Origin of the sequence: Streptomyces sp. NPDC005774 (assembly GCF_042871645.1) — a bacterium.
GTDB classification, from domain to species: Bacteria; Actinomycetota; Actinomycetes; order Streptomycetales; family Streptomycetaceae; genus Streptomyces; species Streptomyces pratens.
The window spans coordinates 56,561-113,677 of the sequence record NZ_JBIAIV010000002.1; the positions used below are offsets into that span (position 1 = coordinate 56,561).

The window sequence follows — 57,117 nt, forward strand, 5'->3', positions numbered from 1 at the left end:
ATGCAAGTCATCTGGAAGCCCAACCGGCTCATCGTCGTCAAGCCGACCCCGTAAGGAGGACAGCGGCATGCCCGAACACAAGATGATCACCATCGACGGGATCCGCGTGCGGGCCGAGGACGCGGCCCGCTACCGCGCCCGCACGGCCCCGCCCGCGTGCGGGCAGGCGCCCCCGCTCACCCAGGCGCAGGCGGACCCGCGCACGCAGGGGAAGCAGGAGCAGGACGGGTTCGACCCGGCGGAACACACCGTCCTCCAGGTCATCGCCCACCTCGCCGAGACCGACGAGGACGAGACCGCCCGCGTGCTCGACATTGAGGCGCAGGGCGAGAAGCGCAAGAGCCTGCTCGAACGCCGCGAGGAGTTCATGCAGGAGGCCCGCACGCGGGCGGCGGGCGGCAGCGGTGGCGGGGCCTGAGCCGTACCTGGCCGACCCGGTGGACCTGGCCGCACTCCTGAAGAAACCGGCGACCGACGTGCAGCTGCTGGCTGCGCTGCGGGCCGCGTCTCGCCGGTTTCGCGGGCAGGTCCGCCATCCCGTCAGCCTGGTTACCGACGACACCGTGTTCCTGGACGGGACCGGCAAGGCGGTGCTGCATCTGCCGGCCGCTCCGGTCCGGCGGGTGACCGCCGTGGAGGTCGACGGCCAGGCCCTCGAGGGCGTGAAGGTACGGCGACAGGCCGGGCTGCTCCTGCACCCGGCCGGTTGCTGGCCGGAGTGGGCGGAGATCACCGTCACCTACGACCACGGCCTGGACCCGATCCCCGAGGACGTCGCCGAGGTGGTCGTCGACCAGGCCCGCGTCATCTACCGCACCGATCCGGCGATCCAGCAGATCACCACCGGCACCGAGTCCGTGTCCTTCGCGGCCACGGCGGCGGTCGGCATCACCGAGCAGTGGCGGGCCGCCGTCGAGGCGCACCGCCTCAACCGGGGAGACGACGCCTGATGGTGCTGGACAACCCGCTGCGCCGGCACACCATCACGGTCATCGACCGGGTCCTGACCGGCGAGGACGACCGCGGGCACGACGTCTACGAGGACCGCGAGCGGGAGGTGCCGGACTGCAACATGCAACCCGTCTCGAGCACCGAGCAGAACGACGGCCGCACGCAGGTCGTCACCCGCTGGCGGCTGGCCGGCCCGCCCGGCATGGTCCTGACTCCCACGTCCCGGGTGCGGTTCCGGGGGGTGCTGTACGAGGTCGACGGCGAGCCGGGTGAGCACGGCTCGTTCGGCGGGCTGCTGGACCACACCGAGGCGTTCCTGAAGGTGGTGAGCGGATGAGCGGCATCAGGTTCGAGTTCGACCAGTCGTGCCTGCCCGAGGTCATGCGGTCCCAGCAGGTGCGCGGCGCCCTGCGCGCGAAGGCAGACGAGATCCTGCCCCGGGCCAAGGCCCTCGCCCGGTCGGAGGTCGGCGAGGAGTTCGCCGACTCGATCACCGTGTCGGAGGAGATCCGGCCGCGCGGCCGGCCGACCGCGAAGGTGATCGCCGACCGGGAGGACGCGAGCGATCACGAATACGGGTCCTCGAACACCGACCGTCGCCGCGTCCTCGGGCGGGCGGCCCGCACCGGGGAGGGCTGATGTGGCCGGACATGGAGCTGGCCGTCCTGAAGGGGGTACGTCCGCGACTGGCCGGGGTCCGCGTCACGGACGAGGTCCCGGCCAAGGTCGAAACTCTGCTGCCGGTCGTCGTGGTCCGCATCGCGGGCGGCGCGGACGACCACATCTCCGACACCGTCACGGTCGACACCGAAGCCTTCGGCGCTGACCGCGCCAGCATGTGGCAGCTCGCCGAGCGCACCCGCGCGGCTGTGCACGCGCTGGCGGCCACCATGGCGGGCGGTGTCGTCATCGACAGCGTCGACACCGAGACCCGGCCCGTCGAAGTCCCCTACGGCAACCCGGCGGTCCGCCGGGCGGTCGCCACCTACACGCTCACGACCCGCGCCAGGACCGACGCCTGACGCACAGCAACCATCCCCGCCCCCGCACGTGCGCGGGGGCATCGTCATGGAAGGGGGCCGCGATGCCGGCCGCTGACTTCGAAGCCATCTCGGATCTGCGCCAGTCGCGGATCCGTAAGGCACTCACCTACCAAATCTGGGCTGCCGATATGACGGCAGATCCGGTCTCGGAACCGTTCGACGAAGCGGGTGTGTTCCAGGCTCTGCCCGCCGGCTACTTGTCCACCGGGTACACCAGCACCGACGGCGTCACCTTCTCCGGTGACCTGTCCACCTCCGACGTCGAGTCTGGGCAGTCCGCCAGTCCGACACGTTCTGACGTGGAGACCGACACGCAGACCGCGCAGTGGGTGCCGCAGGAGACCAACGCCGCGGCGGTGGCCCTGTACGAGAACCTGCCGCTGTCCGGCGCCGAGGCACTGCCCGACCTCGGCACGGCGACCTGGACGTGGTCGCGGCCGAGGACACCGCCCACCCGGTACAGGCGGCTGCTGTTCGTAGCCCGCGACCTCAATAAAACCACCGGCAAACCGATCTACATCGTCCGGCACTTTCCGAGCGCGCTGCGCACGGGACGTGAGGACGAGCAGTGGACGCGCACGGGGGAAATTTCTCGTGGCGTGACCTACCAGGCGTACATCGACGACATCGCTGGCACGGACTCCATCACGTGGATCGACGGCCCCGGATGGCGCGACTTCGCAGAGGAGCCCGAGACGCCGTGACGTCTCCCCGCAAACCGGCGCAGCGGCGGCGGACCACTGGGGTGAGCCCCGCCGCCGCTGCGTCTCCACCCGCTCACCCCAAGGCCCCCCAGAAGCGAGACGAGAAGACCATGAGCAAGCCCAACAAGAAGCGCTACCGCCTGTCCGAAGTGAAGCAGCAGTTCACCGAGGCGGTCGGCGGCGACCAGGTCGAGTTCGAGACCGACACCGACGACGTCCTGACCTTCCCCCACCCCCTGTTCACCGACGATGAGTGGGACAAGAAGGTCGACGCCGCCGAGAACGCCCACGCCAAGGCACTCGCGATCCTCGGTGAGGAGCAGTACGAGAAGTACCGGGCCGCCGGCCACGCCGACAGTGAGATCGGGCTGCTGATGCTCGCCGTGCAGCAGGACATGCAGGGGCAGATCAAGAAGCGCCCTACACGGTCCTAGACGTCCTCGGGCGCCACCCCGAGGCCGTCGAGGCTGACCTGCTGCACCACTACGCGCCGCGCGATCCCATCGCCGAGTTCTGGCGTGGGGACATCACCCTGCGCCAGCTGCGCGTGATGGTGGAAGGTCTGCCGCCGAACGGTGCCCTGGCCCGGAAGCTGGCGGGCCACCACTGGCAGCACAGCGACTTCATGCTGGCGGGCCTGGTCGACGGGATCGCGCAGCTGTCGACCGACTTCCGCAACGCCAACCGGGCGGAGAACAAGCCTCCGCAGCCGTACCCGGATCCGGTGTGGCGGCCAGAGAAGCCAGGTGCGGCGGAGAAGCGGAAGAAGAAGGAGCGCAAAGAGCGCACTCGTCTTCTGGCTGAGCACGCACAGATTGCAGCGCAGCTTGCGCCTAAGACCGCAGAGAAGGGGTGAGGTCATGCCCCGCGCTGGTGCTGTGTGGGTCGACGTCCTGCCGAACATGAGCGGCTTCGGCCGGTCCCTCAACCAGCAGATCGGGGAGCCTGTCGCGCAGGCCTCCCAGTCTGCTGGCGAGGCCGGCGGCGAGTCGATGATGAGCGGGATGAAGGCGGCGGTGGCGGCCGGGGCCATCGCGGTGGGCGCGGCGGCCGGGGCGTTGGTCGTCAAGGGGCTGGAGACGTCCCTGGCCAAGGGCAAGGCGGCCGCCACCATCAAGGGCCAGCTGGACATCTCCGCCCAGGACGCCAAGAAGGCCGGCGAGGTCGCGGGCAAGCTCTGGTCGTCCTCGGTCACGGAGACCATCGAAGAGGGCGCCGAGGCCGTCAAACTTGTTCTCGGCTCCGGCCTGGTCGACTCCTCCGCGTCGACCAAGGAGATCGGCAAGATCTCCACTGCGGTCTCCGACCTGGCGACGCTCTTCGACCAGGACGTCACCATGGCCACCAAGGCCGCCGCCTCCATGGTGAAATCCGGCTTCGCCAAGGACGGCACCGAGGCCGTCGACGCGATGACCTACGGCTTCCAGAACCTGGGCGTCAAGGCCGAGGACCTGGCCGAGACGTTCAACGAGTACAGCCCGTTCATGAAGAACTTCGGCCTGGACGCGAAGGACGCGCTCGGGCTGATGTCGCAGGGCCTGGACGCGGGCGCCTGGGACACCGACAAGATCGGCGACTCCTTCAAGGAGCTGTACCTACGTATCACCGGCGGCGACCAGGCGGTGAAGGACGCACTATCGTCCATCGGCCTGGGTGGCAGCGGCGTGATGAAGGCGATCGCCGACGGCGGGCCCGGCGCCCGCAAGGCGCTCGACCAGATCCTCGACGGGCTGCGCAAGGTCCCGGACGAGACGACCAAGGCGCAGGCCGTACAGGACCTGTTCGGCGGGCCGGGCGAGGACCTCGGGGCGTCGATCTTCTCCCTGAATGTCGACACGGCGTCCAAGAAGATCGGCAACTTCTCGGGGGCGACGAAGAAGGCCGGCGACAGTCTGCGCAGCGACGTCGGCACCCAGTTCGAGACGTTCAAGCGCAAGTCCCTCATGGCGATCGGGGACGCCCTGAGCACGCATGTCCTGCCAAAGCTGATGGACTTCGGCCGCTTCCTGCACTCCGACGTCCTGCCGAAGGTGAAGGACTTCGCCGGATTCGTCGACACCTACGTCGTGCCCGTGGTCAAGACGCTCGGCGAGATTGTGGGCGGCACGATCCGCTGGTTCAAGGACTGGGGTATCTGGCTGACCCCGCTCGCCGTTCTGATCGGCGGTGTCACCCTGGCGCTGAACGCGCAGGCCATCGCCACCGGCTTCGTGACCGCCGTGTTCTCCGTCTACCGGGCCGCGATCCTTGTGGGCACCGCGGTCACCTCCGGGTTCGCCGCAGCCCAGGCCGTCCTGAACGCCGTCATGGCACTGAACCCCTTCACGCTGATCGCCATCGCACTGGTCGCCCTGGGCGTCGCCCTGGTCGTCGCGTGGAAGAAGTCCGAGACGTTCCGCAACATCGTGCTGGGCGCCTGGGAGGCCATCAAGACCGGCGCGATGTGGCTGTGGACCAACGGCATCAAGCCCCTGGTCGACGGGTTCATGGCCGGCATGCGCACGCTGGGACAGTGGGTGTCCTGGCTGTGGGGCGTCCTGTCGCCGGTCTTCTCGGCAATCGCCACGGGCGCGAAACTCCTGGCCACGATCCTGATCACGATCGTGTTCACCCCGGTCTACCTGTACGTCAAGGTGATGGGCGCCATCTTCAAGTGGCTGTGGTCGGCCGCGATCAAGCCGGTGTTCGGGTGGATCGTCGCCGGGGCCAAGCTGTGGTGGTCCGGAGTGAAGCTGTACTTCAGCGCCCTGATGACTGGCGTGCGCGCCATCGGGTCGGTCTTCAAGTGGCTCTGGACCAACGGGGTCAAGCCGGTCTTTGGGTGGATCGTCGCCGGAGCGAAGCTCTGGTGGTCCGGGGTCAAGCTCTACTTCGGCTACCTGTCGACCGGCGTGCGCGCGGTCGGAGCGGTCTTCAAGTGGCTCTACAACAGCGGCGTGAAACCGGCGTTCAACTCCATCAAGTCGGTGATCTCGACCGTCTACAACTCGGGCATCCGGCCGGTGTTCGACCGGCTGAAGTCTGCGACCAAGTCCGTGGCCGGCGCCTTCGACGTCGCCCGCGGCGGCATCAAAGCGGCCTGGGACAAGGTCAAGGGCATCGCCAAGACCCCGGTGAAGTTCATCATCGACACCGTCTACAACGGCGGAATCGTCAAGGTGTGGAACGCCGTGGCGGGCAAGTTCGGCGCCCCCAAGCTGGACGCCATCAAGGGCTTCGCCCGGGGTGGTGTGCTGCCCGGGATGTCCTCGTACCGCGACGGTGACGACCAGCTGGTGCCGATGCGGCGCGGCGAGGGTGTGGCCGTGTCCGAGGCAATGCGCGACCCGTATGAGCGGCGACGCCTGCTCGCGGTGAACGCGGCCGCGATGCGCGGTCAGTCGCTGCGCCCGTTCCAGGGCGAGGGCTTCGCCAAGGGCGGCATCTTCGGCTGGGTGAAGAACGCCGCGTCCAAGGGCGTCGACCTGGCCAAGTCCGGGGTCGGCTGGCTGAAGGACGGCATCAAGAACTCCGCCGTGGCCGGTCTGAACGCCGTGGTGAAGCCCCTGATCAACAAGATCAGCGGGTCCGCTTCGGTGTACCGGGACATGGTGACCGGGATCCCGCAGCGGATGATCAAGACGATCGTCGGCTACTCGGGCGACGCCGACAAGGAGATGGAAAAGGCCGGCATCGGCGGGAAGGGCTTCAAGTCGGCGCTGGCCTGGGCGCGCACGCAGGCGGGCAAGGCCTACCAGTGGGGCGGCAACGGCAACCCCAGCTGGGACTGCTCCGGGTTCGTGTCCGCGATCGAGTCCGTCATCCGGGGCCAGTCCCCGCACCGCAGGTGGGCCACGGGCGCGTTCTCCGGGGCGACCGCTCCGGGCGGCTGGGTGCTCAACAAGCGCTCCCCGTACCAGATCGGCATCACCAACGCCGGTGTCGGGCACACCGCCGGCACCATCAACGGCGTCAACGTGGAATCCCGCGGCGGCGACGGCGTGGTGGTCGGCTCCCGGGCCCGCTCGTACCGCGACTCGATGTTCACGCACCGGTACGGCTTCGCGGCCAAGGGCTACGCCGACGGCGGCAAGCCCCGCGCCGGCGAGGTCGCCTGGGTCGGCGAGCAGGGCCCCGAACTGGTCCGCTTCAAGGGCGGCGAGGAGGTCTACAACCACGCCGAATCGCTGCGGATGTGGGAGGGCATCGGTGCCCGCGGCTTCGCCAAGGGCACCGCGTCCTCGAGGGCCAAGGCCCGCAAGGACATCCCCGGCGACCTGACCAACTTCACCAAGAGCCTGACCGGGTCCGCGGCCGCCATCGCCAAGGCGTCCAAGGAACTGACGAAGGACCTCAAGGCGGCCGGTATCGGCAGCAAGGGCTTCATCGCCTCGGTGAACAGCGCGTCCAAGCGGCTCCAGACCATGGCGACGCTGCGCGACGGCCTGGGCAAGCGGATCGCCGCCGCCCGGCAGGCCGCCGACGACCAGCGCAAGTCGGCCACCGACTACCTGGGCATGTCGCAGGTGGGCGAGATCACCGACTTCAACGGCCTGCTCAGTTCCATGAAGACCCGGCAGGCGGACCTGAAAACCTTCCAGGCCCAGATCGCCGGGCTGGCCAAGAAGGGGCTGAGCCAGAACCTGATCGGCCAGCTGGTGGAGCAGGGCCCCGGTGGCCCCCTGATCGACATGCTCAGCAGGGCCAGCAAGGCGCAGATCAAGCAGCTCGACACGGTGTACGTGTCCGGCAGCAGGCTCGCCACGTCCTACGGGCGCAGCATCGCGGACTCCCTGCACGACGCCGGGAAGGACGCCGCCAAGGGCTTCCTGGCCGGTCTCATCGCGCAGGAGAAGGAAGTCAAGGCGGCCATGGCCAAGCTCGGTGCGAGCGCGGTCAAGGCGATCCGCTCGAAGAAGGGCATCGACGCCCGCAGTCCCTCCCGTAAGGGTGCGGAGGCCGGCAAGGACCTGGGGGCCGGACTGGTCGCCGGAATGGTCGCCGCCGGGCCGTCCATCGAGTCGGCCGCCGCACGCCTGGGCGCATCGGCGGTGCCCGCCGGGGTCGTCCCGGTCACCTCCGGGGCGTCCTCCGGTGGTGCGTCCGGTGGCCTGCCGTCAGGGCCGCTGTACCTGGTGGTGGAGGACGGCACCGTCCTGCGGGCCTACGTGTCCGACCGGGTCGACGCCGGCCTGGAAGATGTCCGCCGCGCCAAGCGGTCCGGATCGAAGAGGTAGGAGGCAGCCATGCCGATGATCGTGGACCCGTCGGCGCCGCAGATCAGCTTGCCCACCACGGTCACCAGTCCGGACGGCTGGCTGACTGCGGTCGTGGACGATCAGTGGGCGGGCGTCTACCTGGGCGTCGACTACCCGGGCGGGGCGGTGCCGTTGCCGGGGGCCGGCCAGGTGGTGAGGACCCTCATCACCCGGCAGGACCCCGGCGGCGGTGTGCCGGTCCCGGTCCGTTCGGCGGATCTGGCGTGGGCGCTGGACGGCGTCGGGCAGGGCTACGACCATGAGGCGCCGCTGGGGGTGGCCGTCGCCTACACCGCCCGCCCGCAGTACGCGGACGGCAGCTGGGGGCCGTCGTCGTCGCTCGGGCTGGTGGTGCCCGCCCCTGCGCCGGCGCAGACGAAGGACTTGTGGCTGAAGTCCCTGGAGGAGCCCGGCCTGTCGATGCGGGTGATGTACGGGCCGGCGCAGGGCACCAGTAGCGCGGCCCGGCAGGAGGTCGCGGACCGCACCGGCAGTCCGTACACGGCGGTCGCCTACGACACGGCCGCGGCGCCGTCCGAGGCGGTACAGGTCGACGTCCTCAGCCAGGACATCGAGCGGTTCCGGGAGCTGATCCGCTCCGGGGTGCTGCTGGCGCAGGTGCGGCCCGGCTACCGCATCCTGGACCGGTTCTTCGTGCCCGGGGAGGTGGGGGAGAAGCCCACCGGCAAGCTCGGGGCGACGGGCGGCTACACGGTCACCTTCACCATCGAGCCCATCGAGCGGCCCGCGACGGCCGGGCAGCCGATGCGGGCCCCGGGCTGGTCGTATGACGCCATGGCCGCCCAGTTCGCCAGCTACGACGCCGTGACGGCGTCGTACTCCAGCTATGTGGCGCTGGCGACGAACGGCGTGGTGACCTGACGTGCTGCCCATCTCTGGGGCCGCGCTGGGCGCGCTCGGGCAGGCCACCGCCCGCCCGGTGCTGGCGGAGTGGTCCAACGACGGCGGGCAGACGTGGCAGCCGGTCGCCTTCGGGGCCGGGCAGATCACCCCGGACCGCACCGCCGAGGTCCGCTACGCGGCATCCGTGGAGCTGCTGGACGCCCCGCGCGGACGGCACGGCATCAACTCGGTGACCACCGAGATCCGGCTGTTCCAGGGCATCCGGGTGCCCCGCCGCGATGTGGAGTGGATCCCCGCCGGCCGGTACACCGTCGACCGGCTGAAGCGGACCCGCCTCGGGGTCAGCCTCGATCTGCTGGGCCGGGAGGACATCGTGCGCGGGGCGAGCCTGCCCATCGCGCGCACCATCGGCCCGGACACCGCCCAGGCGTGCGCCGAACAGCTGCTCGGTGAGGCCCTGCCCGGCTCCCCGATCGCCTGGCACGACGGGGTGAAGACCGCAACGGTCATGCCCGCGTTCGTCGTGGACGAGGACCGGTGGGCGGCCGTCTCCGGCGGCACCGACACCTCCGGCACATCCACCGGCATCGCCGCCTCGCTCGGTGCCGAGGCGTACTGCGACGCCCGCGGCATCCCCACAGTCGCCCCGGTGCCCACCCTGGCCGACCCGGTGGTGTGGGAGATCCCCCGGAACCTGGTCACCGCCGAACCCTCCGAAGAGGAGACGGCTGAAGGGGTGCGGAATTTGTGGGCCGTCACCGGCGACGCCGGCAGCGGGGACCAGGCGGTCGGCCCGGTGTTCCGGTGGGACGACGACCCCGAATCGATCACCTACGCCGGACCGGACCCGGTGGAGGATCCGCTGGCGCCGCAGCGGCTCGGACTGCCCGGCGTGCGGGTGCGCACCGGCCGCTACACCTCACCCCTGATCACCGGCCTGGACCAGGCGCGCGACGTGGCGGCCGCGCAACTCGCCGACTCCCTGGGCGTGCAGGCCTCCCTGTCCTTCACCGCGGTGTGCAATCCGGCGCTCGAGCCGGGTGACGTCGTCCTGGTCGAAGTCGCCGACGGGGTGTGGGAGCGGCACCTGATCGACTCCAACCCCTACACGCTGGGCGGCGTGTCGATGGCCTGCCAGACCCGCACCAGTACGAGGAGGGTGTGACGTGAGCATCCGCGACCAGCTGGGCAAGGACCTCGACGCGCTGGGCACTGCCACCGGCGGCCTGCAGACCGTCAGTGCGGAGGTCCTCGACGTCACCGAGGACGGCCGGGTCAACCTGCTCATGCAGGGCGCCGAACTGTACGGGGTCGCCTGCACGGACGCCTACCGCAACCGCAAGGCCGGAGACATCGTGGCCGTGCGCCGCGGCGCCGTCCCCGTCGTCCTGTGGCGGCTGGGGGACGACCCGGCAGAGACGGAGCAGGCCGACGTGGAGCGGCTCGCCGTCCAGGCCGCCCGCGACGTGCAGGTGGTACGGGCGGCGACCTACGGCACCGGCGCCCCCGCAGGCTCGGGCTGGCAGGCCGCCTCCGCAGTCCACGTCCGTAAGGTCGACGGCCGCCTGGAGGTCTACTTCCAGGTCGGGTCCGTCGCCGACCCGTCACCGCCGGCACCGGCCGTTCCGTCACCGAGGCCGGTCACCATCTCTCCCACCAGCTCGGGCACGTGGCGCGGCGGCCGCCCGGACGACTACGCCTCCGCACCGACACAGGGCGACTGGACCGGCCGCGGCAACCGTCGCGGCGGATGGTTCTACGGCACGTCGATCCAGGCAGCATGCGCGGGCAAGACCGTGGCGTCCATGAAGGTCGCCTTCACCCGCAAGACGGGCTCGGGCGTCAACGCCAAGCGCCCCGTCCGCCTATACCTGCACGGCCACGCCTCGCCGCCCTCCGGTCAGCTCAACCTCGGGGACGGGCCCGAGGCGCTGTTGCGCCTGTCCGTGGGCGCGAAGGGCACCGCGACCCTGCCGCGGTCCTGGGCGGCCGCGCTGGCCTCCGGGGCCGCGCGGGGCCTGGCCATCTACGCGACCGGCAGCACCGACTACATGTCCGTGACCGGCGGCAAGATCACTATCACCTTCTCGTAGGAGCACCTGTGGCGACCATCGGATACGCCGGCCTGCCCGTCCCGGGCGGCGGCGACAGCCCCACCACGCCCGGACACCTCGCCGACCTCGCCGCCGCGATCGACCCGCGGCTGTGGCAGCACGTCACCAACGAGGCCGACCGCAACACCCGGCTGGCGGGCGCCCCGGCGCGGACCGTCGCGGTGACCCCGAACGGCACCACCTGGATCAAGACCAGCAACACGACGAACACGTGGATCACGCTCTGGGAGCCGCTGCCCGCCTGGCAGCCCGTCACCCTCGCCTCCGGCTACGTCGCCGGGGAAACCACCCCCCAGCTCCGCATCTGGCAGGGCCGGGTGTGGACCCGGGGCCGCATCGCCCGCGCCGACGGGACCCTGCTGCCCGTTGCCGGTGGCCGGCTCGGCAGCGTGCCCACCGCAGCGATCCCCAAGCAGCTCGCCATGTGGGCGGGCGGCGGCAGCCTCACCGGCGACCCGATGACCGGCGTCGGCAGGGTCGAAGTGTTCTCCCCCGACCAGGACGGCAACATCAACGGCAACCGCGGCTCCCTGGTTTGGCACAGCCAGGACGGCATGCAGGACGGCGGCACCGCGGGCGTGTTCTGGGCCGACATCTCCGGCTTCTACTGGCTCGACTGAAAAGGCGGATCATGCCTCTGTACACCTTCGGCGGCAACCCGTCCGCCGTACTCACCACCATCACCGGCGACGTCGTCCCCGACTACCCCGTACAGGTGCGGGAGGCCGCCAGCGGCGCCCTGGTCACCCAGCTGTACGAGGCGGACGGCAGCACCCCGATCGGCCAGCTGCGCAGCAACAGCGCCGGGTCCGAGGCGCCGGGCGCCATCCGCACGTTCATGTGCGAGTGGCCGCAGATCCGCTACGAGTACCTCGCCACTGGCGGACGCACCGTGTCCTGGTACGAGTCCGGGCGGGAGGTCGCCACCGAGGCCCTGCAAGCGGCGACCGGCGCCGCAGTCGCCGCCGCCGACGCAGCGGAGCAGGCCGGGACGGCGCTGACCGCGTCGTCCAACGCGCAGGCGTCCGCGGCCTCCGCCACCACCGCGGCGGAGGCCGCGCTCGAGCAGGCCGGGCAGGCTCGGGTCGACGCCAGCGACGCCATCGCCGCCGTCACCTCCCGGCTGCCGGCCGTCGCCACCATCGACACTCTCCCGCCGGTCGTCTACGACGCGCACCGCGGCGGCGCCGGCGAAGGCGTCGAGAACACCCTCGCCGCGCTGCGCGGGTCGATGCCGTGGGCCGACGTCCTCGACATCGACTCGCAGGTGATAGGCGACGGCACGCCCGTGCTGATGCACGACGCCACCGTGGACCGCACCACCAAGGCCGCCGGGAACGTCAGCCTGTTCAACGCGGCGCAATGGTCGCTCCTCCGCTCGGACCCGTCGGCGTGGTTCGCAGCACAGGCACCCGATCTGCCGCTGCACACCGTGGAGCAGGTCCTGGACGAACTCGGCGGCCGCCGGGTGATGACCGTGGAGGCGAAGAACGCGGCCGGGGTGGCGACGATCGCCGCGATGATCCGCGCCCGCCGCCTGGAACGGTCGGTGCTGATCAACACGAACAACACGGCGATCGTCTCGACGATCAAGAGCGCGGGGTGTCTGGCGCACCTGTGGCGGTCGACAGCGCAGATGGCCACCGACAATGCGGCCACCATCAAGGCGACCGGCGCCGATCTGCTGGACATCGACATCGCGGGCACCGACGCGCAGATCACCGCCGCGGTCGCGCAGGACTACCCGCTCGGGGTGTGGGCGCACACCCTCGTGCGCCGCACGGAACGGGAACGGGCGCTCGCACTGGGCTGCCGCGGCATCATCACCGACTACCCCGGATACGTGTCCGGCCGCATCCCACGCCGCACCACCAGCTCGTTCTCCAGCGGGCAGTGGGGTTACGGGTATGTGCCCTCAGCTGCGGCCCGCCCGGTACTGGACGCGTCCGGGCGAATCCCGCTGCCGCCGCCCGCCTCCAACACCGCCCCCGACGCCGTGGTACTGCTCGCCGGCGAAGTGTCCCCGGCCCCGGCGACGACGACGATCGACGTCAAGTTCAGCTTTCCGACCGCGGGCAGCACCGGCTGGTCGCTGTTCTCCGTGCACATCGGCGCGGACGACGCGCCGACTGTGCTGTCCGGCTCGGCGATCCTGCACGACGGCTACACGTTCCAGATCAGCAACGACCGCAGCCTGCGCATCTGGCGGGACAACAAGACCGGCGGCACCTCGACACAGCTCGCGAACACGACCGCCGGGACGGCGCTCACCGCGAACACGGTCTACACGCTGCGGATCGTCCTCACGGCGACGCAGATCACCCTGTCCGTGCCGGAGATCGCCGGGCTGACGACGACCGTCACCGACTCCACCCACCGGGTGCCCTGGTACATCTACGTCGGCCGCAACTACGCCGCATCGGCGACCGGACTGATCTGGATCAACTCGATCAGCACCACCTGACCCACTCCCGCCCACACGCCCCGCGCCCCGGCCGGGGCGTTTCTCATGCCCTGGAGGCCTGATGGCACCACCCATGTCCGCAGACGCATTCATCAAGGCGCTGAAGGCCGAAGGGCTCACGGTCGTCGAGGTCGGCGACTGGCGCGACCACAACCGCAACTCGAAGGGCCCGTGGGGGCCGGTGCACGGGGTGATGATCCACCACACCGTCACACAGGGCAGCGCCCGCACCGTCGACATATGCCGCCACGGATACTCCACCCTGCCCGGCCCGCTCTGCCACGGCGTCATCACCAAGGACGGCCGCGTCCACCTCGTCGGCTACGGCCGCACCAACCACGCCGGCCTCGGCGACGACGACGTCCTCCGCGCGGTCATCGCAGAGAAGGGGCTGCCCGCCGACAACGAGCAGAACACCGACGGCAACCGGCACTTCTACGGCTTCGAGTGCGAGAACCTCGGCGACAACAAGGACCCCTGGCCGGCCGCCCAAGTCGACGCGATCGTCCGCGCCTCCGCCGCGGTGCTCCGGGAACACGGCTGGAACAAGGACGGCAAGGGCACCATCTCCGTCATCGCTCACGAGGAGTGGCAGCCCGGCAAGGTCGACCCGCGCGGCCCGGGCTACCCCGGGCACAGCACCATCCGCACTCGCGTCGCCGAGCGCCTCAAGCACCCCGCCAGCTGGTCGCCGGGCACGGCCAAGCCGCCTGCCCCGGCCCCGAAGCCGCCCACCACCGAGGAGCGGCTCACCGCTCTGGAGAAGCGCGTCACCGCGCTCGAGAAGAAGTGAGGGCACCCATGTCCGAACAGTCCCTCCCGCCGATCCTGCGGTACTTCGAGTTCACTCACCTCCCGCCCCACCTTCAGGCGGTCTCGATGCCGTTCTCCGAGCTGGCCCACCGGCTGAACACGATGCTGCCGCCCGGGCCCGAGCTATCCGTTGCGCTCCGCAAGTTGCTGGAGTCCAAGGACGCTGCCGTCCGCGCCGCCCTCGACCTCCCGAAGGAGTCCTGACCCATGTCCGAGATCAGCCTTCCCAGCACCGAGACCGTCGTGAAGACCGCCGCCTCCTACGGCCGCGACCTTCTCGAGCGCGTCCTCGCCACCGGCCTGCAGGCGTTCATCGGCGGCATCGTCGTCACCCAGCCCCTCGACGGCAGCATGTGGCATGCCGCCGCAGCGGGAGGAGTCGGCGCCGGCCTCGCCCTCGTCAAGGGTCTCGTCGCCCGCTGGCGCGACGTCACCAACAGCGCATCCCTCGCCAAGGGCGTCTGATGCGCACGGCGGCCCGGCGGCTCAGCACCCGGCTGGGCCGCCGCGGTGCGCTCCTCACTCTCAAGGGCATCATGGCCGCGGGCTACGGCTCCGGGCAGATCGTCCAGCCGACCGGCGACCAAGACGGCCTGGCGCTGCTCCTGAAGATGAGACCGCTCGACTTCTGGGGGTGGGTCTGGATCACCGCAGGCGTCATCGCGCTCGCCTGCGCCTGGCTCCCCCCGCGCCGGGACTGGCCCGGCTTCCTCGGGATCTGGCTGATCGCCACCCCGTGGGCCATGGCGTACCTGCTGTCCTGGTGGCCGCTCGGCGCGAGCCCCAGAGGGTGGGTCGTCGCAATGATCTTCGGCGCGTTCGGGGCGGTGTGCTTGGTCGCCATCGGCTGGGACGAGCCACCCCCGGCACGATCGGAGCCACCCCGTGAGACCTGAGATGCTGACCGCGCTCAGCGCCCTCGCCGTCGCCCTCGTCACCGCGGCCGGTGGGGCGGTGACGGCCATCATCGGCCGCCGCCAGCCCCGCCGCCCGCGCGGCGCCGAGCGACGCGACGACTTCACCGCGGTCACCGACCGGCTGGGCCAGCACATCGAGCGCCTGGAACGAGAGGCTGAGCAGGACCGGCAGCAGGCCGACCAGGACCGCGAGCGCATCACTGCCCAGGACGTCACCATCCGGTACATGGCCGGCTGGCTGCGCACGATGGTGTCCTTCGCCCGCCAGTCCCGGCTGGAGCCCCCGCCGCCGCCCCAGCCGATACCTAACGAAGCCCGGCCCTACCTCCACGACGTGGGACTGTGAGCCCCGGACCGGCCCCGGCGTAGGAGGCCGGCCCGGGACGACTCGCCCCCATCCCGCATGCCCCCGCCCTTCCCCGTCATGGGGGAGGGCGGGGGCACTTCGTCATGTCTGGGGCGGGGAGTCGGCGACGAAGCTTCCGAGGCCGCGCACCGTGTACAGGGTGCCCTCGTCACGGAGCCGGGCAAGAACCTTTTGCGCAGTGTCGACCGCGACCCCGTACTCGGCGACGAGCTGCTGCACGGAGGGCACGCGGGTCCGGGGCGGGTACGTGCCGTCCGCGATCCGCGCACGGATCACGTCGGCGATCTGCTCCCACCGGGGTCGGTCAGCCTCCCACTCGATCATGCGTGCACCGTAGGCACGGGCATGGTGGGGCCGCGATCGGTAGTAAAGGGCCAGATACGAGGGTGTACTACCCAGCACTAGGAGTATCGTCCCGGGCATACGAAGCCCCCGCGCCGTGCAACCGGCCGGGGGCGTGGACGACGCTACGAGGGGCATCGCCATGGACGAGAGTACGCAATCCGCCACCCCACGGACAGACTCCAGCGCCTTACCCATGCTGCCGCTGCCGCAGGTCATCGGCCTGGACGACGCGGAGCGACGCGGAGCCGCCTGCGTGTGGTGCAAGACGCTGCTCACCGCCGAGACGGCACGCGACCTCGGCGAGCGCATGACGTCGGGAGGCCGCATCTGGCCCCGCGGCTGCACCCCGTGCGTCTGCACGGAGGCGCGCCGTATTTTTCTCCTGCACGCACGCCACTGCCAGAGCTGCATCCGCAACAAGGCCCGCTGCCCGGACCGGCGCGCGCTGCGCGACCTGGCCCTCGAGGACCGACGGGAGAGCAGGCCGTGACCGGGCGACAGATCGCGATGGACGGCCCCATGCATCTGGGCCTGCCGCTCACCGACCCCGACCCCGTGCCCGGCTGCAAGACGTGCCAGCATCTGGCCGGCCAGCGTGACGCCGCCAAGAAGGCGGGCGACCCCCCGCGCGTCTCCGACTGCAATGTGTGGATACGCCGGCACCCGAGCCACGAGCACAAGATCCCCCGCTGGTAGCCCACTAACCCCCGCTCCCGGCACGTAGCCCGCCGGCCGTGCCGAGAGCGGGACCGAGCGGCCCGCCCCGACGTCCCCCGTCGCGGGGCGGGCCGCTCACCCAAGCCCCTGCCCTGCCTCCTCCAGAGGCAGGGCAGGACGAGCGGGCCGCCCGACGGCGAGCAGTACAGGGCGGCCCGCTCACCCCACCAGCTCGGACAGTGGCACACCGATCGCACGAGCGATCCGCAGCAGCGTCCGCAGGGTCGGGTTCGCCCGCCCGGCCTCGATGTCCTGGTAGTGCGCGCGGTTCATCGGCACCGCCAGGAACACCCGCTCCTGGGTGAGGCCCTGGTGCTCGCGGACCTCACGGATGCGCCGGCCGATGCGGAGCATCTCGCGGTCGGTCTCGTCCTCGGGCTGATCTGCGGGCACCTGCCCACGCTGTGGCCGTGACGATCTTGTGTCAGCCTGGTGACAGCAGGCTATTTGTGATCTTGCTTGTGCTGAGATGCAGGAGCGGTCACGCAGACTGCCGAAGGCGTTGCGGCCACCCGGGAGGGTGCCCCAGGAGAGGACGCTGGACGCAGGGAAGGGCGGTCACCCCGTGAGGTGACCGCCCCTTCCTTTGCTGCGATTGATCTCGCCCCGCTCGCGCACGCTCACGCAATCGCCGACCTTTCGGGCCAGCAGCGGGCCAGCTAGCGATCATGACGGGGAGTCAAAACGGACAGGACCCCAGCTCGGTTACCGCGTGAGCTGGGGTCCAACCGGTGGGCCCTGTGGGACTCGAACCCACAACCAATGGATTAAAAGTCCACTGCTCTGCCAATTGAGCTAAGGGCCCCAGGCGATGTTGCCTCCACGAGCATAGCGGGACGTGGGCGCGTCGTTGATCGGGTATCGGTGCGACAGACCCGGACGTGTCCCCTCCACATGCGGCAGGGCCCGCACGACGGATGTCGTACGGGCCCTGTCACGTCAGTCCGGTGTGCCGGGATCAGTCGTTGCGCTTCCAGCGCGGCTTGTCCTCGCGGCGGCCGAAAGAGCCACCGCCGCGGTGCTCGTCACGACGGCCGTACGGGCGGTCGTGGGAGGCACCGGAGCGGAAGCCGGGGCGCTCGCCCTGGCGGTCGCGGTTGACCGGACGGTCGCTGCCACGGTGGCCGGCACGCTCACCGCGCTCACCGCGGTCGTCACGGCGGAAGCCGGGACGGTCACCCCGGTCGTCGCGACGGAAGCCGCCACGGTCACCACCGCGGTCACCGCGGTCGTCACGACGCTCGAACGGACGGCCGCCACGGTCACCACCGCGGTCACCCCGGTCGTCACGACGCTCGAACGGACGGCCACCACGGTCACCACCGCGGTCGTCACGACGCTCGAACGAACGGCCGCCACGGTCACCACCGCGGTCACCCCGGTCGTCACGACGCTCGAACGGACGGCCACCACGGTCACCACCGCGGTCACCCCGGTCGTCACGACGCTCGAACGAACGGCCGCCACGGTCACCACCGCGGTCACCCCGGTCGTCACGACGGAAGCCACCACGGTCACCACCACGGTCACGGTCGCGGTTGAAGCCGCCGCGGTCGTCACGACGCTCGAACGAACGGCCACCACGGTCACCACCGCGGTCACCCCGGTCGTCACGACGGAAGCCGTCGCGGCGGTCGGAGCGCTCGGTGTCGCGTGCGGTCTGCTGCTCCGGCAGCGAGACCTCGGCCTGGGCCGACACCTCGGTGGCCGCCTCGGCCACTGCCGCCTCCGGGTCCTCGCCCCGCTCGCGGGCGGCCCTGGCGACCAGCCGGTCCGCCTCTTCCCGCAGTTCGGAGGCCCGGCGCTGCGCCCGCTCCAGTTCCTTGGTGAGCTGAGCGGCCTCGCGCTCGGCCTGCTGGGCCGCCTTGCCCGCCGACTCGGCCTGGACCTCGGTCATCGACCGGGCGCCGGTGATCTCGGCGAGCTCCGGATCGAAGGCCGCGCCGCCCTGGATGATGTGACGCGTGGCGTCCACGCCCGCGTCCTCCATCAGCCGGAAGATCTGGCGCCGCTGGTGCGGCAGGGACAGCGACACGACGGTGCCGGTGCGGCCGGCCCGCGCCGTACGGCCGGCCCGGTGCAGGTAGTCCTTGTGGTCGCCGGCCGGGTCCACGTTCAGCACCAGGTCGATGCCGTCGACGTGGATACCGCGCGCGGCGACGTCCGTGGCGACCAGGACGTTGACGTAGCCGTCCTTGAAGTCGGCCAGCGTCCGCGTCCGCGCGCCCTGCGTCATGCCGCCGTGCAGCGCGTCGGCCTTGGCGCCCGCCTCGCGCAGCTGGTCGGCGATCCGGTCCGCGCCCAGCTGGGTACGGACGAAGATGATGGTGCGGCCCTTGCGGGAGGCGATGGCCGCGGTGACCGGTGCCTTGTCCTTCGGCTTCACGACCAGGATGTGGTGCGACATCGTCGTGACGGCGCCCTGGGCGGCGTCGACCTCGTGGTGGACCGGGTCCTTCAGGTACCGGTCGACGAGCGTCTTGATCTCGTTCTCCATGGTCGCGGAGAACAGCATCCGCTGACCGCCCGCCGGGATCTGGTCGAGCAGCTCGGTGACCTCGGGCAGGAAGCCCAGGTCCGACATCTGGTCGGCCTCGTCGAGGACGGCGATCTGCACGTTCTCCAGGGAGCACGCGCCGCGGTTGATGATGTCGCGCAGGCGGCCGGGGGTGGCGACCAGGACGTCGACACCGCGCTCGAGGGCGTAGATCTGGTTGCCCATGGAGGTACCGCCGCAGACGACCTTCATCTTCAGCCCGAGGACGTCCCCGTACGGCTGGAGCGCGTCGGCCACCTGCATGGCGAGCTCACGCGTCGGCGTCAGGATGAGGGCGCGCGGCTTGTGCTTCTCGGTCCGGCCGCCGGCCAGCGTGGTCAGCGTCGACAGACCGAAGGCGAGGGTCTTGCCGGAGCCGGTGCGGCCGCGGCCGAGGATGTCCTTGCCGTTCAGGGCGTCCGGGATGGTCGCCGCCTGGATCGGGAAGGGGCTGGTCACGCCGTTCTGCGTGAGCTTGCGCACGACGCCCTCGGGCAGGCCGAGGGAGGCGAAGGTGAGCTCGGGGGTGCTGTCCGCGCTGTCACCGTCGTCGGTGACGTCACCGTCGTCCGCGCTGTCGTCGGTGTCGGTGGCCACGTCGATGTCGGTGATGACGTCCGTGATGTCCGTGACGTCGGTGACGACGTCAGCGGTGACGACGTCAGCGGCGACGGCGGTGGTGATGGTGGTGGTGGTGGTGGTGTCGGCGTCCTCGGTGTTCTCGGGCACGACGACGTAATCAGTACTGGCGATGGGCATACGAATGCGAAACCTTCCGGAGTCTCTTCGGCACGCGCCCGTCAACTCCGTGATTCGCAATTCGCAATATGACCGCCTCGATGCGGTCCACCACGGTAAGGGGAGAGTACGCGCCACACGGCGCGCTCTGCAGTGGCGCCGGGCAAATAGGATCAAACGATCTGCCACCATACGCACCCTGTGCCCCCCAAAGCAAACCGGGAGCTCACAGCGGTGGGGCAGGGCATCGGAGCGGGTGCTCAGGCCGGCGCCCCCGCTTCCGGTGCGGGCTCCCGGTGCACCAGCTGGGTCTCCGGCGGCTCGTGCGCCGACGAGGACGGCTCCGCGGCCGTCGGCTCCGGCGGGACCGAGGGCTCCGGCGGCGCCTGGGTGGGCTCCGGATCCGCCGGCCGGGTGGGCTCCGGCGGTTCCGGCCGGCTGTCAGGGGTCGGCCCCGCCGGCTCACCCGGCCCGCCGTCGTCCGGCACCGGCCCGCTCACCCCCGGGGAGGGCGGCGCCTCGGCGGCGGACGCGGCTCCCGCCCCGCTCTTCTTCCGTTCACCCTGCTCGCCCTTCTTGCCGCCGCCCTCGCGGCGCTCGCTCCCGCCCTCGTCCGCCGCGGCACCATGACCGCCCTTGCCGTCCGGCACCGCGGGCCCCCCGTCGGGCGCCTCGCCGTCCGAACGGCTTACGGAATGCGACGGCTCGGCCTCGACCGGCCCCTCCCCACCGACGCTCATACAGCCGGCGGCAGCGGCGACGGCCAGGACGGTGGCGGCCAGGCGGACAGGTACGTACAAGGGGCGCACGAGGCCACCTCCGGTCGGAATACTGGGTCGGACTGCCCAACTCCCACCGCCCGCAGGAGGACACGCCGTCAGCGCACCGGTGACAAGCCGGTGACCTATCCGTAGCCGAGTGCGTGCAGTCGGGCGTCGTCGATCCCGAAGTGATGCGCGATCTCGTGCACCACCGTGATCTCCGCCTCGGCGACGATGTCCTCCCGGGATTCGCACATCCGCAGGGTCGGCCCCCGGTAGATGGTGATCCGGTCCGGCAGCACCCCCGCGTACCACTCGCCCCGCTCGGTCAGCGGAGTCCCCTCGTACAGCCCCAGCAGCTCGGGATCGTCCGCCGGCGGCTCGTCCTCGACGAACACCGCGACGTTGTCCATCAGCCGCGTCAGCTCCGGCGGGATCCGGTCGAGCGCCTCGGCGACCAGTTCCTCGAACTCCCCACGCGTCATCTCCAGCACAGGGCCATTGTCTGCCATGACCCATCCGTACGAGTCCCGCCGGGCACCCCGCATATCCGGCGCGTCGTATGGGCATACGGGATCAATGGCACGCGTCCCCTCCGCAGTCAGGAACCTCCCACACCGCCTCCGAAGGGTCCCGCGAGCCCTCACCCGCCGTCACCGCTCCCGCCGCCCCGCCGCCACGGCCGTCACCAGCACACTCACCGCCCGGCCGCCCCGACCCTGGAAGCGCGTCGTCGGACTCTTCGCCGTCGTCCTGCTGGGCGCCTGGCTCGGCCTGCTGATCGTGGGCAATGTGCGCGTCCCGGTCGGCCCCATGGACACGACCATGACCTTGCGCCCGTCCCTCACGGGCGGCACGAAGATCAACGTGTCCCCCCTGGGCGCCCTCGAACTCGACAGCCACCACGCCCCCGTCCGCCTCGACGTGAACGTCGACCAGCTGGACCCCGCCCGATCCCAGGCCCTCGTGGACCACCCCGAGCGCCTCTCCGGGCTCCAGGACGAAGTCACCCAGGACATCGCCCGCGGCACCGCCGACCTCGCCGTGCGCTCCGTCGTCGCCGTCGTCACCGGCGCCACCGCTCTCGGTCTCGCCGTCTACCGCCGTCCGCGCCGGGCCCTGGCCGCGGGCGGTCTCGCCCTCACCCTTCTGGCCGCGTCCGGCGGTACCGCGTACGCCACCTGGAACCCGGACTCCGTCCTCGAACCGAGGTTCTCCGGGCTGCTCTCCTCGGCGCCCTCCCTGGTCGGCAACGCCCGCAGCATCGTCACGGAGTTCGACGTCTACCAGAAGGAGCTGGCCCGCCTGGTCACCAACGTGACGAAGCTGTACGACGCCACCTCCACGCTCCCCGCCTACCAGCCCGACCCGTCCACCCTCCGGGTCCTGCACGTCTCCGACATCCATCTCAATCCCGCGAGCTGGGCGATCATCGCCTCGCTCGTCGAGCAGTACCGGGTGGACGTCATCGTCGACTCCGGAGACACCATGGACCACGGCACCGCCGCCGAGAACGGCTTCCTCGACCCCATCGAGGACCTCGGCGCCCCCTACGTCTGGGTCCGCGGCAACCACGACTCGCCCGTCACCCAGCGCTATCTCGAAGACCTCGAGAACGTCCACGTCCTGGACGACGGCCGGGCCAGAACCGTCGCGGGCCTGCGCTTCGCCGGCATCGGCGACCCTCAGTTCACCCCGGACCGCTCCACGAAACCCGGTGCCGAGCAGTCCCAGGAACTGGCGGGCGCCCGCCTGGCCTCCGCCCTGCGGGACCAGCGGGCCGCCGGCACCCCGGTCGACGTGGCCGTCGCCCATGAACCGGCGGCGGCCCGCGAGGTGGACGGCACGGTGCCCCTCGTCCTGGCCGGGCACGTCCACCGCCAGAAGACCGAGGTCATGAAGTACGGCACCCGGCTCCGCATCGAAGGCTCCACCGGCGGCAGCGGTCTGCGCGCGATCGAGGGCGAACACCCCGACCCGATCGAGACCTCGATCCTCTACTTCGACCGCGACACCCGCCGTCTCCAGGCCTGGGACTCGATCAGACTGGGCGGCCTGGGCCTGACCACGGCAGAGGTCAGCCGACACCTCCCGGAGGAGAACCAGCCGGGCGCGTCCCCGTCCGGCTCTCCCTCCGGTTCTCCCTCCGGTTCTCCGTCGGGGTCATCCACGGGATCGCCTGCCGGTTCCCCTTCCGGCTCCCCCTCCCCGCCGTCGTCCCCGCTGTTCTCCCGGCTCCCCTCTCCCACCCCCTCGGGACCCGCCCCGTAAACCGTTTTGGCGATCCCTCCCGGCATCACATATGCTTCGGACGTCCCCGACGCGCTGAGAAGCGCCCAGGCGGGCCGATAGCCCTCATCGTCTAGCGGCCTAGGACGCCGCCCTTTCAAGGCGGTAGCACGGGTTCGAATCCCGTTGGGGGCACGCACCACCCTGTGCGACACTGTCGTACGAAGCTTGGTCCTGTGGAGCAGTTTGGAGTGCTCGCCACCCTGTCAAGGTGGAGGCCGCGGGTTCAAATCCCGTCAGGACCGCTGAGGTTTCACGTGAAACCTCGTGGCTGGGTAGCTCAGTTGGTACGAGCGATCGCCTGAAAAGCGATAGGTCGCCGGTTCGACCCCGGCCCCAGCCACAACACACACCCCCTCCGGGTTCCGGAGGGGGTGTTCTCGTGCACTCACCGGTCCTGGCGGCTCGAAGTGCGGTGAGGGCCGGGCAGGCGGGCCAAAACCGTTCGCCACAGAATTCTCGAGAATGAGATCCTGGTTCCCGTATGTCCACGCACCCTGCCTCCGCCCCCTCCTCCGGCGCCCCTGCCTCCGGCACCCCTGCCTCCGGCACCCCTTCCTCCGGCGCCCCCTCCTTCGACGCCCCCTCCTCCGGCACCCCTTCCTCCAGCACCCCTTCCTTCGGCGCTCTCGCCTCTCGCCTGACCGAGCTCTCGTTGCGTGACACGCAGCGGCTCGGGCGCAGGCTCGAGGGCGCACGCAAGATCCGTAAGCCGGAGGCCAAGGCCACCGTGCTCGGCGAGATCGAGGCGGAGGCCGCCAAGGCCGAGGAGCGGATGGCCCGGCGGCGGGCACGGGTACCGGCGATCACGTATCCGGAGCAGTTGCCGGTCAGCCAGAAGAAGGACGCGATCGCCGAGGCCATCCGCGATCACCAGGTGGTGATCGTCGCGGGTGAGACGGGTTCCGGCAAGACCACGCAGATCCCGAAGATCTGCATGGAGCTGGGCCGGGGCGTCCGCGGAATGATCGGGCACACCCAGCCCCGCCGGATCGCCGCCCGCACGGTCGCGGAGCGGGTCGCGGAGGAGCTGGACACCCCCCTCGGGGAGGCCGTCGGCTGGAAGGTGCGGTTCACCGACCAGGTGAGTCCGGACGCCACCTTCGTGAAGCTGATGACCGACGGCATTCTGCTCGCCGAGATCCAGACGGACCGTGAGCTGCTCGCCTACGACACGATCATCATCGACGAGGCCCACGAGCGGTCGCTGAACATCGACTTCCTGCTGGGCTATCTCGCCCGGCTGCTGCCCAGGCGCCCGGACCTGAAGGTCGTCATCACCTCGGCGACCATCGACCCGGAGCGGTTCTCCCGGCACTTCGGCGACGCGCCGATCATCGAGGTCAGTGGTCGCACGTATCCCGTCGAGGTGCGGTACCGGCCGCTGCTCGAGGAGGACTCCGAGGACGCCGACCGCGATCAGATCACCGCGATCACGGACGCGGTCGATGAGCTGATGGCCGAGGGGCCCGGTGACATCCTGGTCTTCCTGTCCGGCGAGCGGGAGATCCGGGACACGGCGGACGCGCTGACGAAGAAGGCGTATCCCCGCGCCGGAGGTGCCGACTGGCACAGCACCGAGGTGCTGCCGCTCTACGCGCGGCTCTCGCACGCCGAGCAGCACCGTGTCTTCCAGCAGCACAGCGGCCGCAGGATCGTTCTGGCGACCAACGTCGCGGAGACGTCACTGACGGTGCCGGGCATCAAGTACGTCATCGACCCCGGGTTCGCGCGGATCTCCCGCTACAGCCACCGGACCAAGGTGCAGCGGCTGCCGATCGAGGCGGTGTCGCAGGCCAGCGCCAACCAGCGCAAGGGCCGCTGCGGGCGCACGTCGGACGGCATCTGCATCCGGCTGTACAGCGAGGACGACTTCGTCACCCGCCCTGAGTTCACGGACGCGGAGATCCTCCGTACCAACCTGGCGTCGGTCATCCTGCAGATGACGGCAGCGGGCCTCGGCGAGATCGAGAAGTTTCCCTTCATCGACCCGCCGGACCACCGGAACATCCGCGACGGCGTGCAGCTGCTCCAGGAGCTAAACGCCCTCGATCCGGCGCAGAAGGACCCCCGCAAGCGGCTGACGGAGACCGGGCGCAAGCTGGCCCAGTTGCCGGTCGACCCGCGGCTGGCGCGCATGGTGCTGGAGGCGGACCGCAACGGCTGTGTCCGCGAGGTCATGGTGATCGCGGCGGCGCTGTCCATCCAGGACCCGCGCGAGCGGCCGGCCGACAAGCAGACCCAGGCGGACCAGCAGCACGCCCGGTTCCGGGACGAGACCAGCGACTTCCTCGCCTACCTCAACCTGTGGCGCTACGTGCGGGAGCAGCAGAAGGAGCGCGGCTCGTCGTCCTTCCGGCGCATGTGCAAGCAGGAGTACCTGAACTTCCTGCGGATCCGTGAGTGGCAGGACATCTACACGCAGCTGCGCACGGTCGCCAAGCAGATGGGCATCCACCTCAACGAGGAGGACGCCCCCGGCGACCGCATCCACGTCTCCCTCCTCTCGGGCCTGCTCTCCCACATCGGGATGAAGGACGTGAAGGAGTCGAAGGACTCCGTTCAGGCCGGGCGCAAGGACGGGAACGGTCGCAAGGACGGCGGCGGGCGCGGCGAGTACGTGGGCGCCCGCAACGCCAAGTTCGCGATCTTCCCGGGTTCGGCGCTGTTCAAGAAGCAGCCGCGGTTCGTGATGTCGGCGGAGCTCGTCGAGACGTCCCGGCTGTGGGCGCGGGTCAACGCGAAGGTCGAGCCGGAGTGGGTCGAACCGCTCGCCGAGCACCTGCTGAAGCGCACGTACAGCGAGCCGCACTGGGAGAAGGACCAGGCCGCGGTGATGGCGTACGAGAAGGTCACGCTGTACGGCGTACCGATCGTCGCCCAGCGGAAGGTGAACTACGGCCGGATCGACGCCGAGGTGTCGCGTGAGCTGTTCATCCGCAACGCACTGGTCGAGGGCGACTGGCGCACGCACCACAAGTTCTTCGCGGACAACCGCAGGCTGCTCACCGAGGTCGAGGAGCTGGAGCACCGGGCGCGGCGGCGGAACATCCTGGTCGACGACGAGACCCTGTTCGACTTCTACGACCAGCGGGTGCCCGAACACGTCGTGTCGGGGGCGCACTTCGACTCGTGGTGGAAGCACAAACGGCACGAGCAGCCGGACCTCCTCGACTTCGAGCGCGAGATGCTCATCCGCGAGTCGGCCGAGGCCGTCACCAAGGCCGACTATCCGGACTCCTGGCGGCAGGGTGCCCTCACGTTCCGGGTGACGTACCAGTTCGAGCCGGGTGCGGACGCCGACGGGGTGACGGTCCATGTGCCGCTGCAGGTGCTGAACCAGGTCACGGACGAGAGCTTCGACTGGCAGATCCCGGGCCTGCGGGAGGAGGTCGTCACGGAGCTGATCCGTTCCCTCCCCAAGCCGATCCGCCGCAACTACGTGCCGGCGCCGAACTACGCGAAAACGTTCCTGGAGCGGGCGGTGCCTCTCCAGGAGCCGCTGACCACGACGATGGCCCGTGAGCTGAAGCGCATGGTCGGGGTGCCGTTCGACGCGGACGACTTCGACTGGTCCAAGGTCCCCGACCACTTGAAGATCACCTTCCGGATCGTCGACGAGCGGCGCCGGAAGATCGCCGAGGACAAGGACCTGGAGGCGCTCCGACTCCGGCTGAAGCCGAAGGCCCGCCAGGCTCTCTCCCAGGCGGCGGCCGCCACGGCCCAACGCGAGGGCGGCGAGTCGCTGGAGCGGACGGGTCTGACCGACTGGACCGTCGGCGCGCTGACCCGTGTCTTCGAGACGCGGCGGGCCGGTCAGCCGGTGAAGGCGTTCCCCGCGCTGGTCGACGACGGCGACACCGTCTCCGTACGCCTCTTCGATGCGGAGGCGGAGCAGCAGCCGGCGATGTGGAAGGGCACGCGTCGCCTGATCCTGCGCAATATCCCGGTGAACCCTGCGAAGTTCGCATCCGAGAAGTTGACGAACCCCCAGAAGCTCGCCCTGTCGGCGAATCCGCACGGTTCCATCCAGGCGCTGTTCGACGACTGCGCGATGGCGGCGGCGGACCGGCTGATCGCGGACTTCGGCGGGCCCGTGTGGGACGAGGAGTCGTACCGCAAGCTGTACGAGAAGGTGCGCGCCGAGATCGTCGACACGACCGTCCGCGCGGTGGGCCAGGTGCAGCAGGTACTGGCCGCCTGGCAGGCGTGCGAACGGCGTCTGAAGGACGTACGAAGCCCCGTGCTGCTGGCCAACCTCCAGGACGTACGCGGGCAGCTGGACGCCCTGGTGAAGCCGGGGTTCGTGACGGAGACGGGGCTGCGCCGGCTGCCGGACCTGATGCGGTACCTGGTGGCCGTGGACCGCCGCCTCCAGCAGATGCCGACGAACGTCCAGCGGGACACGGCCCGCATGGAGAAGGTCCACGAGATGCGGGACGAGTACGCCTGGCTGCTGGAACAGCTGCCCCAGGGACGGCCGGTGCCGCAGCAGGTGCTGGACATCCGCTGGATGATCGAGGAGCTCCGGGTCAGCTATTTCGCCCATGCGCTGGGCACCGCGTACCCGGTCTCGGACAAGCGGATCGTGAAGGCGATCGACGCCGCCGCTCCGTGACAGGTGCGCCACGCAGGGTGAGTTCGACCAGCGGGCCGCGGCTCCTGTACAGTCTCTTTTCGCAGCGCAAGGTAGCAATCGCACTGCGAAACCTGGTCCTGTGGAGCAGTTTGGAGTGCTCGCCACCCTGTCAAGGTGGAGGCCGCGGGTTCAAATCCCGTCAGGACCGCACAACCGAGTAGGGCCCCGTCACCGCGACGGGGCCCTTTCGCATCCCCCGCCCCAGGAGAGACCGGACCGCGCCCGCGGCGGCAGCCGCCACCGGACACAGCAGATCCCGTCAGGACCGCACGACCGAGTAGGGCTCCACCCTCGAGTGGGGCCCTACTGGCGTCCCCGGTCCCACCCCGCGCCCCTGTCGCCGGGAGGCCGCGCCTGCCCCCGCAATGGGACCCGTCTCATACGTCCCGCGCCTCCCCTCCCCGTACCCCCAGCCCTGCCCCACTGCCGACACCCGCCACTCAACGCCCCTCACCGGCCGACTGAGGGCCTTCAGGTGGCCCTGAGGGTTCGGGAGGCCCTCGCTCCGCTTCGCGCGCCTCTGCGGCCCCCTGGCGGAGGTCCGGACGGCTTGACGGGGCGGGATTCCCTGGGTACCTCAGAGAGCAGGGCCGCCCCCGGTGCGGCCACGGGAGGTGGCACATGCCGGCACCGGCCAGGCACGAGACACGGGCGTTGCTCCGCGCACACCTGTCGGCCGCCTCGTCGTTCGGGCATGCCACCCGGCACTGTCCGGTCTGCCACCGCCTGTTGCGGCTGGCCATGGACTCCGCGCCGCCCGCCACCACCGAGCGCGCCGAGCGGCCACCGCGCCTCGCCGACCCCTCACGGCCGGCCGAGTCCACGGAGCACCCTCCGGAGTGCGTCGAAGGCGAGGGCGCCCCCACCGCCTAGCCCGGTCGTCCCAACCTCCCAGCCTCCCACCCCCCGGGCCTCGCAACCGAGTTGCTCCTCATCGCACCCAACACCCGCCGCCCTAGCGCATATGCCGGTGGCCCAACAAGGCGACCGGGATGTGACGGGTGTCACCGTATGAGTTTCGGGAAGTCCGGCACTTACCCACCCCCTACAACAAGTCAATTTAATATGTGCAATTGCACTACCCTCAGAGGCCCGCACAAATCTCCGCACAGGCGACCTCACCGGCGACCTCACAGGCACCCCCCGAGGCCGGACGAGTCCGCCCACGGAACCCGCACAGGCCCGCCCACGGAACCCGCACAGGCCCCGTGGGCACCGCGCCGGCACACCACCAGGGGCGCACCGCACAAAAAAATCGCGCTGGACTCGGCGGAGTCCAGCGCGATCGACGACGCACCCGGTTCAACTGCCGGGAAAGCTCTGATCGGCTTGGGCGAGGGGCCTGTTGGGGCAGTCCCCACGTCGTGTGGAGCTAGGGGTCCGAACACCTCGGCGAGTTAGGGGACCAGCCGGTTTGTCCGGGTTATTTAGTTGTTCAGGCCTCGCTGCGCTGCTGCGGAATGCCCGCGAGCAGGGCGCGGACCTCAGCTTCGCGGTAACGGCGATGCCCGCCGAGCGTGCGGATCGACGTGAGCTTGCCGGCCTTCGCCCAACGCGTGACCGTCTTCGGGTCCACGCGGAACATGGTGGCGACCTCAGCCGGGGTCAGCAGCGGCTCGGCATCAGGGGTGCGAGCGGTCATGAGCGGCCTCCTCGGGAGAACCGAACCTTCTCGGTTCTTTCCTCTAAATTCTGCACCTTGACCCACGTTGCCCGAAATGGCGGACGCGAGTCGAGTCGGTTATAGGACGAACGGCTTGTCCTCGGCACTACAACTACACCATCCGTCCAGCCGCGTCGGCCAAACCGATGGAATTGCCCTCCCAGGTGTTCATCAGCCGCGGAAGCCGATGGACCATGCCATAGCGGACAGTCACGCGCTTGTGACGATCAGTCACAGGCGAGATCAGGAGGCACTGGACCCCCCAAAGCGTGCAATGCCGAGATTCCGCCCATAGTCGAGCACAGCAGGACGGAGGAGTCCTCCTCGGACTCCTTGTCCTATTTTGGCACGAGGGGGGGCAAGGGGCGCAAGGGCCGCGTACGTGCGGTCCGTCACCCTTGACCGGCTTGGGGCATACGCCCGGATAGGCTCGTACGTCCGATGTCCGGTCCAGGGTGACGAAACCTCAGGGCGACGACAAAACCCCAAGAAGGGCGTTTGGTCAAACGCCAGTTCGTTACCGCGGCCGGAACGGCCGACCGGGCCCTTCCCGAGCTCCACCGGAGCACCGGCCGGGTAGCGACCCTCCGTGGCCGGGCGTCAGTTGGCCGACCGCAGGTCCCGGACCGAGCGCCAGCGCTCCACCAGCCGCCCGTACGCCTCCCCCGCGGTCTCCCCGTCGCCGCGGCGCAGCGCCGCGATCCCTTCGGCCACGTCCGCCGCGGAGTGGTCGTCCTCCAGTGCGCCGGCCGGCAGGGCGTGCACCAGGCCGCCGTAATCCAGTTCGACCAGTGACCGTGGATGGAACTCCTCCAGCCAGCGCCCCACATCCACCAGGTCGTCGATCAGCGGCCCCCCGTCCATGGCGGTCCTCAGCGCCCGCAGCCCGCGTGCCACCCGACGGCGCGCCTCGACCATGGGAGTGCGGTACCGCAGGACGGGGGCCTCGCCGGTGGAACTCGCGGAACCGACGGGACCGGGGGCACCCCGGGAGCCCTCCTCGTACTCGCGTTCCTCGTCCGAGACCAGCACGAACCAGTTGATCGGCACCTGCCAGGTCGCGGTGCGGATCCACGGTCGGGCGTCGGGGTGAGCCGTCAGCCAGCGCTCGTAGTCCTCAACGGCCTGGCGCCGTACGAACGGGGGCAGGAGCGCGTCCAGGACCGGCAGGGGGAACTCCTCGGCGAGCTCCCCCAGGGCCTGCCAGCCGCGCAGCCGGGTGCGCCAGGGGCAGACGCAGACCACGCCGTCGATCTCCAGCACGAACGCGTCCTCGCTCTCCCGCGCCGGGACCGGGACCGGCGGCGTCGGCACGACGTCGGCCAGGGCCAGGCGGAGTTCGTCCTGGTAGGAGGGGAGGTCGGGGCGGCGGGCATAACGGGCCCAGTGACCGCGCTCCGGCTCGGAGAAGGCGGTCAGTGGTTCGTACACGCGCAGGTAGGCCGCGTAAGGGACGATCACCGAGGAGACCTTGGGCACGCCTGCTCCCTCCCCCGCGCACCGGCGCGAAAACCTGCGGGTCCGCCCACGGGCGCCCGGGCGGCGAACGGACGGCACGGACATACGGGCGATCCGGGCGAATCGTCGCACGGCGCTCCCACACGGAAAGCCGCGCGGGGGTGATCCTGGACACGTTGCCGCCCCCGTGGGCGGCAGGCTCTAACCTCGTGCTCACAGCCTCCGCCACCGCCCCCACAGCCACAAGCGCGGGGGAGTTTCGGGAACTGTGTCCACCCGCCGCTACTTACTCAGGAGTCACCACAGTGACCGACGTATCTGACGGCGTCCTGCACACCCTGTTCCGTTCGGAGCAGGGCGGTCACGAGCAAGTTGTGCTCTGCCAGGACCGTGCCAGTGGCCTCAAGGCCGTCATCGCCCTCCATTCCACCGCCCTGGGTCCCGCCCTCGGCGGCACGCGCTTCTACCCGTACGCGACCGAGGAGGAGGCCGTCGCCGACGCGCTGAACCTCGCGCGCGGAATGTCGTACAAGAACGCCATGGCCGGTCTCGACCACGGCGGCGGCAAGGCCGTGATCATCGGTGACCCCGCAACGGACAAGACCGAGGAGCTGCTGCTCGCCTACGGCCGGTTCGTCGCCTCGTTGGGCGGCCGGTACGTCACCGCCTGCGACGTCGGCACCTATGTCGCCGACATGGACGTCGTGGCCCGCGAGTGCCGCTGGACCACCGGCCGCTCCCCCGAGAACGGCGGCGCCGGCGACTCGTCCATCCTCACCGCGTTCGGCGTCTACCAGGGGATGCGGGCCTCGGCCCAGCACCTGTGGGGCGACCCTTCGCTGCGCGGCCGCAGGATCGGGGTGGCGGGCGTCGGCAAGGTCGGCCATCACCTGGTCGACCACCTGCGCAAGGAGGGCGCCGAGGTCGTGATCACCGACGTGCGCGAGGACGCCGTACGGCGGGTCCTGGACCGGCATCCGCAGGGTGTCACGGCCGTTGCCGACACCGAGGCGCTGATCCGCACCGAGGGCCTGGACGTGTACGCCCCGTGCGCACTGGGCGGTGCGCTGAACGACGACAGCGTGCCGGCCCTGACCGCCGCGGTGGTCTGCGGCGCCGCCAACAACCAGCTCGCCCACCCGGGTGTCGAGAAGGACCTCGCCGACCGCGGGATCCTCTACGCGCCCGACTACGTGGTGAACGCCGGCGGGGTCATCCAGGTCGCCGACGAGCTGCACGGCTTCGACTTCGACCGGTGCAGGGCGAAGGCGGCGAAGATCTTCGACACCACGCTCGCCATATTCGCACGTGCGAAGTCGGACGGGATTCCGCCGGCCGCGGCGGCCGACCGGATCGCCGAACAGCGGATGGCGGAGGCGCGCGCGTCGCGCTGAACCCCGTGCGGGAGCGGTGCGGGAGCCGTACGGGAGCCGTACGGGACAAGGCCGTGAGGCGTACGGGGTGCGTACGGGCACCTGCGTGACGCGTCAGGGCGCGCACGGGGCATGTGCGGCACGGTGGGCGGGGGCGGGCCGGTGAGTCCGCCCCCGCCCGCCGTTCGCACATTTGGCCGGTACCCGTGGAGTGCCACTTCGAGAGAACTCTCACTTCTCCCGGCGGGTCGCCCCCCGACAAGTGCTTGAAAACGCACGTGACCAGGGAGAACAGGGTGTCCCGAGGGTCCCGGACGGGGCCACGTCATGCGGGCGACGTACCGTATGGGCGTGGGCTCAGGTACCGTGGGAGCCCTACGGACCGGCCTCTCCAAGGAGAGTCCGTTCCGGACCATGAACGCGTGTCAAGACTCTGGGGCCGTCGAGCCCCGTCGTTGAGGGGGTCGAGCCATGGGGCGCGGCCGGGCCAAGGCCAAGCAGACGAAGGTCGCCCGCCAGCTGAAGTACAACAGCGGCGGGACAGACCTCGCACGCCTGGCTGAGGAGCTGGGTGCATCGCCTTCGAACACGTCACCGAATGTCAATGGTGACCCTGTTGAGGACGATGAGCAGGACGACGAGCTGTACGCACGGTACGCCGACCTCTATGAGGACGACGGTGACGAGGACGACAAGTCCCCGCCACAACGCCGTGGCGCTTGATCTTGCACTGAATCATCAACCCGGTCGGTGACTCCGGTCACCGACCGGGTTCTGTGCTGCCCGCCCACGCGGGCGGGCTCCGTACCGGGTGTGCTCGGCATGCCCGGTCTGCTTCGCATGCTCTGTGTGCCGGGTGACCGGGTGTGCCGGACGTCCGGCACACCCGGTCACCCGGCTCGCTCAGCCCGCGTAGTCACCCACCAGTTCCGCTCCCGTGGTCCGGTCGCCGCGGCCGGTGATCCTGCCGGCCACCCAGGCGTCCAGCCCTCGGTCGGCCAGCGTGGTCAGCGCCACGTCCGTGGACTCCTCCGGCACGATCGCGATCATGCCGACGCCCATGTTGAGGGTCCGCTCCAGTTCCAGGCGCTCGACCGAACCGGTGCGGCCGACGAGGTCGAAGACCGGGCCCGGGGTCCAGGTGGAGCGGTCCACGACCGCGTGCAGCCCGTCGGGGACGACACGGGCCAGGTTGGCCGCGAGGCCGCCGCCGGTGACGTGACTGAAGGCGTGCACCTCGGTGGTGGAGATCAGGGCCAGGCAGTCCAGCGAGTAGATCCGGGTGGGCTCCAGGAGCTCCTCACCGAGGGTGCGGCCCAGGTCGTCGATGTGGCTCTCCAGGGCGAGTCCGGCATGGTTCAGCAGAACGTGCCGGACCAGCGAATACCCGTTCGAGTGAAGCCCTGAGGCGGCCATGGCGATGACCGTGTCGCCCTCGCGGATGCGGTCCGGGCCGAGCAGCCGGTCGGCCTCCACGACGCCCGTGCCGGCGCCGGCGACGTCGAAGTCGTCCTCGCCCAGCAGGCCCGGGTGCTCGGCCGTCTCACCACCGACCAGGGCGCAGCCGGCCAGCACACAGCCCTCGGCGATGCCCTTGACGATCGCGGCGACCCGCTCGGGGTGGACCTTGCCCACGCAGATGTAGTCGGTCATGAACAGCGGCTCCGCGCCGCACACCACGATGTCGTCCATCACCATGGCCACCAGGTCGTGGCCGATGGTGTCGTAGACGCCCATCCGGCGGGCGATGTCGACCTTGGTGCCGACGCCGTCCGTGGCGGAGGCGAGCAGGGGACGCTCGTAGTTCTTCAGCGCGGAGACGTCGAAGAGGCCGGCGAAGCCCCCGAGGCCGCCGAGGACCTCGGGACGCCGGGTCTTCCTGACCCACTCCTTCATCAGATCGACCGCTCGGTCGCCCGCGTCGATGTCGACGCCCGCGGTCTTGTAGGACGCCGCCGCGGGGCCGGCGCCAGTGTTCTCAGACATGACTGTGAGAGCCTTCGTCTCGTTGCGGCAGGGCTTACGGGCGGCGGATCGCGTCGACCGCGGCCGGCTCGGCCGTACCGGCTGCCAGCTCGGTCTCCAGCAGCCGCTTGCCGAGGAGCTCCGGGTCGGGCAGATCCATCGGGTACTCGCCGTCGAAGCAGGCGCGGCACAGGTTCGGCTTGGCGATGGTCGTCGCCTCGATCATGCCGTCGAGGGAAATGTACGCCAGGGAGTCGGCGCCCAGCGTGGTGCCGATCTCCTCGACGGACATGCCGTTGGCGATGAGCTCGGCGCGGGTCGCGAAGTCGATGCCGAAGAAGCAGGGCCACTTAACGGGCGGCGAGGAGATCCGGATGTGCACCTCGGCGGCGCCCGCCTCACGGAGCATGCGGACCAGGGCCCGCTGGGTGTTGCCGCGCACGATCGAGTCGTCGACGACGACCAGGCGCTTGCCCTTGATGACTTCCTTGAGCGGGTTCAGCTTCAGGCGGATGCCGAGCTGCCGGATGGTCTGCGACGGCTGGATGAACGTCCGTCCGACGTACGCGTTCTTGACCAGACCGGCGCCGAAGGGGATGCCGGACGCCTCCGCGTAGCCGATGGCGGCCGGGGTGCCGGACTCCGGCGTCGCTATCACCAGGTCGGCCTCGGCGGGCGCCTCCTTGGCGAGGCGGCGGCCCATCTCCACGCGCGACAGATAGACGTTGCGTCCGGCGATGTCGGTGTCCGGGCGGGCCAGGTACACGTACTCGAAGATACAGCCCTTGGGCTTCGCTTCCGCGAATCGGGAGGAGCGCAGGCCGTTCTCGTCGATGGCGACGAACTCGCCCGGCTCGATCTCGCGCACATAGCTGGCACCGCAGATGTCGAGGGCGGCGGATTCGGAGGCCACCACCCAGCCGCGCTCCAGGCGGCCGAGGACCAGCGGGCGGATGCCCTGCGGGTCGCGGGCCGCGTACAACGTGTTCTCGTCCATGAAGACGAGGCTGAAAGCGCCCTTCACCTGGGGAAGGACCACGTGCGCGGCCTGCTCCACGGTCACCGGTTCGCCGTCGGCGGCGCGCTGGCCGGCCAGCAGGGCGGTGATCAGGTCGGTGTCGTTGGTGACCGCCGCCCTCGGGGCGCGGCCGTTCTCCTTGGGGAGTTCGGCGACCAGCTCGGCGAGCTCCGCCGTGTTGACCAGGTTGCCGTTGTGACCGAGCGCGATCGATCCCTGCGCGGTGGCGCGGAAGGTCGGCTGGGCGTTCTCCCACACGGAGGCGCCGGTGGTCGAGTAGCGGGCGTGACCGACCGCTATATGACCCTGGAGCGAACCGAGCGAGGTCTCGTCGAAGACTTGGGAAACCAGGCCCATGTCCTTGAAGACGAGGATCTGGGAGCCGTTGCTGACCGCGATACCCGCGGATTCCTGGCCCCGATGCTGGAGGGCGTAGAGCCCGAAGTACGTGAGCTTGGCGACCTCTTCGCCCGGAGCCCAGACACCGAAGACGCCGCAGGCGTCCTGGGGGCCCTTCTCTCCAGGGAGCAGGTCGTGGTTGAGTCGTCCGTCACCACGTGGCACGCCACCGAGTGTAGGCGAGATCGAGTGCTGGTCCGAATGGGGTACGCGGCCTCAGCCATGGATCACGTGGCGGCGAAGACCTCGACGGACTGACCGTTTTCGCTGGTCAGCGTCATGCTCCGGTGATCGACCCGATAGCTGAGAGTGGTGTCGAAAAGTCGCAGCAGCCGCTTCTCGGCCTTCATGAGTGAGTCTTCGCACACCATTCGGGTCGTGAGGGGCGTGCCGACGGTGATATGGCCGTCGCGGACGGTGGCGCCGGCGTTCACCTTGTTGCAGCCGAGGCTTCCGGAGACGGTGCCCTCCTTCTCGTCGAAGGTGAGGTGGGCGCGGCCCTCGGCGTCGGGGGACGTGATCTTCCACGTGGTGCCGTGCAGGGGGGTGTCCGCGCCGCCCTCGCTGAGCCGGACGGTGGTGCCGTCGCCGGCGGTGAGGGTCAGGCGGCCGTCGTTCACCCGGGCCTTCAGAGCGCCGTCCCCGAGGGTGCGGGAGAGGGTGCGTTCGAAGGTCCTGCGCGGCTCGTCGTCGCAGGCCATCAGGGTGCTGTCGATGGTGAACCGGATCCGGTCGCCGTCGAAGTCGGTCTCACCGCGGAAGTGGTTGCAGGCGTACCGCCCGCCGGTCCGGCCGTCGTCCTCGATGGTGACGTGTGCGTCGACGGGGGCGCGGAGGGTGGTGCCATCCGCGGTGATGCTGTCGACGCTCCACCTGATGCCGGTGACCGGCCGCTCGGCCTCGACCGAAGCGCTGTCCGCGCCCGCGCGTTCGTTGCCGCAGGCCGCCAGGAGCGGGACGAGCGCGGCGGTGGCCATGAGAGTCATGCGCTGCTTGTGCCCGTATGTGTACATGCCACTTCGACGGGGACGGAGGGCTTCCGGTTCCCCTCACGCCGACCGCCGTCACCTCACGCCGACCGCCGTCACCTCACGCCGACCGCCGTCACCTCACGTCATCAGTGGCAGGTACGGCCCGAGATCCGCCCGCTCCCCACTCGCGCCGACCGTGCCGCCGGCCAGCGCGTCCTGCCACGTCGTGCGTCCGGTGGCCAGGCGGATCCAGGTCAGCGGGTCGGTCTCGACGACGTTGGGCGGGGTGCCCCGGGTGTGCCTCGGCCCCTGCACGCACTGGACGACCGCGTACGGCGGGATCCGCACCTCCGTCGAGCCGCCGGGCGCCTTCGCGGCGAGCGTGTCGGCCAGCATCCGGGTGCACGCGGCCAGGGCCTGACGGTCGTGGGGGATGTCCAGGCCGGGCACGGCGGCGTTCAGGTCGTCGGTGTGGACGACGAGCTCGACGGCGCGGGTGACCAGGTGGTCGGTGAGGGTCATGGCGCCGGCGCGCATCGCGAGGACGCGGGTGTGCGGGGCGGCGGCGAGGTGCCGGGCCAGGTCCTGTCCGGTGCGGGTGAGCAGGGCGTCGAGGTCGGGGGTCGCCCCGGCGAGCTCCCGGGAGGCCTCGGCGATGGCATCGGCGTGGGCGGCTGTCGCGGAGAGGTGGTCCAGCAGAGCGAGGTCGGGCTTCGCCGGTTCGTCCCGCTCCAGGGCCCGGCCGACGCTCGCGACGGTCAGGGCCAGGTGCGCGACCAGGTCCCGTACGGTCCAGTCGCCGAGGCGGGTGGGCAGCGCGAGCTGCTCGGGGGTGAGGGCCCGGGCGGCCGCACGGACGTTCTCGAACTGGGCCAGTACGGCGGCTCGGGTCCTGGCGGGATCGTAGGAGCGGGTGCGCTTCTTGGCCGGTGGCATGGCGGCAGCCTATGCGGGGGTGACCGGTGCCGGTTCGGGAACGTCGAACACCTCGCCGCCCCGGGGGACGCCGAAGCCCCCGCCCTGACCCGGGCGGGGGCTTCGTACAGAACGAGCGTGCCGGAAGGACGGCGGTCGGTCAGGCCAGCAGGGCCGGGATCGTCGCCTCGTGCGTCTCGCGCAGTTCCTCGAGGGTGAGCGTGAACTCGCCCTGGAGCTCCACCGTGTCTCCGTCGACGACGCCGATACGCGTCGCCGGGAGGCCGCGGACACCGCACATGTCGGTGAAGCGGAGCTCCTCCGAACGCGGTACGGCCACGACCGCGCGGCCGGCCGACTCGGAGAACAGGAACGTGAACGCGTCGAGCCCGTCCGGCACGACGAGACGCGCGCCCTTGCCGCCCAGCAGCGCCGACTCGACCACGGCCTGGACCAGACCGCCGTCGGACAGGTCGTGCGCGGAGTCGATCATGCCGTCGCGGGAGGCGGAGATCAGGATCTCGCCGAGCAGCCGCTCGCGCTCCAGGTCCACCGCGGGCGGCAGGCCGCCGAGGTGGTCGTGGACGACCTGGGACCAGGCCGAGCCGCCGAACTCCTCGCGGGTGTCACCCAGCAGGTAGATCAGCTGGCCCTCCTCACGGAAGGCAGCCGGCGTGCGCCGGGCCACGTCGTCGATGACGCCGAGGACCGCGACCACCGGGGTCGGGTGGATGGCGGCCTCGCCGGTCTGGTTGTAGAGCGAGACGTTGCCGCCGGTCACCGGTGTGCCGAGCTGCAGGCAGCCGTCGGCCAGACCGCGCACGGCCTCGGCGAACTGCCACATGACGGCCGGGTCCTCGGGCGAGCCGAAGTTCAGGCAGTCGGAGACGGCGAGGGGCTTCGCGCCGGTCGTCGCCACGTTCCGGTAGGCCTCGGCGAGCGCCAGCTGCGCGCCCGTGTACGGGTCGAGCTTGGCGTACCGGCCGTTGCCGTCGGTGGCGATGGCGACGCCGAGGCCGGTCTCCTCGTCGATCCGGATCATGCCGGAGTCCTCGGGCTGGGCGAGCACGGTGTTGCCCTGCACGAAGTGGTCGTACTGCTGGGTGATCCACTGCTTGGACGCCTGGTTCGGCGAGCCGACGAGCTTCAGGACCTGGTCCTTGAGCTCCTCGGACGTCTGCGGCCGGGGCAGCTTGTTCGCGTCGTCGGCCTGGAGCGCGTCCTGCCAGTCGGGGCGGGCGTAGGGGCGCTCGTAGACCGGGCCGTCGTGGGCGACGGTGCGCGGGTCGACGTCGACGATCTTGCCGCCGTGCCAGTAGATCTCCAGGCGGTCGCCGTCGGTGACCTCACCGATGACGGTGGCGATGACGTCCCACTTCTCGCAGATCTCGAGGAAGCGGTCGACCTTCTCCGGCTCGACCACCGCGCACATGCGCTCCTGCGACTCGCTCATGAGGATTTCCTCGGGAGACAGGGTCGAGTCGCGCAGCGGTACGTCGTCGAGGGTGACGCGCATGCCGCCGGAGCCGTTGGAGGCCAGCTCGGACGTGGCGCAGGACAGGCCCGCGGCTCCCAGGTCCTGGATGCCGACGACCAGCTTCTCGCGGAAGGCCTCCAGGGTGCACTCGATGAGGAGCTTCTCCTGGAAGGGGTCGCCGACCTGCACGGCGGGACGCTTCGACGGCTTGGCGTCGTCGAAGGTCTCGGAGGCGAGGATGGACGCGCCGCCGATGCCGTCGCCGCCGGTCCGGGCCCCGTACAGGATGACCTTGTTGCCCGTGCCGGAGGCCTTGGCGAGGTGGATGTCCTCGTGCCGCATGACGCCGATGGCGCCGGCGTTGACCAGCGGGTTGCCCTGGTAGCAGGCGTCGAAGACGACCTCGCCGCCGATGTTCGGCAGGCCCAGGCAGTTGCCGTAGCCGCCGATGCCGGCGACGACGCCGGGCAGCACGCGTTTGGTGTCCGGGTGGTCGGCGGCGCCGAAGCGCAGCGGGTCCACGACGGCGACCGGGCGGGCGCCCATCGCGATGATGTCGCGGACGATGCCGCCGACGCCGGTCGCGGCGCCCTGGTACGGCTCGACGTAGGACGGGTGGTTGTGCGACTCGACCTTGAAGGTCACCGCGTAACCCTGGCCGACGTCGACGACGCCGGCGTTCTCGCCGATACCGACGAGCATCGCGTCGGACTCGGGGGCCTTCTCGCCGAACTGGCGGAGGTGGACCTTGGAGGACTTGTACGAGCAGTGCTCGGACCACATCACCGAGTACATGGCGAGCTCGGCGCCGGTCGGGCGGCGACCGAGGATCTCCACCACCCGCTCGTACTCGTCCTTCTTCAGACCGAGTTCGGCCCACGGCAGCTCGACGTCGGGGGTCTCGGCCGCGTGCTCGACCGTGTCCAGAGGCGTCCTGCTCATGCGCTTACCAGCTTCTTGAGGATCGACGTGAAGAACGGGAGGCCGTCGGTGCGGCCGGTGCCGATCAGCGGCTCGACGGCGTGCTCGGGGTGCGGCATCAGGCCGACGACGTTGCCCGCCGCGTTGGTGATGCCGGCGATGTCGTCGAGCGAGCCGTTGGGGTTGCCGTAGCCGTCGGCGGCCTCGCCGTCGGTGACGTAGCGGAAGGCGACCCGGCCCTCGGCCTCGAGTTCGTCCAGCGTACGCCGGTCGGCGACGTAGCGGCCGTCCATGTTCTTCAGCGGAATGCTGATCTCCTGCCCGGCGGTGTAGTCGCCGGTCCAGGCGGTGTCCGCGTTCTCCACCCGCAGCTTCTGGTCACGGCAGATGAAGTGCAGGTGGTCGTTGCCGAGCATGCCGCCGGGGAGCAGGTGCGCCTCGGTGAGGATCTGGAAACCGTTGCAGATACCGAGGACCGGCAGTCCCGCCTTCGCCTGCTCTATAACGGTGTCCATCACCGGCGAAAAGCGGGCGATGGCCCCGGCGCGCAGGTAGTCGCCGTAGGAGAAACCGCCGCAGAGCACCACGGCGTCGACCTGGTGGAGGTTCTTGTCCTTGTGCCACAGGGCGACCGGCTCGGCACCCGCGAGCCGGATCGCGCGCCGACTGTCACGGTCGTCGAGGCTGCCCGGGAAAGTGACGACGCCAATACGAGCGGTCACTTCACGGCCTCCGCGACTTCCTCGACCCTGACGGTGAAGTCCTCGATCACGGTGTTGGCGAGGAAGGATTCCGCAAGATCATGGATGCGGGCGAGCGCGGCCTCGTCGACCGGCCCGTCAACTTCCAGTTCGAATCGCTTTCCCTGGCGGACGTCCGAGATCCCTTCGAATCCCAACCGCGGCAGTGCGCGCTGCACCGCCTGGCCCTGGGGGTCGAGGATCTCCGGCTTGAGCATGACGTCGACTACGACGCGTGCCACTGGCACTCCCGGTGTGTGGTGCTGAGCAGGTTCCTTCAGACTACCCGCACAAAATTTCTACGCGAGTAGAGTTGGAGGAATCTACGTGACCCCGATCACGATTCGGCAACCGAGGGAGGCCTTCGGGGAAAGATCCGGGAAAGATCCACGTTCTGTTACGTATCTCTATTGCGCACAGGACACGCGGGCAGATTTAGTCGAGCTTCACAATGCAATGCCGGGCACTGTACAAATGAATTGTCATTAGCAGGCACTTTGCCCGATTACAGGCGGACAGCCGACATCTCGGCGACGCTCCGGCACGTCATCACGGACGTCACCACAGAGGTGTCGCACGAAGGGACCGATATTCGTGGCGCAGAAGGTCGTGGTCACTCTCTTTGACGACATCGACGGCTCGGAAGCGGCGGAAACGATCGCCTTCGGACTCGACGGCAAGTCGTACGAGATCGATCTGAACGAGGTCAACGCCGACGGACTGCGGAAGGCGCTCGCGCCCTACGTGGAGGCCGGCCGCAAGCGTTCCCGCTCGGGGCGGGCGTACAAGCAGACGGAGGTCGCCCCCGATCCGGCGGCCGTGCGCGCCTGGGCCCAGTCGAACCGGATGGACGTCCCCGCGCGCGGGCGGATCCCCAAGCGGGTCTACGAGGCGTTCGCCGCGGCGCGGTGAACGGACCGTGGGGCGGGGGGGCGGCCGGGCGCGGGGGCCGGGCCGCCGTAGCCGTGGCCCGCGCGGTGGGCCGCGCGCCACGACGGCCGCACCCACGGCCGGGAGAGCCGGCCACCGGCCCCTCGGAGCAGCCGACTTGCGCAGCACCCCCATTGATCAGCTAGAGTCTGGAGCACGCCGAGGGGCAAGGCCGAAAGGCCCGGCTCACGGAGTACATGCGGGTGTAGTTCAGTAGTAGAACATCCCCCTTCCAGGGGGAAGGCGCAGTGTGCAATTCCTGTCACCCGCTCTGCGTAGCTGTACCGATCGGGCGAGTCGATCAGGTAGGCTGGTGCTTGCACCGATCGGTGAAAGCCGGTCGGGAGCAATGCGGACGTAGCTCAGTTGGTAGAGCGCAACCTTGCCAAGGTTGAGGTCGCGAGTTCGAACCTCGTCGTCCGCTCGGGAATCAGACCCCGGTCCACCGGACCGGGGTCTTTTCGTGCGCTCGCATCCTCCCCGTGCGCTCGTATCCCCCGTGCACTCCGGCCTCACGTGCCGCTCCGGTCCCTCATGCCCCGTACCTCGGCCCCGGGCCCCACCGGGCTTCTGACATTTGTCATGCGCCCTGATGACAGGGCGCACTGCTGTCCGGCCGGGACGACCGGGATGATCGAAGCATGCGAGCGAACGAACACGAACACGTGATTGAGGTCACCGACCTGCGCCGTGTGTACGGGGGCGGATTCGAGGCCGTACGCGGGGTCAGTTTCTCAGCCCGGCGCGGGGAGGTCTTCGCGCTGCTCGGCACCAACGGCGCGGGCAAGACCTCCACCGTCGAACTGCTGGAAGGCCTCGCCGTGCCGACCGGCGGGCAGGTCAGGATCTTCGGGCACGACCCGTACACCGACCGTGCCGCGGTACGGCCCCGCACCGGTGTGATGCTCCAGGAAGGGGGCTTTCCCTCCGACCTGACCGTCATGGAGACCACCCGGATGTGGGCCGGCTCCGTCAGCGGCGCCCGTCCGCCGCAGGAGGTACTGCCGCTGGTCGGCCTGGCCGGCAAGGACGACGTACGGGTCAAGCAGTTGTCCGGGGGTGAGCGGCGCCGCCTCGACCTGGCCCTCGCGCTGCTCGGCGACCCCGAGGTGCTGTTCCTCGACGAGCCGACGACCGGCCTGGACGCCGAAGGGCGGCGCGACACCTGGCGGTTGGTGCGGGCACTGCGCGACAACGGCACGACCGTGCTGCTGACCACCCACTACCTGGAAGAGGCCGAGGCGCTGGCCGACCGCCTCGCGATCATGCACAAGGGGCGCATCGCCACCACCGGCACACCCGCCGAGGTGACCGCCGCGCAGCCGTCCCGGATCACCTTCGAACTGCCCCGGGGCTACTTCCCCGGCGATCTGCCGCCGCTCGACGAGCTGGGCGTGACCGGCCACGAACTGGACGGACGGACCATCAAGCTGCACACCCGCGAGTTGCAACGGGCTGCCACTCGCCTGCTGGTGTGGGCCGAGCGGACCGGTCTGGAGCTGAAGGGGCTGGACGTGCGCTCGGCGTCGCTGGAGGAGGCGTTCCTGGGCATAGCCCGTGAGGCCTCCGCGCACGAAACCCTCGAGCAGGGGGAGAGCATCACCACCGGAAAGGAGTACGCGGCATGAGCGGGACGATCGGCACGACCAAGGGGTCGGCCGGAGGAACGGCCGGGGCGGGGAGCGGGCGCAACACCGCGGCCAGTACCCCCATGGGGCGCATGCGAGCCCTCGCCCGCGCCGAATTGACGCTGCTGGGGCGCAGCAAGGGCACGCTCTTCGCCGCGCTGTTCGTGCCGCTGGTGCTGCCGGTCAGCCTCTACTCGGCGGCCGGAGAGATGAACCTCGACGAGGTGGGGCTCAGCATCGGCGCCATGATCCTGCCCGGCGCGATCGGCTTCTCCCTGCTGTTCGCCGTCTACTCGGCGCTCGTCGGCGTCTTCGTCACCCGGCGCGAGGAACTGGTGCTGAAGCGGCTGCGCACCGGCGAACTGCGGGACGTCGAGATCCTGTGCGGGGCCTCGCTGCCGTCCCTCGCGACCGGGCTGGTGCAGTCGCTGGTGCTGGCGGTGGGCTGCGCACTGCTGCTGGACGTGGCCGCGCCGCAGGCCGTCCACCTGTCCGTGCTGGGGCTGCTGCTGGGCCTGGTGCTGTGCGCGGCGCTCGCCGCCGTCACCGCGGGCTTCACCCGGACCACCGAGAGCGCGCAGGTCACCGCGATGCCGGTGGTCATGATCTCGATGCTGGGCTCCGGGATGGCGGTCCCGCTGGAGGTGCTGCCCGACCGGCTGGCCTCCTTCTGCGAACTGCTGCCCCTCACCCCCGCCGTGACCCTGTTGCGCGGCGGCTTCACGGGCAACCTGTCGGGCTCCGAGACACTGTTCGCCGTGGCGACCGGTGTGGCCTGGGTGCTGCTGGCGGTGTTCGCTGTACGCCGGTGGTTCCGCTGGGAACCGCGGCGCTGAGCCACGCGGGCACGGGGTATGGGGGCACGCGGGCACGCGGGATCAGGAGTACGTGGGCGCGAAGGCGGCCCGGAGAGCGAGGCGGGCAAGAACATGGGCAGGCCGGGCGAGGAGATACGCAGGCCGGGTCGTTGGTGGCGGCGCAAGAGCACCCCGGCGAAGGTGGAGGCGTACACCCGGTGGTCGTTCCACTTCGTGGTGCTGGTCGAGTTCATGGCGGCCGGCGGGCCGCTGCTCGGACAGCCGGCGCGGGGCGAGCGAAGCGGGGCTGGTGAGCCGGGCCCGACAGTTCTGCTGCTCCTCCTCATCGCCGGGCACTGCGCACTCTGCGCCGTGCTCGCCTCATGGTCGCTGGACTGGCACCTCGGGCGGCGGACCAGGCCGACGCGGCTGCTGTGGGCCCTCGGAACCGCCACCGCGGCCGTCGCGGCGACGGCCGTCGTGCTCACCGGCCCCGGCGGCCCTGGCGGGGCCGACCGGAGCGTCGACGATGTCGCCTTCGGGACCTTCGTGCTCGTCATGGCCTTCGGTGCGGGAACGTCCACGCTCGGCATGCGGAACCAACGTCGGGTGTTCGCCGGTGTGGCGGGTTCCGCGGCGGGCTCGGGACTGGTGGCCTTCGCCTTCGGCATACCCGGCGCCGTCGCGCTGGCCGCCGCGGTGGTGGTGCTGTTCACCGCCGGATTCCTCACCGTCACCTACGTCCTCTCCCTCTGGCTGCTCAACGTCGTCCACGAACTCGACGAGGCCCGCGAGACCCGTACCCGGCTCGCCGTCGCGGAGGAGCGGCTGCGGTTCGGCAGGGACCTGCACGACGTCATGGGCCGCAACCTCGCCGTGATCGCGCTGAAGAGCGAGCTGGCCGTCCAGCTGGCCCAGCGCGAACGGCCGGAGGCGGTGACGCAGATGGTCGAGGTGCAGCGGCTGGCGCACGAGACCCAGCGGGAGGTGCGTGAGGTCGTACGCGGCTACCGCGAGGCCGACCTGAGCAGCGAACTCGCGGGCGCGAAGGGCGTGCTGACCGCGGCCGGCATCGACTGCACGGTCACCGGCCCCGCGGTCGGGCTCCCGGCGCAGGTGCAGTCCGCACTGGGCTGGGTGGTACGGGAAGCGGCGACCAACGTGCTGCGGCACGGTGACCCGCGCTGGTGCGCGGTGGAGGTACGGGTGCTGGAGGAGCGTGCGGTGCTGACGGTGGAGAACGACGGGGCGCCGGACGGCGCCGGCGGGCCGGGCCGGGGCTCCGGCCTCATCGGACTGCGCGAGCGGCTGGCGGAGATCGGCGGCACGCTGCGGGCCGGGCCGACCGGGGACGGACGGTTCCTGCTGACGGCGGAGGTCTCGTTGCCGTCGGAAGCAGGGGCCGGAGCGGGGTCGGACCCGGACTCACCGGACTCGGACGTGCTTCCGAGCGTGGTGGAGTCCGATCGGTTCCGTACCGCAGGAACCAGAAGCGAGGTCACACCGTGACGACACCGTCCCCCTCCCCTCCCCCGTCCCCGCCCCTCCGGCTGCTGCTCGCCGACGACGAACATCTGATCCGGGGAGCGCTCGCCGCCCTGTTGTCGCTGGAGGACGACCTCCTGATCGTCGCCGAGGCGGCCACCGGTCCGGAGGCGCTGGCGATGGCACGGGCGCACGCCCCCGACGTCGCCGTACTGGATCTGCAGATGCCCGGCGCCGACGGTGTGAAGGTCGCCACATCGCTGCGGGCGGAACTCCCCGGCTGCCGCGTGCTGATCGTGACCAGTCACGGGCGTCCCGGGCACCTGAAGCGGGCCCTCGCGGCGGGGGTGCGCGGCTTCGTCCCCAAGACCGTCAGCGCACAGCACCTCGCGGAGATCATCCGCACCGTGCACGCGGGAAACCGTTATGTGGATCCCGAGTTGGCGGCCGACGCGATCGCCGCCGGTGACTCGCCGCTGACCGCGCGTGAGGCCGAGGTGCTGGAACTCGCGGCCGACGGGGCACCGGTGGCGGAGATCGCGGAGCGGGCCGCGCTGTCCCAGGGGACCGTGCGGAACTATCTGTCGTCCGCCGCCACGAAAATCGGTGCGGAGAACCGCCACGCCGCGGCGCGACTCGCGCGTGAGCGAGGTTGGGTATAGTTGCTCTCGCGCCACGGCGCATGCGGACGTAGCTCAGTTGGTAGAGCGCAACCTTGCCAAGGTTGAGGTCGCGAGTTCGAACCTCGTCGTCCGCTCGGGCAGCAAGAAGACCCCGGTCCATCGGACCGGGGTCTTCTTCGTACGCGCCCGGCGTGAGGACCCGGCACCCGCCGGGCCCCTGCCTCGGGCCTCTGCCTCGGGTCCCGGGCCTCGGGCCTCGGGTCCCGGGCCTCGGGTCCCGGGCCTCGGGTCCCGGGCCTCGGGTCCCGGGCCTCGGGTCCCGGGCCTCGGGCCTCAGCTCCAGCCGAGGCCCGTCAGACGCTCGTACGCCTCCACGTACTTCGCCCGGGTCGCGTCCACCACATGCTGCGGCAGCGCCGGCGGGGGCTGCTCGCCCGCCCGGTCCCAGCCCGACTCGGCGGAGGTCAGCCAGTCCCGTACGTACTGCTTGTCGTACGACGGCTGCGCGTGGCCCGGCTCCCACTGCTCGGCCGGCCAGAAGCGAGAGGAGTCCGGAGTGAGCGCCTCGTCCGCCACCACCAGCGTGTCGCCGTCGAAGCCGAACTCGAACTTGGTGTCCGCGAGGATGATCCCCCGTTCCCGGGCGATGTCGCGGGCCCGGGTGTACGCGGCGAGAGTGGCCTGCCGCAGCTGCGCCGCGACGTCGGCGCCGACCTGGCGGGCGACCTCCTCGTAGGAGACGTTCTCGTCGTGCTCGCCGACGGCGGCCTTGGTGGCCGGGGTGAAGATCGGGCCGGGCAGTTCCGATCCGTCCACCAGTCCCTCGGGGAGGGCCAGGCCGCAGACCGTACGGGACTCCTGGTACTCGGCGAGACCCGAGCCGGTGAGGTAGCCGCGGGCCACGCACTCCACGGGGGCCATCCGCAGCGACTTGCAGACCAGGGTGCGGCCCGCCCAGTCGGCGGGGGCGCCCACGGGAAGTTCGGTGCTCAGGACGTGGTGCGGGACCAGGTCGGCGAGCTGGTCGAACCACCAGAGGGAGAGCTGGGTGAGGACCCTGCCCTTGTCCGGGATCTCGGTCGGCAGCACCCAGTCGTAGGCGGAGATGCGGTCACTGGCGACCATCACGAGGTCGCCCGCCTCGTTCCGGTACAGCTCGCGCACCTTTCCGGTGTGCAGATGCACCAGACCCGGAACCTGGATCGGCTCGGGCTTCTCGACGAATCCGGACACGGTTCCTCCGCGTGGTTCGGACCAACAGGGCACCCGCGGGGCTCGCACGAGGTGGGGTGGGAGACGGCGGGACAAGTACTTCCGATTGTCCCGTACGGGCGGTCGCCCCCGCTGGTCGGGGCGGTTGCGGCGGGTCGGGGCGGGGGCAGAGGCCGTCGGGCGGTGACGGTGACGGCCGGTCGGGCGATGGCGGGCGGTTGGCCGGTCGGCCGGTGGCGTGCGCCGGACAGCCAGAACGTCGGCAGGCCGGGTCAGTCGCTCTTGCAGATGCGGTCGAGGAGGTTGGCGGTGGCGCGCTGGATGCGCGGGTCGGTCCGGCCGGGGCGGCCCAGGGCCGGGGACCAGGCGAGCGTGCCCGACGCGAAGACCCATGCCCCGGAGGGCGCCCGGTAGAGCGAGGTCTCCTGGTGCCGTCCGGTACCCGCCCCGTCGGTGTACGGGGAGTGGGCGAGCAGCACCCGCTCCTCGTGCTCGGGCAGCGGGGTGCGCGGGAAGTAACGGTCTGCCCCGGCCGCGACCAGCCCTTCGATCGCTTCGCCCTCGAAGGTCCCGGTCGCCTCCCACAGCCAGTGGCCGGCGTTGCGCACGATCAGCGGATGCGGCTCGGGGACCCGGCCCGCGTACTGGACGCCGATCAGCTGCTGCTCCGCGCGGTCCGCCTCCCGCCACAGCGTCGCCCTGCCCGGCACCCTGCGGTCCTGGGTCCTGCGGTCCTGGGTTCCGCGGTCCGGGCCCCGGCGTCTGCCGCTGCGACTTCGGCAGGTCAGCAGACGGTCGGGGACCCCGGACGGGGAGGGCGCGAGTTCCACCTGCCCGTACAGCGTCCGGGCGGAGAGGAAGACCAGGGAGGTGCCGTACTCACGGGCGTGTTCCGCGGTACCGCGCATGGCCTGGGACCAGTACGCGTCGGGGCCGGGGAAGAGGAGGCCCCTGTACCGGGTGGGGTCGACCCGGCCGGCGTGCAGGTCACGGGCGTCGGCATAGGCGAGGTCGTAGCCGTAGCGCTCGGCCCAACGGATGACGTCGTAGGCGTGAGAGGCGGCCGGAGGCAGACCGGCGCCCGCGTACGGGCGGTCGAAGGAGACGGTGGTCGCGGAGTCGGAGTGGGGGCCGATGTCGGAGTGGAGGTCGCTGTCGCTCTCGCCGAGCAGCCGGCCGTCCCCGCCCTCGTTCCCGTCCCCGTCCCCGTTCCCGTCCCCGGGCTGGTGGAGGGCCCCACTGGTCGTGTGGGTTCCGCCCGTCCCGCCGTCCTCCGGATAGCGGTTGTGAAGCTGCCAGGTGATGTCGGGCAGGACAAGGAGCAGGTCGGCCGGGCGGCGGTCACGGACCGTGAAGGGGATCCGGGCTCGGTTGCGGCCGTCGGCGGTGGTCAGAACGGCCACATAGGCGCCGACGCGCCAGTCCGACGGGACCGGCAGCCGCCAGGACAGCCACCAGTGATGGCAGGAGACCGTACGGTCGGCGGTGAGCGGCGGGGACTGCGCGATGCCGGCGAGGCGCGGGCTGGACATGATCCGGGTGGCGCCCTGCCCGTCGTAGTGGCCGACGCGATGGACGTCGACGCGGAACTCCTGGGGCGGGTCGACGGTGATGTGGAAGTCGATCGCCTCTCCGGGTGCCACCCCGCCGGTGGAACTGAACCCCTCGATCCGGCAGTGACCCTGCTGCGCACCCATGGTGGCTCCCCTCCCGCAGGCCCCGTCGCTGACGGTCAGCAATGTGCTTGTCGTATGTCGCAAGCCCTGGCCGAGGAGCGCGAACGGCCCAAGCACATCACATTACGCATGCACCGTGTCACCCTTCGTCGCGAATCGGCCACAAGCGGAAGGGCTGGTTCCGGGACAGTCCGGAGGGGACGGAAGGAACGGAGGGGAAGTATTGAGTGCCTGGGCCGGCTCCGGCACTCCGGCTCTTCGGCCGTCCCGCTTCCCGCCTTCCCGCCCGGCCTGCTCAGACGAGCCGGACCGGCTTCTCCGGGCGTATGCCCTGCCGGGCCAGCCACAGGCGCAGGGCCGTGGGATCGCCGTCCTCGATCAGCGTCATGACCTGGGCGGGCAGGTCCGTGACGCGTACGCCTCCCACGAGGAGAGCCGGTCCGTCGAGCCAGTCGAGTCCGGGGGTCGCGCCCGTGGTGTCCATGGCCGCGCAGCAGACCATCGCAGTGATGTGGTCGGCGAGCAGTTCGCGTCCGGTACGCGGGGGCTGGAGGGGCAGCAGGGGCAGCGCCCGGTCGTCCCAGAGAGAAGCGGGGTCGGCCGGCGCGGCCGGCAGGGCCTGGGCGGTCAGCGCGCCCGGAGCCGTCGAAGCCGTCGAAGCGCTCGCGGCCGAGGCGGCTCGCGCGGCGGCCGCCGCGCCCTCACGGGCCACTTCGGCGCTGATAAGGGCGGCCAGGGCCGCGCTGCGCGGGGTGGTACCGACGAGGTCCTCGTCGTCGCCCGGGTCGGCTCCGGCGACGGGGGCGGCTTCTCGTTCCCCGCCCGCCCCGCGTCCTCCGCCGGCGGGCGGGGACGCGTGCGGAGGCCGTTTCGCGCGGGAGTCCGGTTCCGGACGTGAATCCTGGCGCGGGTCCGAATCCGGGCCGGGGCCCGTCAGGTGGTCGAGAACACGGGAGAGCGTCGGACCGTCGGGACCCCGGCTCTCCGCCCCGACGCCGGGACGTACGCCGAGGGTGTCCAGGACGCGGTGGAGGCGGGCCGCGTCCGTACGCCACTTACGGTCGACGACCTCCTCCGGGTAGTCGCCCCAGTGGACCGGCGACCAGTCCGGTCCGCGCCCGGCGGGGCCGCCGTGGAAGAGGCGGGCGGCGAGGAGGGAGGTGGCCTCGTCCACCGTGCCGGGCTCCTCGAGCAGGTCGCAGGCGGGACGCTCGCCGAGGCGGGAGGCGAATCCCTCGGCCAGCCGGTCCCGGCGGGACAGTTCGGTGAGCGCGGCCACCACCCCCGCGTTGAGCCGCGAGGGCCAGCGGCCCATCCGCCAGGCGGGCAGCGCGACCCGGGTGAGCAGCCGGTCCCAGCCCGCGTACGCCAGTCCCACCTGCTCCTGGGCGACGATCCGCAGTCCGTAGTCCACCGCCTGGGCACGCTCGGCCGCCGCCGCGGCGACCCCGCGCTCCATCTCCGCGGCATGGTCCCGGCATCTGCGCAGCAGCACCCGCGCGACCCAGCCGACGCCCGCGAACACCGCGCGGAACAGCGGCCCGCGGCGGTGCTCCGAGGTCACGGCCACCGCCGCGTCGAGACCGCGGACGAAGCGCCGGGCGGCGGCTATGTCCGGGTGTGCCGAAGGCCCCGTACCGGCGACGACCGGTGCGAGGACCGCGCGCAGCTCGCCGACCCGCATCCACCACAGGAACGGGGAGCCGATCACCAGCACGGGCGCGGCGACGGCCCGGCGATGCGGGTGCCGGCCCACGTCCGCCATGTCGCCGTGCTCCTCGGCGGGCGGGGTGCGGCTGTGCGCCGGGTGGGTGCGGTCCTCCAGCCAGCTGTCGCAGTCGGGGGTGAGCGCTATCGCGGACGGAACGGGGACGGCCAGCCGGTCGGCGAGGTCGCGCACCATCCGGTACAGGTCCGGGGCGGACTCCTCGGCGATCGTGACCGTCGGGCTCATGGCGGGCCGGGCACGGGCGATGACCAGGGCGACCCCGGCGGCGGCGAGCAGGACCAGCACCGCGAGCGGCGTGAGCGTCCAGCGGGCGATGTCCCAGCCGGGGCCGGTGAAATGGCCGGTGGGGGCGCCGACCAGCAGGATCACGGCACCGGCCGCGGGCAGCAGGGCGACGGCCAGTGCTCTGCCGCGCAGGCGCAGCACCGCGAGCGCCCGTGAACGCGCGGCCCGCGCGCCCGCCTCACTGCTCATGCCGCCTCCGCTCATGACCCGCCTTACCCCCCTCCCGACGGTTCTGACGCTGTCCCGGCGTTGCCCACTCCCCCACTGTGGCACCCGCCACTGACATCGCAATGCCGGTGGGCCAAGTGCGCGGAACGCCTGCGCGGCACCCTAGTTGGGGCTCCGGCCCTCGTCAGCCGGATAGCGCATCGGTCACTCGATGGAATGGCTCAGGGGAAAGGTGGATGACGGACGGCAAAGATCGGGCCCCGGATCCTGAGACGGATCCGAGGCCCCTGAGGTTCAGTGCCGTTCGCGGCGCGGCCCGACAGCACCCGCACGGTCGGCCCGCGCCAGCCGCGCGAGCCACCGCCGAGCGGCAGGGGCGCACGGTCGGCCCGCGCGGGCCCGCGCAAGAGCCTTTACGCGGTCTTCGCCGCCTCGGCCGCTTCCGCGGCGATGTCCGTACGGTGCTGGGATCCGTCGAGGCGGATACGGGCCACCGCGCGGTAGGCACGGGTGCGGGCCTCGGTGAGGTCCTCGCCGGTCGCCGTGACGGACAGCACCCGGCCGCCCGCGCTGACGGTCGCGTCGCCCTCGCGCTTCGTCCCCGCGTGCAGCACGTACGCGTGCGGGGCGTCCTGCGCGGCGACCTCGTCCAGGCCGGTGACGGGGTCGCCGGTGCGCGGAGCGCCGGGGTAGTTGTGCGAGGCGACGACGACCGTGACGGCGGCGTCGTCGCTCCAGCGCAGCGGCTCCAGATCGGCGAGGTTGCCGGTGGCGGCGGCCATCAGCACCCCGGCCAGCGGAGTCTTCAGACGGGCCAGCACGACCTGCGTCTCGGGGTCGCCGAAACGGGCGTTGAACTCGATCACGCGGACGCCGCGCGAGGTGATCGCGAGACCCGCGTAGAGCAGACCGGAGAACGGGGTCCCGCGCCGCCGCAGCTCGTCGACGGTCGGCTGGAGCACCGACTGCATGACCTCGTCGACCAGCTTCGGGTCGGCCCACGGCAGCGGGGAGTACGCCCCCATGCCGCCGGTGTTGGGGCCCGCGTCGCCGTCCAGCGCGCGCTTGAAGTCCTGGGCGGGCTGGAGGGGCAGCACGCTCACGCCGTCGGTCACGGCGAAGAGGGAGACCTCGGGGCCGTCCAGGTACTCCTCGATGACCACCTGCCTGCAGGCGTCGGCGTGCGCCTTGGCCGCCTCGATGTCGTCGGTGACGACCACGCCCTTGCCGGCGGCGAGGCCGTCGTCCTTGACGACGTACGGTGCACCGAAGGCGTCGAGGGCCTCGGCGGCCTCGACGGGGGTCGTGCAGACGTACGACCGTGCCGTGGGCACGCCGGCTCCCGCCATGACGTCCTTCGCGAAGGCCTTGGAGCCCTCGAGCCGCGCGGCCTCCTTCGAGGGGCCGAAGGCGGGGATGCCCGCGTCGCGCACGGCGTCGGCGACACCGGCGACGAGGGGGGCCTCCGGGCCGACCACCACGAGGTCCGCGCCGAGCCGTGTGGCCAGCGCGGACACGGCCGCACCGTCCAGGGCGTCGACCCGGTGCAGCTCGGCGACCTCGGCGATACCGGCGTTGCCGGGGGCGCAGTGCAGCGCGGTGACGTCGGGATCGAGGGACAGGGAACGGCACAGGGCGTGTTCGCGGGCACCGCTGCCGATGACGAGGACCTTCACGGGGGTCAGCCTAACGGGAACCGGAGGTTCGTTTTGTACGGGCTTCCGAAGGACCGGGCCGAACCTGTTCGTGGCTTCCTCCAACCCGGACGCCGGCCGGGCAGGCCCCACCCGGGTCACCGGGCCGCTGTCGCCGGGTCGCTGCCACCGGTTCTCTGTCGCCGGTTCCCTGTCGCCGGGCGCTCTACTCGTTCGTGATCTCCTCGACCACCGTCGCGCCGAGTTCCCGGACGATCAGCTCCTTCCCGGAGAGGGCGGACTCGTCCAGGTCGGGATCGTCGTCCTCCGGGATGTCGTCCTCGGGGGAGACGGGGGGCGGCGGCTCCGGGGCATAGGGCCGGGACGCCGGGCCGGGGGCAGGCGCGCGTGCGGAGGAGGCCGTCGGGGCGCCGCCCGACCGTTCGGAGGCGGGAGGACCGGCCGCGGCAGCCGGGCTCCCTGAAGCCCCCGAAGGGCCCGACGGCTGGGAGGCGCCGGGGCGCTGACCGGCACTGCCGCCCGCACCCCCGTACCCGCCGCCCGTGCCTCCGGCGCCACTGCCGGAGCCGTACCCCGCACCACCGCTGTAGCCGCCGACCGGGGCCGGAGCCGCCGCACCGCCCCCGGAGGGGTCGATCACGGACTCGATCCTCCACTGCACGTTGAACTGCTCGGCCAGCGACTGCCGCAGCACGTCCTCACTGCCGCTGCTCAGGAAGTTGTCCCGCGCGCCGGAGTTCACGAAGCCGATCTGGAGGGTCGTCCCGTCGAACCCGGTCACCTGGGCGTTCTGGCTGAGCAGGATCCAGGTGAAGCGCCGACGGTTCTTGACCACTTCCAGGATGTTCGGCCAGAGCGTCCGGGGGTCGAGCCCGCTGCCGCCTCCTCCGGAAGGTGCGGGGGCCGACGGGGGCGCGGACGCGAAGGCGGGTGCGGGCGCCGGGGTGGGGGCGGGGGCGCTCGGAGCGGCCGGAGCCTGTCCTCCTCCCGCCGCGGCAGCCGTGGGCCAGCCACCGGGCCGCCGGCCGCCCCCGGCGGAGGCGGCGGTGGGCCAGGCACCGGGAGCCGGCGCACTGGGCGGTGCGGGCGCACTCGGCGCCGCGGCCGGAGCCTGAACCGGAGCTGCCGGAGCCGGTGCAGGAGGTGCAGGCGCAGGTACAGATGCAGGCGCAGGTGCCGCGACCGGAGGTTGCTGAGCCGCGGCAGCCTCCGCCCCCGGCCCCTGCACGGGCTGCTGAGGCTGATCGGGCCCGGGCACCCCCTGCCCCCGTACCGCCGCCCGGGCCGCGGCCGGACCGCCCCCCGGCGGAACCGGCGCCGTCGGCCGGCTCCCCTGCGCAACCGGAGTCCCCGCACCACCGCCGTGCCCCTCGGCCTCAGGCACGTACCCCATGGCGGGCACACCGGCTGCGGAGCCGCCCGCCGAGAAATTCACACCGCGCTCGATCCGGTCCAGGCGGGCCATGACCGACCGCTCGTCGCCGTACGCGGCGGGCAGCAGCACACGCGCGCAGATCAGCTCGAGCTGGAGCCGGGGCGAGGTGGCGCCCCGCATCTCGGTGAGCCCCTCGTTGACGAGGTCGGCGGCACGGCTGAGCTCGGCGGCGCCGAAGACGCCGGCCTGGGCCTGCATCCGCTCGACGACATCGGCGGGAACGTCGATGAGCCCCTTCTCCGCGGCGTCCGGAACCGCGGCGAGGATCACCAGGTCCCGGAGCCGCTCGAGCAGGTCGGTGACGAACCGCCGCGGGTCGTTGCCCCCCTCGATCACACGGTCGACGACCTCGAAGGCCGCGGCACCGTCCCCCGTGGCGAAGGCCTCGACCACGGAGTCGAGCAGCGAGCCGTCCGTGTACCCGAGCAGGGAGGTGGCCATGGCGTACGTCACACCGTCGGAACCGGCACTCGCGAGCAGCTGGTCCATGACGGACATGGAGTCACGCACGGAACCCGCGCCGGCCCGCACGACGAGCGGCAGCACTCCCTCCTCGACGTGGCTGTTCTCCTGCTCGCACACCTCGCCGAGGTAGTCCCTCAGGACCCCGGGCGGCACCAGCCGGAACGGATAGTGGTGCGTACGCGACCGGATCGTCCCGATGACCTTCTCGGGCTCGGTGGTCGCGAAGATGAACTTCAGATGCTCCGGGGGCTCCTCGACGACCTTGAGCAGGGCGTTGAAGCCCTGTGGGGAGACCATGTGGGCCTCGTCGATGATGTAGATCTTGTAGCGGCTGCCGGCAGGCCCGAAGAACGCCTTCTCGCGCAGGTCACGGGCGTCGTCCACACCACCGTGGGAGGCGGCGTCGATCTCGATGACATCGATCGATCCGGGCCCGTTGCGTGCGAGGTCCTGACAGGACTGGCACTGACCGCACGGCGTCGGCGTAGGACCCTGCTCGCAGTTCAGGCACCGGGCGAGGATGCGCGCGCTGGTCGTCTTGCCACAGCCTCGCGGACCACTGAACAGGTACGCGTGATTGACCCGGTTGTTCCGCAGCGCCTGCTGCAACGGGTCGGTGACATGCTCCTGCCCGATGACCTCGGCGAACGACTCCGGGCGATAACGGCGGTACAGCGCGAGAGACGACACGACTACGAGGTTATAGGCGCCCACCGACAACCCACCCCGCCCCGCCCCGCGACGGAGAGGGACGGCACACGAAAGCGCCCCCCACGCACCCGCCAGAGCCGACCTACCCTTGCTGCCTTCCGGCCCTGGGGGAGTTCAGTCAGATAGCGCCGCGTGAGGGGCTGCGCAAAGGCTACCCCATGTCGCGGGGGAGAACGAGTTCGCGAGCACTCCTCCCGGTCATGTAATGTTCCTCGCGGAGGATTCGCCTAGTGGCCTAGGGCGCACGCTTGGAAAGCGTGTTGGGGGCAACCCCTCAAGGGTTCGAATCCCTTATCCTCCGCCAGTGCCTCACCGGGCACGAAATCGAAGGGCCCCGCAGCTTGCTGCGGGGCCCTTCGACGTTGATGCTCTCAGTTTTGGTCTCAGTCACGACTATCGCCCACTGAGGGCGGCCCGGCACGGGCCCAGTACATGGCGGTTTCCGCCGGTAGCAACGTGTCAGCTGGCCGCAGGCGGAGCGCGGCCCGAGCTCCCAGGGCGGGCATCCCAGCGCGGAAGGGGAGGCAGCCCGCTCTACGCCCGATGCCCCCACTCGCCCCGGACCACGTGGCGCATCACCACTCTCCTCGGGGAGAACAGGCAGCGGTCAAGCGGCGGCCACCGGGAGGCCGTGGCCGGAGGCGAGCTTCTGCGGGCGGGCGGCCGGATCCTGGGGGCCGAGTGCCACCAGCGCCCCCAGAGCGCTGAGCCTTCGGCTGGAGGACCAGATGTTGGTCGTCGGCGGCTGGAGCGACATTACGGCGATGCCTCCGGTGGCGAACGGTGCCGGGTCGAGGTAGGCCATGCCGCCGACCCCGCACACATACGCGCGGGCGCCGGTCACGGCGGAGAGGTCGGCGAGCCGCTGGGAGCGGCCCGGCCGGGAGGGCAGATCGCTGCTGGTGAGGATCTGGCCCTGCCAGCGGAGCAGGTCCAGCGGCAGGCGGGTGGAGGCTGCGGCGACGGCAGCGGTCCTGCCGGTGCCAAAGGCGTCCAGCACCGGGTTCAGGACCCGGGTGAGGGCCGGCCAGTGTGGGCTCGCTCCGTAGTGCTGCCGCAGCATCCCCGCGGTCTTCCGGCGGGCCCGGTCGGGATCGTCGATCAACGCGTCCCGGATGAGAGTCGGCCGCCCGTGGGGAAGGCGGCTGGGGACGGTGAGCCACTGCCGACGGTTCGGTTCGTCGAGGGCTCCGAGTCGGAGCCCGTAACAAGAACAGATGTGTACACGGAGCCGTTCTCATGTTGCTGCCGGCCGTCGTCTCCGTGGGTGCGGCGCTGCTCTTCGATGCCTGAGGGAATGCAAGGGCGTACGGGCCGGCTTTCCGCCCCCGGCGTTCGGATCCTGGGCGTCGACTACACGGCGACGAGGCGCACTCTGTCGCCGCAGAGCTTCGCCATGTCGTCGATGCCCGAGGTGAGCATGACGACCGGGCGGCGCTGCCGCAGCGCCATCTCGGCGACGGCAGCGTCGATGGCGTACTTGTGACCATGCAGTCCAGCGTTGATCAGTATGGCCGGGCATCTGGAGCGCAAGGCCACCAAAATCACACGCCCCGCTCAACGTCCTCGAGGACGCCGGTCTCCGTCCCGGAACGCCGATGCCTTCCGCGACAACCGTCCCACGTGCAAAAGGCACCGGTAAGGAATGCGATACCGCGAGTACGGTCTCTTGCTATGGCGACGAAGAAGGTGACGGTGACGATTCCCGAGGATCTCCTGGACGAGATCCGTGCGGAGGCGGCAGAACGGGGCCTGCCGGCGTACGTCGCCGAGGCGCTGCGCTTCAAGCGCGACCGGGACCGGCTGCGGGAACTGTCGGACTGGCTGCAGGAGGAACACGGTCCCCTCACCGAAGAAGAGCGCACCACGGCGTTCGAGGAGTTGGAGGACCTCGGCGCCGAGCACGAGCGCCGGCACGC

General features: G+C 71.0%; 51 protein-coding genes, 9 tRNA genes, 1 other RNA gene and 3 pseudogenes (2 of these 64 only partly in view). 41 read left to right on the forward strand and 23 right to left on the reverse strand.

Annotation, left to right across the window (positions count from 1 at the left end; translation table 11 throughout):
* The 20 genes and pseudogenes from ACFYQA_RS02405 to ACFYQA_RS02500 all read left to right on the forward strand — a co-directional run.
* A protein-coding gene (locus ACFYQA_RS02405) for a phage major capsid protein (protein ID WP_388910468.1) crosses the window boundary here: on the forward strand, positions 1-54 show its 3' end. Its footprint begins 1,224 nt before the window's first position; the window shows 54 of its 1,278 coding nt (coding positions 1,225-1,278); the start codon falls outside the window, past its left edge; the stop codon is at positions 52-54.
* 13 nt (positions 55-67) lie between these two features.
* Positions 68-418 (forward strand): hypothetical protein, encoded by a 351-nt coding sequence (locus tag ACFYQA_RS02410; protein ID WP_388910471.1) that lies wholly within the window; start codon positions 68-70, stop codon positions 416-418.
* Complete coding sequence (locus ACFYQA_RS02415) at positions 405-950, forward strand: mobile element protein (protein WP_388910474.1); 546 nt, start codon at positions 405-407, stop codon at positions 948-950. Before ACFYQA_RS02410 ends, ACFYQA_RS02415 begins: the two co-directional genes overlap by 14 nt.
* Positions 950-1,288 carry a hypothetical protein gene (locus tag ACFYQA_RS02420; RefSeq protein ID WP_388910477.1) on the forward strand — a complete coding sequence of 113 codons (339 nt, stop codon included), beginning with the start codon at positions 950-952 and terminating at the stop codon, positions 1,286-1,288. The genes ACFYQA_RS02415 and ACFYQA_RS02420 overlap by 1 nt, the downstream gene beginning before the upstream one ends.
* A complete protein-coding gene (locus ACFYQA_RS02425) occupies positions 1,285-1,590 on the forward strand; it encodes a hypothetical protein (protein ID WP_388910480.1) in 306 nt (101 codons plus the stop codon). The genes ACFYQA_RS02420 and ACFYQA_RS02425 overlap by 4 nt, the downstream gene beginning before the upstream one ends.
* Positions 1,590-1,973 carry a hypothetical protein gene (locus tag ACFYQA_RS02430; protein ID WP_388910483.1) on the forward strand — a complete coding sequence of 128 codons (384 nt, stop codon included), beginning with the start codon at positions 1,590-1,592 and terminating at the stop codon, positions 1,971-1,973. The genes ACFYQA_RS02425 and ACFYQA_RS02430 overlap by 1 nt, the downstream gene beginning before the upstream one ends.
* Before the next feature lie 62 nt (positions 1,974-2,035).
* The gene (locus ACFYQA_RS02435; protein ID WP_388910486.1) at positions 2,036-2,698 is read left to right on the forward strand and encodes a phage tail protein; all 663 of its coding nucleotides are present in this window, start codon (positions 2,036-2,038) and stop codon (positions 2,696-2,698) included.
* Between the two features lie 110 nt (positions 2,699-2,808).
* The gene (locus tag ACFYQA_RS02440; protein WP_388910489.1) at positions 2,809-3,132 is read left to right on the forward strand and encodes a hypothetical protein; all 324 of its coding nucleotides are present in this window, start codon (positions 2,809-2,811) and stop codon (positions 3,130-3,132) included.
* A gap of 116 nt (positions 3,133-3,248) precedes the next feature.
* A complete protein-coding gene (locus ACFYQA_RS02445; RefSeq protein WP_388910492.1) occupies positions 3,249-3,554 on the forward strand; it encodes a hypothetical protein in 306 nt (101 codons plus the stop codon).
* Positions 3,555-3,558: 4 nt separating this feature from the next.
* Entirely contained in the window at positions 3,559-7,914 is a 4,356-nt protein-coding gene (locus ACFYQA_RS02450) for a phage tail tape measure protein (protein ID WP_388910494.1), read from the forward strand.
* Positions 7,915-7,923: 9 nt separating this feature from the next.
* Positions 7,924-8,817 (forward strand): hypothetical protein, encoded by an 894-nt coding sequence (locus tag ACFYQA_RS02455; protein WP_388910497.1) that lies wholly within the window; start codon positions 7,924-7,926, stop codon positions 8,815-8,817.
* Between the two features lies 1 nt (position 8,818).
* Positions 8,819-9,964 carry a phage tail protein gene (locus ACFYQA_RS02460; RefSeq protein ID WP_388910500.1) on the forward strand — a complete coding sequence of 382 codons (1,146 nt, stop codon included), beginning with the start codon at positions 8,819-8,821 and terminating at the stop codon, positions 9,962-9,964.
* Between the two features lies 1 nt (position 9,965).
* Positions 9,966-10,892, forward strand: a complete 927-nt coding sequence (locus tag ACFYQA_RS02465; RefSeq protein WP_388910503.1) for a hypothetical protein — start codon at positions 9,966-9,968, stop codon at positions 10,890-10,892.
* A gap of 8 nt (positions 10,893-10,900) precedes the next feature.
* Positions 10,901-11,533 (forward strand): hypothetical protein, encoded by a 633-nt coding sequence (locus ACFYQA_RS02470; RefSeq protein ID WP_388910506.1) that lies wholly within the window; start codon positions 10,901-10,903, stop codon positions 11,531-11,533.
* Between the two features lie 11 nt (positions 11,534-11,544).
* Positions 11,545-13,377, forward strand: coding sequence for a glycerophosphodiester phosphodiesterase (locus tag ACFYQA_RS02475; RefSeq protein ID WP_388910509.1), 1,833 nt, complete (start codon positions 11,545-11,547; stop codon positions 13,375-13,377).
* 61 nt (positions 13,378-13,438) lie between these two features.
* Positions 13,439-14,050, forward strand: a pseudogene (locus ACFYQA_RS02480) (N-acetylmuramoyl-L-alanine amidase); the annotation flags it as partial.
* A gap of 128 nt (positions 14,051-14,178) precedes the next feature.
* Positions 14,179-14,394, forward strand: coding sequence for a hypothetical protein (locus tag ACFYQA_RS02485; RefSeq protein WP_388910512.1), 216 nt, complete (start codon positions 14,179-14,181; stop codon positions 14,392-14,394).
* A gap of 3 nt (positions 14,395-14,397) precedes the next feature.
* Complete coding sequence (locus tag ACFYQA_RS02490; protein ID WP_388910515.1) at positions 14,398-14,655, forward strand: hypothetical protein; 258 nt, start codon at positions 14,398-14,400, stop codon at positions 14,653-14,655.
* Positions 14,655-15,086 carry a hypothetical protein gene (locus ACFYQA_RS02495; protein WP_388218600.1) on the forward strand — a complete coding sequence of 144 codons (432 nt, stop codon included), beginning with the start codon at positions 14,655-14,657 and terminating at the stop codon, positions 15,084-15,086. Before ACFYQA_RS02490 ends, ACFYQA_RS02495 begins: the two co-directional genes overlap by 1 nt.
* Positions 15,076-15,453 (forward strand): hypothetical protein, encoded by a 378-nt coding sequence (locus ACFYQA_RS02500; RefSeq protein ID WP_388218602.1) that lies wholly within the window; start codon positions 15,076-15,078, stop codon positions 15,451-15,453. Before ACFYQA_RS02495 ends, ACFYQA_RS02500 begins: the two co-directional genes overlap by 11 nt.
* Before the next feature lie 102 nt (positions 15,454-15,555).
* Here the strand turns inward: ACFYQA_RS02500 and ACFYQA_RS02505 are convergent, their stop codons facing one another.
* Positions 15,556-15,798 (reverse strand): GntR family transcriptional regulator, encoded by a 243-nt coding sequence (locus ACFYQA_RS02505; RefSeq protein ID WP_388218605.1) that lies wholly within the window; start codon positions 15,796-15,798, stop codon positions 15,556-15,558.
* Between the two features lie 214 nt (positions 15,799-16,012).
* Here ACFYQA_RS02505 and ACFYQA_RS02510 point away from each other — a divergent pair, with 214 nt between their 5' ends.
* Together ACFYQA_RS02510 and ACFYQA_RS02515 are read left to right on the forward strand one after the other, a co-directional pair.
* On the forward strand, positions 16,013-16,309 hold the full coding sequence (locus ACFYQA_RS02510) for a hypothetical protein (protein ID WP_388910520.1): 297 nt from the start codon (positions 16,013-16,015) through the stop codon (positions 16,307-16,309).
* Positions 16,306-16,515 (forward strand): hypothetical protein, encoded by a 210-nt coding sequence (locus ACFYQA_RS02515; protein WP_388218610.1) that lies wholly within the window; start codon positions 16,306-16,308, stop codon positions 16,513-16,515. Before ACFYQA_RS02510 ends, ACFYQA_RS02515 begins: the two co-directional genes overlap by 4 nt.
* A 180-nt stretch (positions 16,516-16,695) precedes the next feature.
* Here ACFYQA_RS02515 and ACFYQA_RS02520 read toward each other — a convergent pair whose 3' ends face one another.
* The 5 genes from ACFYQA_RS02520 to ACFYQA_RS02540 all read right to left on the reverse strand — a co-directional run bounded on the left by ACFYQA_RS02520 (position 16,696) and on the right by ACFYQA_RS02540 (position 21,065).
* A complete protein-coding gene (locus ACFYQA_RS02520) occupies positions 16,696-16,929 on the reverse strand; it encodes a helix-turn-helix domain-containing protein (RefSeq protein WP_388218613.1) in 234 nt (77 codons plus the stop codon).
* Between the two features lie 339 nt (positions 16,930-17,268).
* Positions 17,269-17,341, reverse strand: a tRNA-Lys gene (locus tag ACFYQA_RS02525).
* Between the two features lie 153 nt (positions 17,342-17,494).
* The gene (locus ACFYQA_RS02530; RefSeq protein WP_388910523.1) at positions 17,495-19,831 is read right to left on the reverse strand and encodes a DEAD/DEAH box helicase; all 2,337 of its coding nucleotides are present in this window, start codon (positions 19,829-19,831) and stop codon (positions 17,495-17,497) included.
* A gap of 239 nt (positions 19,832-20,070) precedes the next feature.
* Positions 20,071-20,619, reverse strand: a complete 549-nt coding sequence (locus ACFYQA_RS02535; protein WP_388910526.1) for a hypothetical protein — start codon at positions 20,617-20,619, stop codon at positions 20,071-20,073.
* A gap of 95 nt (positions 20,620-20,714) precedes the next feature.
* Positions 20,715-21,065, reverse strand: a complete 351-nt coding sequence (locus ACFYQA_RS02540) for a metallopeptidase family protein (protein ID WP_386392674.1) — start codon at positions 21,063-21,065, stop codon at positions 20,715-20,717.
* Between the two features lie 85 nt (positions 21,066-21,150).
* Between ACFYQA_RS02540 and ACFYQA_RS02545 the strand changes: the two genes are divergently transcribed.
* The 7 genes from ACFYQA_RS02545 to ACFYQA_RS02575 all read left to right on the forward strand — a co-directional run bounded on the left by ACFYQA_RS02545 (position 21,151) and on the right by ACFYQA_RS02575 (position 28,372).
* Complete coding sequence (locus ACFYQA_RS02545) at positions 21,151-22,842, forward strand: metallophosphoesterase (protein WP_388910529.1); 1,692 nt, start codon at positions 21,151-21,153, stop codon at positions 22,840-22,842.
* Positions 22,843-22,922: 80 nt separating this feature from the next.
* Positions 22,923-22,995, forward strand: a tRNA-Glu gene (locus ACFYQA_RS02550).
* Between the two features lie 35 nt (positions 22,996-23,030).
* Positions 23,031-23,105, forward strand: a tRNA-Asp gene (locus ACFYQA_RS02555).
* A 24-nt stretch (positions 23,106-23,129) separates the two neighbouring features.
* Positions 23,130-23,203, forward strand: a tRNA-Phe gene (locus tag ACFYQA_RS02560).
* A 141-nt stretch (positions 23,204-23,344) separates the two neighbouring features.
* Positions 23,345-27,478, forward strand: coding sequence for an ATP-dependent RNA helicase HrpA (gene hrpA / locus ACFYQA_RS02565; protein ID WP_388910532.1), 4,134 nt, complete (start codon positions 23,345-23,347; stop codon positions 27,476-27,478).
* 94 nt (positions 27,479-27,572) lie between these two features.
* A tRNA-Asp gene (locus tag ACFYQA_RS02570) sits at positions 27,573-27,647 on the forward strand.
* A 473-nt stretch (positions 27,648-28,120) separates the two neighbouring features.
* Positions 28,121-28,372 (forward strand): DUF6274 family protein, encoded by a 252-nt coding sequence (locus ACFYQA_RS02575; protein ID WP_388910535.1) that lies wholly within the window; start codon positions 28,121-28,123, stop codon positions 28,370-28,372.
* A gap of 562 nt (positions 28,373-28,934) precedes the next feature.
* On the opposite strand, the gene bldC is transcribed toward ACFYQA_RS02575, so the two are convergent.
* Positions 28,935-29,141, reverse strand: coding sequence for a developmental transcriptional regulator BldC (gene bldC, locus ACFYQA_RS02580; RefSeq protein WP_003949541.1), 207 nt, complete (start codon positions 29,139-29,141; stop codon positions 28,935-28,937).
* 621 nt (positions 29,142-29,762) lie between these two features.
* Positions 29,763-30,641 carry a hypothetical protein gene (locus tag ACFYQA_RS02585; protein ID WP_388910538.1) on the reverse strand — a complete coding sequence of 293 codons (879 nt, stop codon included), beginning with the start codon at positions 30,639-30,641 and terminating at the stop codon, positions 29,763-29,765.
* A gap of 284 nt (positions 30,642-30,925) precedes the next feature.
* Here ACFYQA_RS02585 and ACFYQA_RS02590 point away from each other — a divergent pair, with 284 nt between their 5' ends.
* Together ACFYQA_RS02590 and ACFYQA_RS02595 are read left to right on the forward strand one after the other, a co-directional pair.
* Positions 30,926-32,014: a Leu/Phe/Val dehydrogenase gene (locus ACFYQA_RS02590; protein WP_388910541.1), complete on the forward strand. Its 1,089-nt coding sequence runs from the start codon at positions 30,926-30,928 to the stop codon at positions 32,012-32,014.
* A 450-nt stretch (positions 32,015-32,464) separates the two neighbouring features.
* Positions 32,465-32,716 (forward strand): DUF3073 domain-containing protein, encoded by a 252-nt coding sequence (locus ACFYQA_RS02595; RefSeq protein ID WP_388910544.1) that lies wholly within the window; start codon positions 32,465-32,467, stop codon positions 32,714-32,716.
* A 180-nt stretch (positions 32,717-32,896) separates the two neighbouring features.
* Here the strand turns inward: ACFYQA_RS02595 and purM are convergent, their stop codons facing one another.
* From purM to purS, 7 genes are all read right to left on the reverse strand, one after another.
* The gene (gene purM, locus ACFYQA_RS02600; RefSeq protein WP_388910546.1) at positions 32,897-33,979 is read right to left on the reverse strand and encodes a phosphoribosylformylglycinamidine cyclo-ligase; all 1,083 of its coding nucleotides are present in this window, start codon (positions 33,977-33,979) and stop codon (positions 32,897-32,899) included.
* Positions 33,980-34,013: 34 nt separating this feature from the next.
* Positions 34,014-35,540, reverse strand: coding sequence for an amidophosphoribosyltransferase (purF, locus tag ACFYQA_RS02605; RefSeq protein WP_388910549.1), 1,527 nt, complete (start codon positions 35,538-35,540; stop codon positions 34,014-34,016).
* A gap of 62 nt (positions 35,541-35,602) precedes the next feature.
* Positions 35,603-36,361, reverse strand: a complete 759-nt coding sequence (locus ACFYQA_RS02610; RefSeq protein WP_388910552.1) for an META domain-containing protein — start codon at positions 36,359-36,361, stop codon at positions 35,603-35,605.
* Between the two features lie 123 nt (positions 36,362-36,484).
* On the reverse strand, positions 36,485-37,282 hold the full coding sequence (locus tag ACFYQA_RS02615) for a sterol carrier family protein (RefSeq protein WP_388910555.1): 798 nt from the start codon (positions 37,280-37,282) through the stop codon (positions 36,485-36,487).
* A gap of 139 nt (positions 37,283-37,421) precedes the next feature.
* Entirely contained in the window at positions 37,422-39,680 is a 2,259-nt protein-coding gene (purL, locus tag ACFYQA_RS02620; protein WP_388910558.1) for a phosphoribosylformylglycinamidine synthase subunit PurL, read from the reverse strand.
* Positions 39,677-40,381, reverse strand: coding sequence for a phosphoribosylformylglycinamidine synthase subunit PurQ (gene purQ, locus ACFYQA_RS02625; RefSeq protein ID WP_388910561.1), 705 nt, complete (start codon positions 40,379-40,381; stop codon positions 39,677-39,679). Before purQ ends, purL begins: the two co-directional genes overlap by 4 nt.
* Positions 40,378-40,641: a phosphoribosylformylglycinamidine synthase subunit PurS gene (gene purS, locus ACFYQA_RS02630; RefSeq protein ID WP_010045045.1), complete on the reverse strand. Its 264-nt coding sequence runs from the start codon at positions 40,639-40,641 to the stop codon at positions 40,378-40,380. Before purS ends, purQ begins: the two co-directional genes overlap by 4 nt.
* 352 nt (positions 40,642-40,993) lie before the next feature.
* Here purS and ACFYQA_RS02635 point away from each other — a divergent pair, with 352 nt between their 5' ends.
* From ACFYQA_RS02635 to ACFYQA_RS02670, 8 genes are all read left to right on the forward strand, one after another.
* Positions 40,994-41,311: an Lsr2 family protein gene (locus tag ACFYQA_RS02635; protein WP_388910565.1), complete on the forward strand. Its 318-nt coding sequence runs from the start codon at positions 40,994-40,996 to the stop codon at positions 41,309-41,311.
* 217 nt (positions 41,312-41,528) lie between these two features.
* Positions 41,529-41,600, forward strand: a tRNA-Gly gene (locus tag ACFYQA_RS02640).
* A gap of 80 nt (positions 41,601-41,680) precedes the next feature.
* Positions 41,681-41,753 (forward strand) — tRNA-Gly (locus ACFYQA_RS02645).
* Positions 41,754-41,970: 217 nt separating this feature from the next.
* Complete coding sequence (locus ACFYQA_RS02650; RefSeq protein ID WP_388910568.1) at positions 41,971-42,957, forward strand: ABC transporter ATP-binding protein; 987 nt, start codon at positions 41,971-41,973, stop codon at positions 42,955-42,957.
* An 83-nt stretch (positions 42,958-43,040) separates the two neighbouring features.
* Complete coding sequence (locus ACFYQA_RS02655) at positions 43,041-43,793, forward strand: ABC transporter permease (RefSeq protein ID WP_388911074.1); 753 nt, start codon at positions 43,041-43,043, stop codon at positions 43,791-43,793.
* A 114-nt stretch (positions 43,794-43,907) separates the two neighbouring features.
* Positions 43,908-45,263, forward strand: a complete 1,356-nt coding sequence (locus ACFYQA_RS02660) for a sensor histidine kinase (RefSeq protein ID WP_388911077.1) — start codon at positions 43,908-43,910, stop codon at positions 45,261-45,263.
* Positions 45,260-45,901, forward strand: a complete 642-nt coding sequence (locus ACFYQA_RS02665; RefSeq protein ID WP_388910571.1) for a response regulator — start codon at positions 45,260-45,262, stop codon at positions 45,899-45,901. Before ACFYQA_RS02660 ends, ACFYQA_RS02665 begins: the two co-directional genes overlap by 4 nt.
* A gap of 22 nt (positions 45,902-45,923) precedes the next feature.
* A tRNA-Gly gene (locus tag ACFYQA_RS02670) sits at positions 45,924-45,996 on the forward strand.
* Between the two features lie 199 nt (positions 45,997-46,195).
* On the opposite strand, the gene ACFYQA_RS02675 is transcribed toward ACFYQA_RS02670, so the two are convergent.
* The 6 genes and pseudogenes from ACFYQA_RS02675 to ffs form a co-directional block, all read right to left on the reverse strand.
* Positions 46,196-47,095 carry a phosphoribosylaminoimidazolesuccinocarboxamide synthase gene (locus ACFYQA_RS02675; RefSeq protein ID WP_388910574.1) on the reverse strand — a complete coding sequence of 300 codons (900 nt, stop codon included), beginning with the start codon at positions 47,093-47,095 and terminating at the stop codon, positions 46,196-46,198.
* Between the two features lie 251 nt (positions 47,096-47,346).
* Positions 47,347-48,720 (reverse strand): annotated as a pseudogene (locus ACFYQA_RS02680) (N,N-dimethylformamidase beta subunit family domain-containing protein); the annotation flags it as partial.
* 325 nt (positions 48,721-49,045) lie between these two features.
* Positions 49,046-50,953, reverse strand: a complete 1,908-nt coding sequence (locus ACFYQA_RS02685; protein ID WP_388910577.1) for a hypothetical protein — start codon at positions 50,951-50,953, stop codon at positions 49,046-49,048.
* 392 nt (positions 50,954-51,345) lie between these two features.
* Entirely contained in the window at positions 51,346-52,608 is a 1,263-nt protein-coding gene (purD, locus tag ACFYQA_RS02690) for a phosphoribosylamine--glycine ligase (RefSeq protein WP_388910580.1), read from the reverse strand.
* A 184-nt stretch (positions 52,609-52,792) separates the two neighbouring features.
* Entirely contained in the window at positions 52,793-55,177 is a 2,385-nt protein-coding gene (locus ACFYQA_RS02695; RefSeq protein ID WP_388910583.1) for a DNA polymerase III subunit gamma and tau, read from the reverse strand.
* Positions 55,178-55,244: 67 nt separating this feature from the next.
* Positions 55,245-55,343, reverse strand: an RNA gene (gene ffs / locus ACFYQA_RS02700) — signal recognition particle sRNA small type.
* Between the two features lie 71 nt (positions 55,344-55,414).
* Here ffs and ACFYQA_RS02705 point away from each other — a divergent pair.
* A tRNA-Ser gene (locus tag ACFYQA_RS02705) sits at positions 55,415-55,502 on the forward strand.
* Between the two features lie 303 nt (positions 55,503-55,805).
* Here ACFYQA_RS02705 and ACFYQA_RS02710 read toward each other — a convergent pair.
* The gene (locus tag ACFYQA_RS02710; RefSeq protein WP_388911080.1) at positions 55,806-56,417 is read right to left on the reverse strand and encodes a WbqC family protein; all 612 of its coding nucleotides are present in this window, start codon (positions 56,415-56,417) and stop codon (positions 55,806-55,808) included.
* Between the two features lie 134 nt (positions 56,418-56,551).
* A pseudogene (locus ACFYQA_RS02715) lies at positions 56,552-56,710 on the reverse strand (DNA-binding protein); the annotation flags it as partial.
* A 162-nt stretch (positions 56,711-56,872) separates the two neighbouring features.
* Between ACFYQA_RS02715 and ACFYQA_RS02720 the strand changes: the two are divergent.
* Positions 56,873-57,117, forward strand: partial view of a CopG family transcriptional regulator gene (locus ACFYQA_RS02720; RefSeq protein ID WP_388910586.1) — the 5' portion only. 34 nt of this gene lie beyond the right edge of the window; 245 of the gene's 279 nt are visible here — the first part of the coding sequence; the start codon lies at positions 56,873-56,875; its stop codon lies beyond the right edge, outside the window.

Coding starts and splice junctions, on each gene's coding strand:
- ACFYQA_RS02485 (WP_388910512.1), top strand. CDS start 14,179: ATGTCCGAACAGTCCCTCCCGCCGATCCTGCGGTACTTCGAGTTCACT.
- ACFYQA_RS02420 (WP_388910477.1), top strand. CDS start 950: ATGGTGCTGGACAACCCGCTGCGCCGGCACACCATCACGGTCATCGAC.
- ACFYQA_RS02425 (WP_388910480.1), top strand. CDS start 1,285: ATGAGCGGCATCAGGTTCGAGTTCGACCAGTCGTGCCTGCCCGAGGTC.
- ACFYQA_RS02575 (WP_388910535.1), top strand. CDS start 28,121: ATGCCGGCACCGGCCAGGCACGAGACACGGGCGTTGCTCCGCGCACAC.
- ACFYQA_RS02655 (WP_388911074.1), top strand. CDS start 43,041: ATGGGGCGCATGCGAGCCCTCGCCCGCGCCGAATTGACGCTGCTGGGG.
- ACFYQA_RS02595 (WP_388910544.1), top strand. CDS start 32,465: ATGGGGCGCGGCCGGGCCAAGGCCAAGCAGACGAAGGTCGCCCGCCAG.
- ACFYQA_RS02490 (WP_388910515.1), top strand. CDS start 14,398: ATGTCCGAGATCAGCCTTCCCAGCACCGAGACCGTCGTGAAGACCGCC.
- ACFYQA_RS02430 (WP_388910483.1), top strand. CDS start 1,590: ATGTGGCCGGACATGGAGCTGGCCGTCCTGAAGGGGGTACGTCCGCGA.
- ACFYQA_RS02615 (WP_388910555.1), bottom strand. CDS start 37,282: ATGCCACCGGCCAAGAAGCGCACCCGCTCCTACGATCCCGCCAGGACC.
- ACFYQA_RS02455 (WP_388910497.1), top strand. CDS start 7,924: ATGCCGATGATCGTGGACCCGTCGGCGCCGCAGATCAGCTTGCCCACC.
- ACFYQA_RS02495 (WP_388218600.1), top strand. CDS start 14,655: ATGCGCACGGCGGCCCGGCGGCTCAGCACCCGGCTGGGCCGCCGCGGT.
- hrpA (WP_388910532.1), top strand. CDS start 23,345: ATGTCCACGCACCCTGCCTCCGCCCCCTCCTCCGGCGCCCCTGCCTCC.
- ACFYQA_RS02685 (WP_388910577.1), bottom strand. CDS start 50,953: ATGAGCAGTGAGGCGGGCGCGCGGGCCGCGCGTTCACGGGCGCTCGCG.
- ACFYQA_RS02445 (WP_388910492.1), top strand. CDS start 3,249: ATGGTGGAAGGTCTGCCGCCGAACGGTGCCCTGGCCCGGAAGCTGGCG.
- ACFYQA_RS02435 (WP_388910486.1), top strand. CDS start 2,036: ATGCCGGCCGCTGACTTCGAAGCCATCTCGGATCTGCGCCAGTCGCGG.
- bldC (WP_003949541.1), bottom strand. CDS start 29,141: ATGACCGCTCGCACCCCTGATGCCGAGCCGCTGCTGACCCCGGCTGAG.
- ACFYQA_RS02505 (WP_388218605.1), bottom strand. CDS start 15,798: ATGATCGAGTGGGAGGCTGACCGACCCCGGTGGGAGCAGATCGCCGAC.
- ACFYQA_RS02440 (WP_388910489.1), top strand. CDS start 2,809: ATGAGCAAGCCCAACAAGAAGCGCTACCGCCTGTCCGAAGTGAAGCAG.
- purM (WP_388910546.1), bottom strand. CDS start 33,979: ATGTCTGAGAACACTGGCGCCGGCCCCGCGGCGGCGTCCTACAAGACC.
- ACFYQA_RS02545 (WP_388910529.1), top strand. CDS start 21,151: ATGGCACGCGTCCCCTCCGCAGTCAGGAACCTCCCACACCGCCTCCGA.
- ACFYQA_RS02450 (WP_388910494.1), top strand. CDS start 3,559: ATGCCCCGCGCTGGTGCTGTGTGGGTCGACGTCCTGCCGAACATGAGC.
- purL (WP_388910558.1), bottom strand. CDS start 39,680: ATGAGCAGGACGCCTCTGGACACGGTCGAGCACGCGGCCGAGACCCCC.
- ACFYQA_RS02530 (WP_388910523.1), bottom strand. CDS start 19,831: ATGCCCATCGCCAGTACTGATTACGTCGTCGTGCCCGAGAACACCGAG.
- ACFYQA_RS02610 (WP_388910552.1), bottom strand. CDS start 36,361: ATGACTCTCATGGCCACCGCCGCGCTCGTCCCGCTCCTGGCGGCCTGC.
- ACFYQA_RS02475 (WP_388910509.1), top strand. CDS start 11,545: ATGCCTCTGTACACCTTCGGCGGCAACCCGTCCGCCGTACTCACCACC.
- ACFYQA_RS02510 (WP_388910520.1), top strand. CDS start 16,013: ATGCTGCCGCTGCCGCAGGTCATCGGCCTGGACGACGCGGAGCGACGC.
- ACFYQA_RS02410 (WP_388910471.1), top strand. CDS start 68: ATGCCCGAACACAAGATGATCACCATCGACGGGATCCGCGTGCGGGCC.
- ACFYQA_RS02650 (WP_388910568.1), top strand. CDS start 41,971: ATGCGAGCGAACGAACACGAACACGTGATTGAGGTCACCGACCTGCGC.